Below are 57,296 nucleotides of genomic sequence, written 5' to 3'. Positions count from 1 at the left end.
CGTCAGGTTGAGCAAACTGTGCGGGATAGCGGTGCCGAGCCCGCGACCATCGCCGTTATCGACGGAAACTTGCACGTTGGGCTAACGGACGATCAGCTTGACGCTCTGGCTCAAGCCCGTGGCGTCGCCAAGCTTAGCCGCGCCGACATGGCCGTTTGCATGTCACAAGGCCGGACAGGTGCGACAACTGTCGCCGCGACAATGATTGCCTCTAAACTGGCTGGTATCTCGGTCTTTGCGACCGGTGGCATTGGTGGTGTGCACAAAGGTGCCGAGGATAGCTTTGATATTTCTGCGGATTTGCAGGAATTGTCGCACAGCGAAGTGACGGTTGTCGCGGCCGGTGCCAAGGCGATCCTTGACCTTCCAAAGACGCTAGAAGTCCTTGAAACGCTTGGGGTTCCTGTCATTGCATATGGTCAGGATCAGGTGCCTGCCTTCTGGTCTCGAGAGGCCGGATTGCGCGCTCCTTTGCGGATGGACACGGCGAAGGATATCGCCAAAGCACATGTTATGCGCGGCCGCCTTGGTTTACCCGGTGGGCAATTGGTCACCAACCCGATCCCGCAAGAGGCTGAAATTGCGCGTGAAACGCTTGCGCCCATCATTGCAGAAGCCACACGGGATGCCCATACCCACGGGATTTCAGGCAAAGATGTCACGCCCTACTTGCTCCAGCGGATTTTTGAATTGACCGACGGGCGTTCACTAGAGGCAAATATCGCGCTGGTTCTCAACAATGCCCGGCTAGCCGCTGAAATTGCCCAAGAAATGTGCAATATTGACGCGTGATGTCATAGAAATGCGCTCTGCCCATTGTAGAGCGCATAGGTACAACCTAATTTGCCATTAACCCTTACGTGAAAAACAACGCCATATGACAACTCCATTTGACCAGGACAGCAAACGCCCCGGTTTTATAACAAGACTGCGCAACTCGTTTCTAACCGGGATCATTGTGATCGCGCCTGTTGGTTTGACGGTTTGGCTGATTTGGACCGTCGTTGGATGGGTCGATAGTTTTGTCTGGCCATTTGTCCCAGCCGGGTATCAACCCGCGGCAATTATCAACCGTTTTCTTGAACTGGAAGGTGCCGACCAAATCGACGTGAACGTTCGCGGCTTAGGCGTTGTTATCTTTCTGGTTTTCACAGTTTTGGTTGGATGGATCGCCAAGGGTTTGATCGGGCGTTCGATGATCACCTTTGCGGAAAACCTAGTGGATCGAACGCCCATTGTTCGCTCCATTTATTCCGGCATCAAACAGCTCGCGGAAACGGTCTTTGCCCAGACCGATCGCAGTTTCGAAAAGGCTTGCCTTATCCAGTACCCTCGCAAAGGGATTTGGGCGATTGGCTTTATTTCCACCCAAGCGCGCGGTGAAGTGGCTGACAAAGCTGAGACGGTTGGTGATATGATGTCGGTATTTGTGCCGACGACACCCAATCCGACCTCGGGCTTTTTGTTGTTCTTTCCAGTCGAAGATATCATCGAGTTGGACATGACCATAGAAGAGGCCGCCAAATTGGTGATCTCTGCCGGGTTGGTCTATCCCAATGGTGAAAAAGCCAAGGAAGCCCTTGAGACTCAGCTTAAAAGAGCTAGCTGAGTCAGCCGAACATCTTTTTAAGATCGGCGGTTTGACGGTTTCCGAGGTCGCTTTTGTGCGCTTCTATAAACCCACCAGCGGCGCGGCGCCCGGCCTCTTTGAGTTGTCTTAGTACCGACGGCACCGGCAATGATTTTGTGGCAACAGAAAGGTCATTCATCAAGTCGTCATCGGCAATCATGTGAACCCGAACCTCCTTCATAGATCCGGGTTGCAAGGCACCCTGCCCCAACAAGCGTTGAACAAATTCAATGGCGCGCAGTTCTCGCAAAAGCGACGAATTGAAGCTGATTTCGTTGATCCGATTTTGGATTTCCGGCGGCGTTACGGGTATTTGATCTCGGTGCAAAGGGTTGAGATTGACCACAACAATATCGTCCGGCAAGCTCTTGTCAAAAAAAGGAAAAAGCGGTGGATTGCCAGTGTAGCCACCATCCCAAAACGCTTCGACAACCCCGGTTTCTGGGTCTTCAAGCTCGACGGCTTGAAACAGTGTCGGAAGGCAAGCCGAAGCCAAAATGGCCTGCGTGTTGATTTTGTCACCGGTAAAAACGCGAATTTTACCATCGCGCACCTGCGTTGCACCAACGAAAAACCGTGGGCCATCCGCTGCACAAATCGTTTCGAAGTCAAACTTGTCGACGACTTTTTCCAATGGGTTTCGATAGGCAGGCCCCCAAGCATAGGGCGACAACATACGCCCCATGGTTTCGCCCCAAATATAGGGTAGTGAATATTCCACCGCCTTAGACACCGCACCGGGATGAGGAAGCCACGGGTGCATCCATTCGGGCGTTGTCGTTTCGCTGGCACCAAGCTGACCCCAGAGCCAATCCAGATTTTCGCGCGCGCCGTCACGACCGCCTTTGATCAATCCAGATTTCAGTGCGGCCCCATTCAAGGCCCCCGCCGAGGTGCCGGAAATTGCGGCGATCTCCAAACCATCTTCTTCCAGCAAGCGATCCAGAACACCCCAGGTAAAAGCCCCATGCGCCCCGCCGCCTTGCAAGGCCAGATTGATCTTTACCATGGTTGTCCCCTTTGCTCGTGACCTCTTTATTCATACCCGTCTCAATGGGTAATGACCACAACGGGAATATGACGTTAAGGCAGGCCAAAGTGACGCAACGGAGTGCAACGTAAAGCTTTTCAAGCGAGACCGTAGCGGGAATACCTTTGCCAAACGACCGAGAGAAAGGTGCCCAAAATGACCGCATCCGTCATTCTTAAACGCGAAGGCCATGTTGCCGAAGTGTGGCTAAACCGTCCTGAAAAACACAATGCCGTTGATCAATCCGTGTTCGAAGGGCTTGCGCAAATTGGTGAGGATATCCGCGCCGACAAGAGCATCCGCGCCGTTATTCTAACCGGCGAAGGGGACAATTTTTGCTCTGGGATCGACACTGGTTTCTTCACGGGGGCACTCAACCCGGCCAAGTTGGTTGAGCAGATCAAAACCTTCCCCGAAGGCGAAAACGCCAACATGTTCCAAAAGCCCGGCTGGGTCTGGCAAGAGGTGGGCGTTCCGGTCATCGCCGCAATACAGGGCGTTGCCTTTGGGGCGGGCACGCAAATTGCGCTCGGGGCTGATATTCGTCTCGCGGCGCCCAACACCCGTATGTCGGTGATGGAAATCAAATGGGGTCTGATCCCGGATATGAGCATCACCCAGACCCTGCCCCGCGTTGTGCGTATGGATGTCGCCAAGGAGCTGTTGTTCACCGGCCGTATCGTTGAGGCTGCGGAATGCGCCGAATTGGGGTTGGTGACACGCGTTGTCGACAATCCGCTAGAGGAAGCGCGGGCCATGGCGGCCTTGATCGCAAGCAAGAACCCCGACGCGATCCGCCGCAACAAACAGCTTTTGAATGAGACCTGGACCGGTGATGCCAGTGAAACGATGCGTCGGGAGGCCGAGCTTCAGGCCGAAATCATTGGTCAGCCAAATCAGATGGAAGCCGTTTTCGCCAACTTCCAAAAGCGCGACCCCAACTTCAAATGAGAAGGAGGCCCGGCAGTGTCCCGGGCCGCCATTTCAAAGTCTTACAGAGCGGTCCAGCCACCATCGACGCTAATCGTGGTGCCGGTGATCTGGGCCGCCGCATCCGAACATAGGAACACCGCCGTACCGCCCATCTGCTCAACGGTTGCGAACTCTTTAGAGGGCTGACGCGTCAGCATGACGTTCTTTACAACCTCTTCACGGCTCATATTGTATTCTTTCATCGTGTCGGGGATCTGGGCCTCGACCAATGGGGTTAACACATAGCCGGGGCAAATGGCGTTGGCGGTTATCGGTTCTTGCGCGGTTTCAAGCGCCACAACCTTGGTCATGCCCACAACGCCGTGTTTGGCGGCAACATAGGCCGATTTGTACGGCGATGCCGTTAACCCATGCGCCGAGGCGATGTTGACCACCCTGCCCCAGCCTGCTGCGCGCATTTTGGGCAAGGCGGCGGCCGTGGTGTGATAGGCTGAATTCATGTTGATGGCGATGATGGCGTCCCATTTGTCTTCGGGGAATTCGTCAATCGGCGCGACGTGCTGGATACCGGCGTTGTTGATCAGAATGTCGCAGCTTCCTGCTTGCTCGATGAGGGCGCGGCAGGCGCTGGCCTTGGACATATCCGCCTGAATATAACGCGCGGTGACACCGGTCTCTTTGGCGATTTGCGCGGCAATATCATGGTCCTCGGGGCGGTCGGTAAACGAATTGATCACCACATCGGCCCCGGCCTTGGCCATTTCCCAAGCGATTCCCAAACCGATTCCCGAGTTGGATCCGGTGATTACGGCGGTTTTTCCCTGAAGCGACATAGCGGTTGCTCTCCTGTCTGACTGGCTTTGCATGCGCAGCATATCATGCTGCATTGCCCATAAATGCAAGGGCCTGACGCCTATCTATGGCTATATCAATTGCTTTGGTGGCACTAAGCTATTGGCAGAAAAAAACCCCGGCACGAAGCCGGGGTTAAGTCATTGAGGCAGGTTTCATACAGGCAAGAAACCTATCGAGCAGTGACTTTGTTATAAGCATTAACCCGCCCGAGTCCAAGCTAAAAGTTTGAAAAGGCGTAAAAGCACCGGTAGGCTGAGCCTCAATAAAACAAGGGTTAACAGGGATTGTTGCCAAAATGAGCTTAAACTTTTTCCAGAATACAGGCCGCACAATGGGTGCGATTTCTCTGATTCTAACCAGTGGGTTAGCCGCAGGAGTCGCCTGGGCCGATCCTCAGCATGGCATAGCTATGTATGGCGACCCGGCCCTTCCACCGGATTTTGTGTCTCTCCCTTATGTCAATCAGGATGCGCCAAAGGGAGGCGTTATTGCCGCCGGTGAAGTCGGCAGTTTTGATAGCCTCAATCCTTATATTCAAAAAGGTCGGGTTCCTTGGCAATTGCGCTTTCTTGGATCCGAAAGCCTTATGGGGCGCAATTGGGATGAACCTTTCTCGCTTTATGGTCTTTTGGCCGAATCGATTGAGGTTGGGCCGAATCGCGAATGGGCGGAATTCACTTTGCGTGACGGGGCCAAATTCTCGGATGGCAGCCCGGTGACCATCGACGATGTTATGTGGAGCTATGAAACTCTCGGCACCCAAGGCCATGGCCGCTACCGCGGACTTTGGAGCAAAATCGACAAGATGGAGAAGACCGGCCCCAATAAGGTCAAGTTCACCTTCAATGTCGAAGATCGCGAGTTGGCGCTCATCGTCGGAATGCGTCCGATCTTGAAAAAGGCCCAATGGGACGGTGTCGATTTTGAACAATCCCGTCTGGATTTGCTCCCGATTACCTCGGCCCCTTATGTGATCGAGGACTATGAGGCCGGGCGCTATGTCTCGCTCAAACGCAATCCCGACTACTGGGGCAAGGACTTGCCCTTCCGTCGTGGCACAATGAATTTCGACGAGATTCGGATGGAGTTCTTTGGCGACGAAACCGCGATGTTCGAAGCCTTCAAGGGCGGCGTTCTGAACTCGAACCGCGAATTCAACGTTGAAAAGTGGCAGACCCAATATGGCTTCCCTGCGGTGAGCGCCGGTGAAGTTGTAAAGTCGGAAATTCCACATGCCCGCCCCTCCGGGATCATCGGATTGGCGATGAACACACGTCGCGATCTGTTTAACGACTGGCGCGTACGAGATGCGCTTATGCATGCGTTCAACTTTGAATATATCAATGAAACGCTGACCGGATCGCAGCAACCACGCATCACGTCCTATTTCTCCAACTCAGTCCTCGGCATGCAGGACGGCCCCGCGACCGGCAAGGTCAAAGAGCTTTTGGAGCCATTCAAGGATGAACTTTTGCCCGGCGCGCTTGAAGGCTACGCCCTGCCCGTCTCTGATGGGTCAGAGCGCAATCGCAAAAACCTGCGCAAGGCCTTGGCCCTGATGGAAGAGGCCGGTTATACGGTTCAGGATGGGGTGATGAAGGATCAGGACGGCACACCGTTCACCTTTGAAATCCTGATGCGCAAAGGCAATGCCGAGCATGAGCGGATTGCCGACACCTATCAGCAGGCTTTGACGCGGATGAGTATCGACGTGTCGATCAACTCAATCGATTCCGCCCAATATAAGGAACGCACAGTCGAATATGATTTCGACATGACCTTCTATTGGCGCGGTGTGTCGCTGAGCCCCGGCAACGAACAACACAATTATTGGGGGTCTAACGGGGTCGAGACTCAAGGAACGCGGAACTGGATGGGCATCAATTCACCGGCAGTTGATGCGATGATCACCTCGGTTCTGACGTCAACCACACGCGACGATTTCATCGCGTCCACCCGAGCCTTGGACCGCGTGTTGACATCCGGGCGCTATGTGATTCCATTCTACACCTACACAAACGGCCGCTTGGCCCATGCCAAAGAATTGCAATTTCCCGACCGCATTCCGGTCTATGGCGATTGGATCACATGGCAATCTGATGTCTGGTGGTGGGACGAAAAGTAATCAAAACCAATTGAATTCGGCGGGATCTTCCCCGCCGTTTTTGTATCTGCATATGCGACCTTTCGGCTAAAGACCCGAGCGCGCGACCGTCCTATCCTGTACAAGAATTCAAGAAAGACGAAAGCGCTATGACCAGCAGCCCACACACAGCTTTGGCATCCGGAACCAGTTCTGCTCTGGTCGTTGACGATCATCCTCTGTTTTGTGATGCGCTGACGTTGACCTTGCAATCTATTGCTGATTTTGAAGAAATCCGCACCGCCGGAACCTTGGAAAAAGCACTAGAGATCGTCGGGCAAGACGCGAAAATTGGCTTGATCATCCTTGATTTGAACCTGCCTGATGTGAACGGCCTTGACGGGTTGGTCCGTCTACGCAACGCGGCGCCAGAAGCGATAATCATCATTGCCTCTTCTATGGCCGACAATCGAATGATTAGCCACGCGCTCAAGGCGGGGGCTAACGGGTTTGTCCCCAAGCATTCACAGCGCTCAGTGTTTCGGCGTGCCTTCGAAGCGGTCACCGCTGGCCAAAGCTTTGTTCCTGATAGCTATATTGACCCGCAAGGCGGTCAAGAAAACGCGCCCGATGATGCCCTCGCGCGTCTTGCGTCCCTAACCAACCAGCAGGCGCGTATTTTGCATTTGATCTGCGAAGGCAAGCTTAACAAGCAAATCGCCTATGACCTATCTATCGCCGAGACCACAGTCAAAGCCCATGTTACCGCCATTATGCGCAAGCTTGGCGTACATTCCAGGACCCAAGCGGTGTTGGTCGCGCAGGAGGCGCGATTTTCACGGGTCTTGCCAAACGAGGGATAAGCCCCCTATTCTCGGCAGACTGATCTGAGGAAAGAAGAAAGAGTGGACGGAGCAACACACAGCTCCGCTCGGGAGGAGTTAACCAGATCGCCGGCCCTGCGCACAGCGCAAGTCGCCGCAACAGACCCGAACCCAGCTCTCGCCTTGCGCGAAGAACTTGGGGGCGGGCCGTTCTCAATGGTATGCTTGTTTGCCTCTCCTGACGCGGATTTTGGTGCCCTCACAGGTGCCGCACAGAGCCTTTTTGAAGGCGCTGAAATCCTGTCCTGTACAACCGCTGGTGAACTCGGACAACAAGGGTACGAAGATGGTCAGATCATTGCCATCGGGTTCCCGTCCGAAAACTTTGCGACGTCGACTTATGTGATTGATGATCTTGGCAATATGGACGAACAGAGTATCGTTGATACCCTTATTCAACAACGTCTGGACCTGAACCACCGCGCGAGATCAATGGCGTCGGAATTCGCCTTTCTCATGGTTGATGGCCTGTCGCTCTGCGAAGAAAAACTCACAAGCGTTCTTGCCTCAGGGCTTGGCTCTATGTCGCTCTTTGGCGGCTCTTCCGGTGATGGAACCGAGTTTGGTCAGACCTGGCTGTCTCATAACGGGACCATCCGCCAAAATGCCGCTGTTGTGGCATTGGTTCGGAGCAATTGCCCCGTTCGGGTGTTTAGCCTCGATCATTTGGTTCCGACGGATACGCGGATGGTCGTAACGGGGGCTGATCCGGCCAACCGATTGGTGCATGAAATTAATGCCGAACCCGCCGCTAAGGAATATGCACGATTGACCGGCAAAGATCCGTTACAACTTTCTGCGTTTACCTTTGCGGCGTACCCTGTGGTTGTGCGATTGGGGGACACACATCATGTGCGCGCCATCCAAAGAGTGAATGAAAATGGGGATTTGGTTTTCTTTTCTGCGGTGAACGAAGGTATGGTTCTGACCCTAGCCAATCATCAGGATATGGCCGGTCATCTGGAAAAAGGGTTGTCTAAGTTTGGTGCCGATGGGGCACCGGACCACATTTTGGGCTGTGATTGCCTTTTGCGTCGGGTTGAAGCAGAACAAAAACAAAAAACCCGCGAAATTTCTGATATATTGCAACGTCATAACGTTGTAGGATTTTCCACCTATGGGGAACAAATTGGCGGCCTGCATGTCAACCAAACCTTGACCGGAGTTGCAATCTACCCCCCGACCCCACGAGATTCAGAATAGCGCAAAAGCTTATGTCCCTGATAGATCCTGATGACAGCCTAGAGCGCCAGAACGAAAAACTGTTGAAAATTGCCGACGCCTTGATGAAGCGCGTCGAGTATGGAAGTGAGCAATCAAGCGCAGCCTATGCGCAATTCGAACGCGCCGCTCTGTTGGAAAAACGGGTGCGCGAACGTACGCTTGAACTTGAACAGACCCTCGACCTATTGCACCAGTCCAACGCGCAGTTGGCTCAGGCACATGACGATACCGAAGCCGCGAGGCGCAACCTCGCCGATGCAATTGAAACCGTTTCCGAAGGCTTCGCGTTGTTCGACCCGGATGATTACCTGGTTATGAGTAACTCTCGGTTTTGTCGTTACTTCAAGGATATGGAAGAGGTTCTTCATCCGGGGATGCCGTTTTCGGACTATGTGCAAAACATCAGCCGATCCGCCTACCTTGCCTTGCCCAAAGGGATCACTTCGGCAAATTGGGCAGAGCAACGTATGCGCCGTCACCAAGACCGCCATGTGATGTTCAATGTCCGATTGATCAAGGATCGTTGGCTGCAAGTGTCCGAACATCGCACCGCAAATGGTGGCACCGTTGTTTTGCAGACTGATGTGACGGATTTGATCCGATTGGAACGTCAGGAACGCGATCGCCTGAAAGACAAGCAAACCCGAGTCATTCGCGCGACCTTGGATCATTTGAACCAAGGGGTCTGTGTCTTTGACGAAAACGCCCGGTTGGTTGGATGGAATCGCAAAATTGGTGCTCTGCTCGCTTTGCCGGCCCGACGCTTGCAATTGGGCGTTTCGTTTTCTGGTTTGCTCGAACAATTGGACGAACAGATCGTTTTCACCCGCGGCTTGGGCCCGGAAGGTTTCTTACGATGGGCCAATTCCGAAGGGCCACGCGGGCCAATCAGTTTTGAGATCAAACGTGGCCTCGGCACGACCTTGCAAATTTTTGGTCGCGGTATGCCGGACCAAGGTTTTGTGATTTCCGTAACAGACGTTACAGCCGAACGTGAAGCGGCGCAAAAGCTCGCTGAAATCAACGAAATTCTTGAACAACGGGTTGTTGAACGCACCATGGAGCTGGAAGATGCTCTGGCCGCGGCGGAACGCGCTAATGCCTCAAAATCGCGCTTTGTCGCAGCGGCGAGCCACGATTTGCTGCAACCCCTGTCAGCAGCAAAATTGTTCATTTCATCGCTCGCCGACATGTCCAAGACCGCGCATGAGCAGGCCGTACTAGCAAAAGCTGATGCCGCACTTGGTAGCGCGGGCGAAATTATTGATGCTCTTTTGGATATTTCCAAGCTGGATTCGGATGAGGGCATCACCTTTGATGTACGCAATGTTGCCTTGCGCGACATCCTTGGGAGCTTGCGCGATGAAATGGAAGTTTTGGCCGCTGAAAACGGGTTGGAACTGAGATTTGTCCCGTCGGATTTGATGGTTGAAACCGATCCGGCCTATTTTCGACGTATCATTCAAAACCTGATTTCCAACGCTGTGCGCTATACGGAAACCGGCAAGGTTTTGTTAGGGGTGCGCCGGGTTGGTGGCTCGGCCCGGATCGAAATTTGGGATACCGGACCCGGCATTGACGAGGACGATCAGCTTACCATTTTTGAAGAATTTCGCCGACTTGATCCCAATGTCAGCGCCAACGAAGGCTTGGGGCTTGGCCTTGCGATTGTCGAACGCGCCTGTGCCCGTCTTGGCCATGCCCTTGATCTGAAATCCACCCCCGGTCAGGGAAGTTGCTTTATGGTGACGGTACCTATCGCGGGCCGCGCGGATCGCAAGAAATCGAGTGCAAGACGCATCGCAGCCCCAGTGGGGTTGGCCCAGGCGGGATTGATTGTTTTGCTGGTCGAAAATGAATCACAGCTCCGTCGCGCTTTGACGGTGATGCTAGAAGCGTGGGGCGTTCATGTTATTGAGGCCGATGACGCAAACTCGGCCCTGACATTATTGGAAGACATTGAAATTACACCGGATGTTTTGCTTGTCGATTACCAACTGGGACCGGGCAGAACCGGTATAGATCTCTATTCAGCGATCAAGGATATGCACGGGGCTCTCCCCTGTGCGGTGATCTCCGCCGACCGAGCAACGGACCTCCAATTGGCCTGCAAACAGCATGAGATCGAGCTGCTTCCAAAGCCGCTCGATCGTCATAAACTTGGTGCGTTTTTGGATGCGGTTGCGACGGCATCCAACTGATTTTACATCATGCCGCTGCAACGTCTTGGTGGTTTGGGGAGACCAAGTCGTTGCGGATTTACAATCAAAATCCAACGTGGCGGATGCCCTGGTGCCTGGGTGCGTTGGTAGCTACAGCCCTTGGCCGTCGTCATGACATCACCGCGTGGCACAACGATGCCTTGGGTCGACATAAATGGAACGGCCTGCGCCAGAACCTCGCCCTTGGGCGCGTGATCAGGAACAGCGGCTAGGCCCAGTGTGGCCAAGGTAACAAATGCGGTAATGCCCATGTCTTGGGTCTCCCTCTGAACAGAAAATCCTGTGCCGCAAAGTCATGCGGCTTGCAGGTCTCTGTTTGGCGGGCAAGCCGATCTTCTCCATGGTTTGATCATGGCAAAAATCGGACTATCCACGTCAATTTTAGGCGAATGCCATGGAGGATGCCCCTCAAAGACCAATAACAATATCAGCCCGCAGCCCACCCATTTCGGCGCTTTCACCTAGGCGTAAAACTCCGCCATGGGCGCGGGCAATATCGGCAGCAATGGCCAATCCCAACCCAACACCCGATCCGCGATCTTGATTGCGCGCCGGATCAAGACGCACAAAAGGCCGCATGGCTCTCTCACGTTCATCAACCGGAATGCCCGGACCGTCATCCTCGACCCGAATGCGCAAAGCCTTGGTTGATAAGAACATAGAAACCCGACAAGACGTTCCATATCGTCCGGCATTGCCAATAAGGTTTTCAACAGCACGACGCATTGATCGTGGTCTTAAGCGAACCTCGCCCTCGCCTTCCAATTCTGCGATTTCAACGTCTTGCCCCGTTCGTTGCGCATCTTGGACAATGTCGGCGACCAACATGAATGGGTCTACCAACTCTGCTGTCGCAGCCTGGGCGTCTCCGCGGGCAAAATCCAGAAACGCATCAATCAAACGTTGCATTTCCTCGACATCTTGCTCAAGCGGTGCTCGGTCTTCTTCCTCCAAGAGTGACAGACCCAAACGCAGTCGTGTGATTGGTGTTCGTAGGTCATGACTTACACCAGATAACATCATGGTGCGTTGTTCGATGTGTCGTTCGATTCTGGCCCTCATATCGACAAACGCATTGCCAGCCGCACGAACTTCGACGGCACCAGACGGGGAATAGATTTCGTGACGCCCACGTCCAAAAGCCTCGGCGGCCGTTGCAAGACGTGTGATCGGGCGCAGTTGATTGCGAAGGTACAAAAACGCGATCAATGTCATGAGAACCCCAAAAAACACCATATTGACCAAAAGTTGATGCGGGTTCGTGGCCGACACTCGCCCCCGGCTGGTTTCAACAAGGAACATTGTTTCGTCGCGTCGGATATAAAGCTGAACCAATCCATCGTTTGGCAATGCAACCCGTTCCAACCCCGGAATTTTCCGGTTAAGTTCTCGGATCACAACTCCGCCGGTTAAATCAAACCACCTCTTGATGTCCTCTGGTGGAACGACGTTGTCAGCGACCGTTGAGATATCTAAATCGAGTTGTTTTAAGGCATCAACTTGATGGTCGGTCAGGCTAAGAGCCAGATTTGCAGCGCGTGCCAATTCACGACTCATCTGCTGAGTGACGTCGTCAAAATGGCGTTGAATAAAGATCACCGAGACAACCAATTGAAGCGTGACCACAGGCAAAACCAGGATCAAGGCAGCCCGCCCATACAAACTGCGCGGCATATAATGTTTGAGCCATTTGAAAGACATGAGATAAGCCTATCCAAACCCGCGCGCAGCTTCCATCGCGAAAAGGACAATCCATGCAAGATCCTCAACCTGATTTTCAACCCGTCGCTGGTGCCGCAGAGGAGCTTGCACCGGGATTGCGCCGAATTGTTGCGCCGAACCCGTCACCGATGACGTTTCGAGGCACCAACACCTATCTGTTAGGAACCAGTGAACTGGCTGTTATTGACCCTGGCCCCAATGATCCGGCACATTTAGACGCAATCCAGTCCGCTGTTCTTCCGGGCCAAAAACTAACCCATATCTGTGTTACTCATGCCCATCTTGATCACTCCCCACTCGCGCGGTCATTGGCCGATTGGTCCAAGGCCCCGGTGTTGGCATTCGGCCGAGCCGAGGATGGCCGAAGCGAAACAATGAGACAGCTTGCCCAATCTGGGTGTGTTGGTGGGGGCGAAGGCGTTGATCACGCCTTTAACCCCGATGTCCGCCTGTCCGATGGTCAAGTCATAAAAGGCGATGGGTGGTCGCTCCAGGCCCTGCACACGCCCGGCCATATGGCCAACCATCTCTGTTTTGCTTGGGACCGGGTTTTGTTTTCTGGTGACCTCGTTATGGGATGGGCCAGCTCACTTGTCTCCCCCCCTGATGGCGATCTAGGTGGGTTCATGTCTTCGTTGCGCAGGCTGAGTGAAACAGATTGGCAAACTTTTCACGCCGGACATGGCGCGCCCATCCCGACCCCCAATGACCGTGTTAAAGAGCTCCTGTTACATCGCATGGCGCGCGAGTCCGCCATATTAGAAGGTCTGGCAAAAGGCCCCGCTAATTCTCAGCAACTGGCACAGATGATTTACACGGATACCCCCAAAGCCTTACTTCCCGCCGCGTCACGCAATGTTTTGGCTCACCTTATTGATCTTATGGATAAATCCATCATCGAACCGGTTTCAGATCTGTCGGAAACAGCTGTTTTTCGTCGGATTTAGTCCAAGGCGAAAAAAAACTGCATTTTGTTCAAAATCCCTCTGGACGCCCGAAATTCTCATAGCTATACACCCCCACATATTCCGGCGTAGCTCAGCGGTAGAGCAGTTGACTGTTAATCAATTGGCCGTAGGTTCGATCCCTACCGCCGGAGCCAAAATCCTCTGATATTCTCAGAGGTATATGAAAAAGCCCCCGAAAGGGGGCTTTTCTTGTTTCGGCCCGAATAATCATCGTGTGCAAAAAATTAGGCTGCATTGGATGGCGTTACACCGGTTGAAGCCACCCAATTGATGCTCAGAACTGGCCACATCTGATAGGCCTTGCCCGATTTTCCATTGGGTGTGGTGACAAGGCTTGTTTTTGCGTTATCTTCCGGAGTGCTGAACGTCAGTTCATCAACGGCTTCGGGGAAAACGCGGCTTGGTCACTGGCAAGCGAGCCGTCCTTGAAACCATACGCTCGTTCCGCAGCTAGCTGCAGACTTTGCGTCTGATCCGGTGACGCTAGCGGACATCAATGCGCCATCGCATCTCTGTTTGGGCGGCTTTGGCAGACCACGCATGACCGAAGAGTTGAAAGAGATTGGCCTGACTGTCGGTCATCGCCGTTTGGGCAGATTGTTGCGCTAGAACGGCATCACTATCGTCTGAACTCGCCAATACAAAGCCGTATTCATCGCCCGGCAGGCAATTGCAGGGAAATCCGCCGAAAGGGCTTCACACGGACCTCGGCGACCAATGCCATTGTCTTGATTGCCAAAATATCCTGCGCCTTTGGGTTGGAAAACCCAGTCACATTGGAACGCAAGGAGGCTTAAATGAACGTTTGGGGAGGCACGAACGCGGGACTGGCACAAACAAGTGACGTAGGACTATGTTGGCAAGCTGTACTTGAAGGGCGCGATAGAGCGGTACAAAGGAGCGCTTGCATTGAGATCGGAAAAGGAAGACGCCTCAATTTCGGCTTGCTGCAAGCTGCACCTCAAGATGGACCTAAATCACCGCAACATCAACTAGCGCTGTATGCGCGCTACTTCCTTGCCCAAGTTTAGACGTTCCAACATCCTTGGTTAGGACATTTGGGTTTCCGTTTTGGTCGACTCCATCACCCGAGTGCCCATACCAAGCACCGGTCGGCAGAGCGACAACGCCTTGAAGAATATCGTCGCTAACCTTGGCACGGGCACGGCAGGCCCCACGACTATTGAACACACGGATAATTTGCCCGGTTTCGATCCCGCGTTCCTTGGCATCTTTGGGATTCAAAATGAGTGTTTCGGGCCGTGCGCCGTCAACATCTTGCAAGGCCACTTCGAGTTGGCTGTGGAGTTTGTCACCGGGTTGTGGGGAGACCAAGTGCAAAGGGGTTTGCGACCGTGCACATCCAAGCCATTCCGATGGCGGCAACCACTTGGGATGGCCCGCGCAATCAGCATAGTCAAAGCGGTCAATTGTCTCTGAAAAAATCTCGATCTTACCCGAGGGCGTTTTCAAGGCATGGTCATCCGGGTCTTGCCGAAATTTCGCAAGCTGAGAGAGTTTTGTTCCTGCGGTTTTTATAGGAAGGTGAACCCAGTTTTGTTCCCGGAGTTGATCAAAGTCTGGAACCGATATCTTGGCTTCGCTAGATCGATTTTTATAGTCATGATAGAGGGTTCTAAGCCATTCCTCACTCGACAATCCTTCGGAAAACGCCATGCCTTTCTCTAAGCGATCTGCTAGGCCAGAGAAAATGTCGTAGTCGTCCCTTGCCTGCCCTTGAGGTTCGACAAGTTTGGGCATGTTGAATAGGTAATCATCCATGCTTGATCGGCCAATATCCTCGCGCTCATAGGGGGTTGTCGCCGGAAAAACGATGTCGGCGCGTCTTGCGGTGGCTGTCCACCAAGGTTCATTGACAATCACACAATCGGGTTTCTGCCACGCCTCGTGTAACCGGTTGAGATCTTGGTGGTGGTGGAACGGGTTACCACCGGCCCAATAAACCAGCTTGATATCTGGGTAGGGTTCTGTTTTTCCGTTAAAATCATAAGGCACGCCCGGGTTCAAAAGCATGTCCGCAATTCGCGCCACAGGGATTTGGGTTTTGATCGGGTTTTGCCCTTGATCCAAGGTCATGCCGCTCATGGCTCGCATCGATTTTCCGATGCCACCAATTGCGCCATACCCATAGCCAACCCCGCCGCCGGGCAGACCGATTTGACCCAACATCGCTCCAAGAACCACAGACATCCAATAGGGCTGCTCGCCGTGTTCTGCGCGTTGCAACGACCACGATAGCGTGATCAACGTCCGGGTTTTGGCCATTCGGCGGGCCAGACCCCGAATGGTATCTGGGGCGACGCCGCACAACCCGCTCGCCCATTCCGGCGTCTTGGCGATACCGTCACTCGTTCCCATCAAATAGGGCAAAAACCGATCAAACCCAGTCGTGTATCTGTTGAGGAACGCATGATCGCTCAGCTCTTCTTCTTCCAGCACAAAGGCGAGGGCCAACATCAGAGCCGTATCGGTGGCTGGCTTGCAAGGAAACCACTCGCAACCATCAACACTATCAGTACGTTGCGGGCCAATGTTAATGCATCGCATCCCCCTGTCGGAAAACACATCAAACCAGGTTTTGGTATCATGTTCGGTGATGCCACCCATACTGACTTGAGCGTTCTTGGGGTTAATCCCGCCAAACATAACGAGCGTTTCAGTATGATCCGCAATGGTTTGCCAACTATCTTGACAGTCATAGGTGTATTGCAAAAACGGCGTGCCCAAGACATGGGGCATAATCGCTTGCGCGCATCCAGTTGAATAACTTCCAAACGACGAAACATAACCGCCGATCTTGTTAAGAAACCGGTGAACTTGGCTTTGGGCATGATGAAAACGACCCGCCGAACTCCAGCCATAAGATCCGCCATAAATCGCCTCATTGCCATGCTCCTTGCGGATACGATCAATCTCGGTCGCGGCGATATCCAAGGCCTCATCCCAAGGCAATTCGACGTAGTCACCGTCACCGCGCCCTGCCCTATCCCGTTTGTCGAGCCACGCCCGACGGATTGATGGCCGCGCGACACGTAATTTGTGATGAACGGCCGCCGGAACGGATTGGGGAATGTCGGTCGGATTGGGGTCGGCCTTGAACGGCCGGGTGGCGACGATCTTGCCATCCTGCACGTCGACCTCGAATGCGCCCCAATGGCTTGAGGTGACTTTGGTAACAATCGAATTATCTTGTGCCACGCTCTTGTTCCCTGCCATCCCTTTTGGATGCAAGTTTTGCGAAGCTAGAGACACATTGACCAGCCCAAAAACGAAACGCTCCCACCGATTTCCGGCAGGAGCGTTCACTTTTTTGATTCAAGTCTCTCTATGCGCGACTAGGCAGAGACCGCCGCCGCGCTTGAAGACCGGCGTTTGGTTAGCTCTTCGGCAACAAGGAAGGCCAGTTCGAGCGATTGCGACGCGTTCAATCGCGGATCACAGGCCGTGTGATAACGATCCGACAGGTTCTCTTCGGTCACCGCACGCACACCACCGGTACATTCGGTTACATCCAGACCGGTCATTTCGAAATGCACGCCACCGGGAACGGTGCCTTCGGCACTATGCACGCCAAAGAAATCTTGAACCTCGCGCAGTACAGATTCAAACGGACGGGTTTTGAACCCAGTCGCCGATTTGATCGTGTTGCCATGCATCGGGTCGCAGACCCAAGTGACGTTGGCCCCTTCTTCCTGAACCGCTTTGACAAGGCGTGGCAGATGTTCCCCGACATTCCCGGCGCCAAAGCGCGCGATCAGGGTCAATTTGCCTTCTTCGTTTTCGGGGTTCAGTTTGGACATCAAAACCTTGAGGTCTTCGGCAGTGGTCGTCGGGCCGCACTTGAGGCCAACAGGGTTCAACACACCACTGGCGAATTCAACATGCGCGCCATCGGGCTGACGGGTGCGGTCACCGATCCAAATCATGTGACCAGAGCCAGCCAGCCACTTGCCAGATGTCGAATCAAGACGGGTCAGTGCCTCTTCATATTCCAGCAAAAGCGATTCATGGCTGGTATAAAAATCAACAGTTTGGAGCGAATGCAGGCGATCAGAGGTGACACCCGCCGCTTTCATAAAGTCGAGCGTGTCGCCGATACGGCCGGCCATTTCACGGTAACGGGCAGATTTGTCGCCCTCGACAAAGCCAAGCGTCCAAGCGTGCACCTGATGCACGTCCGCGTAACCACCGGTCGAAAAGGCGCGCAGCAAGTTGAGCGTCGCCGCCGCCTGCGTATAGGCCTGAAGCATTTTCTTTGGGTCGGGGATGCGGGATTCCGGCGTAAAGGCCAGCTCGTTGATGATGTCACCGCGATAGCTTGGCAGCTCAACACCATCCACGGTTTCCGTCGCCGCGGAACGTGGCTTGGCGAACTGACCCGCCATACGACCCACTTTGACCACCGGCACCTTGGCCCCGTAGGTCAAAACGATCGCCATTTGCAGCATGACTTTGAAGGTGTCACGGATCGCATCGGCGCTAAATTGTTCAAAGCTTTCGGCGCAATCACCCCCCTGAAGCAAGAACGCCTCGCCGCGCCCGGCCGCACCTAGCTCGTCTTTCAACCGACGTGCTTCACCGGCAAAAACCAACGGCGGATATTGCGACAACTGCGCCTCAACCGCATTCAGGGCCTCGGCGTCGGTATAATCCGGCATCTGAACCCGCGGCTTGTTACGCCAGTTCGATTTCTGCCATTCGGTCATGGAAATTTCTCCGCTTTATATCGCATCGCTGCAGTGAGTCAGCGTTAACAGCGCCCCTTGTAACCAATCCCGATCACCCTGACCAGAGCCGCCCGACGCGTTGGTTTTTTCCGACATGTCTTGACGGATTTAACGCATTCTGCCCATCTGGTCTGCATCACCCGACACACCGGGCCCCACCGCGCAGATAGAAGGAAGCCGCTGAATGCTCCCGTCGCCGCAACAACCTGTGTTGGACCTTTCGTCCACTTCTGGCAAGACAAGGCGTTTTGTCTTTGTTTTACTTGATAATTTCACCATGCTGTCCTTTGCGGCAGCGGTGGATTGTCTGCGTTTGGCTAACCGTATGTCGGCCAAGAAACTCTATAGTTGGTCTGTCATTTCAGAAGACGGTGGAATCATCCAAAGCTCCACTGGGATCGGCCTTCAAACTGATGGTCAATTGGAAGACCTGCATCGAGATGACACAGTTATCCTCTGTGGCGGGGCCGATGTTCAGCAGGCGACTACCAAAAAGATGTTGAATTGGCTGCGCCGTGAAACCCGCAAAGGTGTTTCCGTTGGCGGTTTGTGCACGGCGGCCTACTCTCTTGCCAAGGCAGGGTTGCTTGACGGAAAGAAGGCAACCATCCATTGGGAAAATCAGGATAGTTTTTCCGAAGAGTTCGAAGAGGTCAAGCTGACCAAATCGGTTTTTGCGATTGATGGCAACCGGATGACCACCGCTGGCGGCACATCGTCGATTGACCTGTTCTTGCAGCTGATTGCCACAGATCATGGCGAGGATCTCGCGTCATCTGTGGCTGATCAGCAAATCTACAATTCGATCCGGACCGATCAAGATACCCAACGTCTGTCGGTCCCCACTCGCATTGGTGTACGTCACCCCAAGCTTAGCCAAGTCATCCAGATGATGGAGGCCAACATCGAAGAGCCGATAAGCCCGTCGCTATTGGCCAAAGATGTTGGCATGTCGACCCGTCAGCTAGAACGGCTTTTTCGTCGCTATCTAAACCGGTCGCCCAAACGGTACTACATGGAGCTACGCCTGCAAAAAGCCCGCAACTTGTTGATGCAAACGGATATGAGCGTGATCAATGTCGCCCTGGCCTGTGGCTTTGCCTCTCCTTCGCATTTTTCAAAATGCTATCGGTCGCACTATGAGACAACGCCATACCGTGAGCGCGGTGCCCATGCGTCGCGTCTCTCGGTCTGAACATGCTCAGAACGGATCGACTTTTATTGCGCGCGGCGGTTCCCGAAGACTTGGAACCGCTGCATGCGATTTTTTCTGATCCCCGCGCCATGCGCTATTGGGATCGTCCGCCACATCAGGATGTGGAGCAGACACAGCGGTTTCTCGAACATTTTATCACCTCTGATTTCGGTGATCGCGAGGAGTATATCCTTGAGTTTGATGGTGTATGCGTCGGCAAAGCCGGGATGTGGAAGCGGTTTGAAATCGGCTATATCCTACATCCCGATCTTTGGGGGCGTGGCCTTGTTACCGAAGCTTTGAGCGCAATCATCCCCCGGATATTTGCAAAGTTCCCCGAGACCGAAACACTTACGGCAGAGCTGGACCCGCGTAATCTTGGATCAATTAAAGTGCTGGAAAAGCAAGGGTTTGAACGTGTTGGTTTCGCCGAAAAGAACTTTCTCTATGGCGAAACCGAATGGTGCGATACGGCCTACTACAGCCTGCCGCGCCCTTAAAACAAACTGTTCAAGGTCGAGAAATCTGAGTTGAACCTAAAATTGATCGAAACGATATCATTGCCGCGATCATGATATAAAACATAGGCGTAGATGTAATATGTGCCGACCCAATAGGCCAACAACTCTTGGTGGAAGCCGCCTTCCAATACACCTTTGCGAATGACGGCCACATTCTGAAAATCGATAGGAAACAGTTGGTCGACCTGGATATCAAGTTGGTTGAGTTGTTGCGGGGTCATCTCGTCACCGCCGCCAAAACTCAGCATGAGGTTTTGAATATCTCGGGTTACGATCAGGCGATCCATTTCCGTGCGCATCGCCTCGTAACTGCTGAAAACCGGTTCGTTGCTTTGTGCAGAAACGGCTGACGCCAGGCACAATGCTGCTGCTGCGACCAAGTTTTGAAAACGCATGTTAGCCTCCAATAAAATCAACATGGCCCGATAGTGGCAGGATCAAGAGGGGTTGGAAACTGGTATTGCTGTTTGACCGCCTATTGAGACATTCGGTAAAGCGCGCCATTGCCAACACTTAAAAACCAAATCGCGCCATCCGGGCCTTGTCGCACATCGCGCACACGGTCGGTTTCGGGCCCGGAAATTTGCTCAACCTCACGCAAGGGCGTTCCGGACATACGGGCGATGTAATGAAATTTCAGCGATCCGACAAAGGCATCCCCATGCCAATCGGAATTGCCAGTCCCGTTATGAAACACCAACCCAGAGGGTGCGATGGACGGGTCCCAAAAATGCTCGGGCTGTTCCATCCCGTCTTTCTTTTGGCCTTCGCCGATTTTGAACCCATTGTAATGAACACCGTAGGCGATCACCGGCCAGCCATAATTCGCTCCGGCTTTGAGTTTGTTCAGTTCATCTCCGCCGCGTGCGCCATGTTCAATCGCCCAGATTTGGCCCGATGGGTCAACGGCCAAGCCTTGTGGATTTCGGTGACCATAGCTCCAGATTTCCGGCTGTGCGCCGGCTGTGTCGCGAAAAGGATTGTCCGCTACGGGCTTTCCTTCACGATCCAATCTTAGAATGGACCCATTGTGCCGTGTCAGGTCTTGGGCGCTATCTCGGTCTGCGCGGTCTCCCAAAGTCATCACCAACGTTCCATCCGGAGCCTCAATGATCCGCGACCCGAAATGACGCCCACCGCGTGATCCTTTCGACATTTCAAACAGTGTTCGAACATTTTCCAGATGGTTGCCGTCGGATGACAACTGTCCCCGCATCAAAGCGGTCCCAGATCCGCGCCACCCCTGTTTGACCACATAGGTCAAATAGACGTCTCGGGTTTCGGTGAAATCCCTTGGGATCAAAACATCCAACAGCCCCCCTTGCCCATCAACTTGGACCTTGGGCAAACCGGAAACTTCGACTCGGTTAGCGCCTGACAAATGTAACAACCGTCCGTCCCGCTCGGTCACAAGAACGGACCCATTTGGCAAAAAGCCAAAGGCCCAAGGGGTGTCAAACCCACCTGCAATCAACTCAAAATCATAGTTTTGGCCTGCGGCTTTGAGGGGCGATATTGCAAAGATCGCAATGCAACCTATTGCGAACAAACGGGTAAATTTGATGCTAACCATTTCGAACCTCCGTCTTATCAACTGGTGTTATTGGCCTCGAAAACAAGGTGAAGAAATAAGATACATATTGTCGACAATGTTTCCAAAATACACTTTTCTTTTGATCGTCGCCCGCTTAGGCTTCGATCTGATCATAAGATCCAATAAGGGAGATGAGTTATGAAAAAGCTGCTTCTGGCCACTGCGGCCACAGCACTGACCGCGGGTGCCGTTTCGGCTGACGAGGTCAAAGTCGGAATCATTTTGGGTTTCACAGGCCCAATTGAATCGATCACACCTATGATGGGTGGTGCTGCTGAGCTTGCGCTGAAAGAAGTCAATGACAGTGGTAAATTCCTGAATGGCGACACCCTTGTGCCGGTTCGCGCCGACAGCACCTGTGTTGACGCTGCTGCTGCCACGGCCGCTGCTGAACGCCTGATCACATCTGATGGTGTTGTAGCGATCATGGGCGCGGATTGTTCCGGCGTAACCGGCGCGATCCTATCCAACGTTGCGGTTCCAAACGGCGTTCCAATGGTATCGCCTTCTGCGACATCGCCTGCTCTGTCTTCCGCCGAAGACAACGGCCTGTTCTTCCGCACCGCGCCGTCCGACGCCCGTCAGGGTGAAGTTCTGGCCGAAATCCTGAAGGAAAAAGGCGTCGGCGAAATCGCTGTGACCTATACCAACAACGACTACGGCAAAGGTCTGGCCGACTCGTTTGTTGCGGCCTTCGAAGGCAATGGCGGCAAAGTCACTTTGACGGCACCTCACGAAGACGGCAAAGCCGACTATTCAGCTGAAATCGGCGCTCTGGCATCTGCTGGCGGCGACCTTTTGGCGGTCTTTGGCTACACCGATCAGGGCGGCAAAGGCATCATCCAAGCCTCGATCGACACCGGCGCATTCGACACCTATCTGATGGGTGACGGCATGTATGGTGACTCACTGTTGGCTGACCTTGGCGCAGACATGGAAGGCACCTTCGGGACCGTTCCTTGGGCGCAGGGCGAAGGCACCGAGATCTTCACCAAGCTGGCGGCAGACAACGATCTGAACGCAGAATCCTCCTACACCCGTGAATCCTATGACGCGGCGGCTCTGATTGCTTTGGCAATGGCAGCCGGTGGCGAGGCCTCTTCCGCAGCTGTTGCAGCCAACTTGCTGAACGTTGCCAACGCTCCGGGTGAGCCGATCATGCCGGGTGAGTTGGGCAAAGCGCTCGAGATTCTCGCTGGCGGTGGTGAAATCGACTATGTCGGCGCAACTGGCGTTGAGCTGATCGGCCCGGGTGAGGCCGCTGGTTCGTACCGTCACTACGAAGTGAAAGCGTCGAAGTTCGAAACTGTCGAGTATAAATAATACGCGACTTTTAGTGGAACAGCCCGGTCTTTCCGGGCTGTTCTTGCATTCTGGTGAGCGCATTTGCGCACTCCTATGGGGGGAAATCCTTGATCCGGGTTGAAAACCTTCACCGCCATTTTGGCGGTTTCCGAGCTGTTGATGGCGCATCGCTGACCATCGAAACTGGCTCGATCACCGGGTTGGTCGGGCCTAATGGGGCCGGTAAAACCACTCTTTTCAATGTCATTGCAGGCGCATTACCACCGACCTCTGGTCAGGTGTTTATGGACGGTGAAGACATCACCGGCTTGCCGCCGCATGAACTCTTTCACAAAGGGCTATTGCGCACCTTTCAGATTGCGCATGAGTTTGGGTCGATGTCGTGTCGCGAGAACCTTATGATGGTTCCGGGCGGCCAAACGGGCGAGCTTTTGTGGAACACATGGTTTGGTCGCAAACGCATTGCGGATGAAGAACGCGCATTGCGGGCCAAAGCCGACGAAGTTCTCGATTTTCTGACTATTTCTCATCTGGCGGACCATCCTGCTGGGGCGATTTCTGGTGGTCAGAAAAAGCTGTTGGAACTTGGTCGCACCATGATGGTCGATGCCAAAATCGTCTTTTTGGACGAAGTGGGCGCGGGTGTGAACCGCACCCTTTTGATGACCATAGCCGACGCGATTATCCGCCTGAACAAAGAGCGCAATTACACATTCTGCGTTATTGAACATGACATGGATTTCATTGGCAAACTCTGTGACCCGGTGATCGTCATGGCCGAGGGTAAAAAGCTTGCCGAAGGCACCTTGGACGAGATCAAGGCCAATACGCAAGTTATCGAAGCCTATCTTGGCACTGGTTTGAAAAACAAAGACAAAGAGGCCGTGGAATGAGCGACAATCCGTATCAGGACGACCACGGCAACAAGGATATGTCCTTGGGCAACGCCGCCGGTATCGGTGAAATTGACACCACCAAACACAGCGGCCCGACCTTTGAAAGCACCGGCGAACCCTTTTTGATCGGTGCCAACATGACCGGTGGCTACGGCAAAAACGGCCCCGACATTCTTCATGATTGCACCATTTCGGTCGAGAAGGGCGAAATCGCCGTGATTGTCGGCCCGAACGGCGCCGGTAAATCCACCGCGATGAAGGCCACCTTTGGGATGCTGAACCTGCGCAAAGGTCATGTGACTTTGGACGGGGTCGACATCACCAATCTAACGCCGCAAGACCGCGTGGCCAAGGGCATGGGGTTTGTTCCGCAAAACAACAACATCTTCACCTCGATGACGGTTGAGGAAAATCTGGAAATGGGCGCGTTCATTCGCACCGATGATTTCCGCCCGATTATGGAGCAAGTCTACGACCTGTTCCCGATCCTCAAGGAAAAACGCAATCAACCCGCCGGTGAGCTTTCGGGTGGGCAACGTCAACAGGTGGCCGTCGGTCGCGCCTTGATGACCCAGCCCAAGGTTTTGCTGTTGGACGAACCCACTGCCGGGGTCTCGCCGATTGTGATGGACGAATTGTTTGACCGTATCATCGAAGTTGCCCGCACCGGTATTTCGATCCTGATGGTCGAACAGAACGCCAAGCAAGCACTTGATATTGCCGACAAAGGTTATGTGTTGGTTCAGGGCGCAAATGCCCATACCGGCACTGGTAAATCCCTCATGGCCGACCCAGAAGTCCGCGCCAGTTTCTTGGGGGGTTAAGCGATGAAACATTTAATCGCCTTGGGTGCCCTGATCGCCCTGCCCGTCATCGCGCAGGCCGAGGACATCGCCAACCAAACCCTGATCTGCACCTTCACCACAGAATGTTATGAGACCGAGGAATGCACATTCACCGATTTTACCGTTGATGTGGCTTTGGGAAATGTTCCGGGGGATGCATCGCTTTTGCCCGACACGGGCCCAGCCGAAGGCAAGGCCGAATTGGTCGGTGACATGCTCATGGTCTCGGCCAAGGACACCAATGGCGCATATCTTTTGACACGCAGTCCCGGTGGTTTGGCCAAGCTGAGCGTTCACTATGGTGGCACACATCTGATGATCGCCTATGACGGGCAATGCCGGGTGGCGGAATGACTGACCGTTTGCAATTCCTTGCCCTCAACGGCAGTTTTCTGGCCGGTGCCGCGATTTGTGTGTCCGCAATTCGGACAATCAGCGATCCTTTCAAATCAATCCGCAACCCTTCGACGTATTCAAGGTCCCTTGGCCTCGATACTTCGAAAAAGCGCGATAAAAAGGGAAACTCGTAATGGATTTTCTCAACGCCCTTGTGGCGCTTTCTAACTTTGTTCTCATCCCGGCGATGACCTATGGCAGCCAGCTGGCACTTGGTGCGCTTGGGGTGACATTGGTCTACGGGATCTTGCGGTTCTCGAACTTTGCCCATGGCGACACCATGGCCTTTGGGACCATGTCGGTGATCCTGTTCACCTGGCTGTTTCAGTCGATGGGCATCTCGCTGCATCCGCTGCCGACCGCCCTTTTGGCCATCCCCTTTGGCATTGCCGCGACGGCTTTGCTCATGTTGGGAACCGATCGGGTCGTTTATCGGTTCTATCGCGCGCAAAAGGCCAAACCGGTCATCGTGGTGATGGTCTCGCTCGGGGTCATGTTCATCTATAACGGGCTGACCCGTTTCATTCTGGGCGCCGAAGAACAGCGTTTCATGGATGGTGAACGCTTCATTATCCGGGCGCGTGAGTTCAAGGACATGACCGGGTTGCGCGAAGGTTTGGCATTCAAAACCACCCAAGGTTTGACCATTCTAACCGCCGTCGTGGTTGTGATTGCCCTGTTCTGGTTCCTGAACAAAACCCGCACTGGCAAATCCATGCGCGCCTTTTCCGATAACGAAGATTTGGCTTTGCTCTCTGGGATCAACCCGGAGCGCGTCGTTATGGTGACGTGGATCATCGTTGCTGCGCTGGTGACCATCGCTGGCACGCTCTATGGCCTCGACAAGAGCTATAAACCCTTCACCTATTTCCAACTCTTGTTGCCGATCTTTGCGGCCGCCATAGTTGGCGGGTTAGGAAGCCCAGTTGGAGCGATTGCCGGTGGCTTTGTCATCGCTTTTTCCGAAGTTGCGGTGACCTATGCGTGGAAAAAGGTTCTGGTCTATCTACTGCCCGAAAGCCTTGAACCCGAAGGCCTCGTGCAACTGCTTGCCACGGAATACAAATTTGCCGTTAGCTTCATGATCCTGGTGATTGTGCTGCTCATCAAACCCACAGGTATCTTCAAGGGGAAATCGGTATGAGCCAGTCTTTCAGAACAATCCTTTTGTTCGGCCTCGTTGCCGTGCTGATCATCGGAACCGGCATTCTCCAAGGGCCGAACCTTGCGCTTGTTATCCTGAACATGGGCCTCGTTAGTGCCATCATGGCGCTTGGCGTAAACCTGCAATGGGGCATCGCCGGTCTGTTTAACGTTGGTATCATGGGCTTTGTCGCCCTTGGTGGTTTGGCAGTTGTGTTGACCTCGACTTCGCCGGTTCCCGAAGCGTGGGCAGCCGGTGGTGTGCGGGCTTGGTTTGCGATTGTCTTGGCGGGTTGTACCGTTGCCGGCTCGGCCATGATGTACAAACGCACGCGCAAAGGCTGGCTTGTCGGCCTGATGTTGCTGGTGGGCTTCGTCTGCTATCGTTGGGTCCGCGATCCGGCGGTTTCGGCCATCGAAGCGGTTGATCCTGCCGCGACCGGCTATTTGGGTGGCCTCGGCCTTCACGTTATCTTGGCATGGCCAGTTGGTGGTTTACTGGCGGCGGGGGCGGCTTGGGTGATCGGCAAAACGGCTCTTGGTCTACGATCTGATTACCTTGCGATTGCCACTTTGGGTATTTCCGAAATCGTCATCGCGATTATCAAAAACGAAGACTGGCTGTCGCGCGGCGTTAAAAACGTCAACGGCTTGCCCCGTCCGGTGCCAAATGAGATCGACCTGCAAAATGATCCCGGTTTCGTTGAATCCGCTGCGGGCTATGGGCTTGACCCAACCATCGCCTCAACCCTCTATGTGAAAATCGGCTATTCGCTGCTCTTTACCGTGGTTCTGGTGATCCTGTTGGTCTTGGCCCAGTTCGCTCTGAACTCGCCATGGGGGCGGATGATGCGCGCCATTCGTGACAACGAAGTCTCGGCCCGCGCCATGGGTAAAGATGTCACCTTCCGCCATCTTCAGGTCTTTATCCTTGGGTCAGCAATCTGTGGCATTGCCGGTGCGATGATGACTACTTTGGACGGTTTGTTTGCCCCCACGGCCTACCAACCGCTGCGCTACACCTTCTTGATCTGGGTGATGGTGATTGTTGGTGGCTCGGGCAATAACCTTGGTGCGGTTCTTGGTGGTTTCCTGATCTGGTTCCTCTGGGTGCAGGTTGAAACCCTTGGCCCCGGCATCATGACCTTCTTGACCTCCGGTCTGGCCGAGGGGTCCGAGCTCAAGGCCCATCTGATGTCAAGCGTTGCGCATATGCGTCTGCTGACCATGGGGGTTATCTTGTTGCTGGTGCTGAGGTTTAGCCCACGAGGATTGCTTCCCGAAAAGTGATCCAACATAGGGTTCAAAAACAAAAGGCCCCTGCATATGCGGGGGCCTTTTCCATGTCTACTGGTGCCAAAAGGTTCAAGTCAGAGATGTTACCCAAAGGATCGTCGCATCCTCATCCGAAATTGAAATCACGTTGTGACCCATGGTTGAATCATAATAGGCACTGTCACCGCGCCGCATTTCGATGGGTTCGTAAAACTCGGTGAAAAGCTTCACCACTCCGGTCAAAACATACAAAAACTCTTCGCCGTCATGACGTACCCAACCGTCAAATTCGTCCAAAGACCGGGCCCGGACCCGCGCCCGATACGGCAGCATCTTTTTGCGGGTTAGATTTTCGGCCAACAATTCGTGTTCATAGGTGGCGGTCGCATGTTCCTGCCCCTCACCGGACCGGTTCACCGCCATACGGCCGTTCACCTTTTCCTGTTGTGGTTGGGTAAACAGCTGCGGCACCGAAATCTCCAAACCAACCGCCAGCTTTTTCAAGGCTTCATAAGTCGGAGACATCTGGCCGTTTTCGATTTTCGATAGGGTCGAGCGTGCAAGACCCGCCTGTTTGGCGGCTTGCTCCAACGTCCAGTTGCGCTCTTTGCGCAAATCCCGCACCCTCAGACCAAGGTCCAAAGGTTCGGCAACGGAATCTTCGCCGCTTTCGCGTGCGATACGGATCAGGCTTTTGGGATCACGGTTTGTCATATCTTCATGCTATAGGCTGTGACCTGCGGCCTTTCAAGCAATGCACGTGATCACACTTGAAACACCGAGATGGGAGGCTTAGGCCAAAACCATGGAAGTTTCGATCTTTGACAAAGGCGCCTTTGCGCCCTGCCCCGCGCCTTTCAACCTTGCACAGCATGTGCTGGCTGCGGGTGTAAAAACCCCAGACAAAATAGCCTTGTCAATTGTCTCACCCACGAGCAAGCAAAGCTGGACCTACGCCGAGTTAACCGCCGCCATTCGTGGAACTGCGACGGGCTTGTTAAAGGCTGGACTTTGCCCGGGTGACATCCTTTTGATGCGGCTCGGAAATTCGGTCGATTTCCCGATTGCCTATCTTGGGGCTATTGCGGCAGGGATTGTCCCCGTGCCGACCTCAAGTCAATTAACCGCGTTCGAAGTGTCCAAAATTCTAGATCAACTGTCACCGTCCGGGATCTTACTGGGCGATGGTATCGCCTGCCCGGACACCGACATTCCTACTTTTGAGCCGGACACCTTTGAGGCTTGGCACGCCTTGCCACCCGCTGACTACGACATGGGTGATCCCAATCGTCTGGCTTATATCATCTACACCTCGGGCACCTCGGGCGTCCCGCGGGCCGTTGGCCATGCCCACCGCGCTATTTGGGCGCGCCAGATGATGATGGAGGGGTGGTATGATTTGCGCTCTGATGATGTGCTCCTTCATGCTGGGGCCTTCAATTGGACCTACACCCTTGGCACCGGATTGATGGACCCTTGGACCAAAGGCGCGACCGCTACAATCCCCGCCGCTGGAACCGACCCGGCGCAATTAGCGCTTTTGCTGCACCAAAGCCATGCCACGATTTTCGCGGCCGCACCGGGGGTTTATCGGCAAATCCTCAAGTTTCCTGTGCCCGATCTTCCCGACCTACGCCACGGGTTGGCGGCGGGTGAAAAGCTTTCGTCGAGCTTGCGAGACCAATGGCGAGATGTGGCCGGAACCGAGATTTATGAGGCCTATGGCATGTCGGAATGTTCGACCTTTATCTCCTCGTCGCCCGGTACTGCGACACAGGTCGGAACGCTGGGACGCCCCCAAATCGGGCGTCGGGTCGCGCTTACCGATGACGGCGGTCACCCCGTTCCAATTGGTCAAGAAGGGGTGATTGCCGTTCATCGCGACGATCCCGGTTTGATGCTGGGCTATATCGGGGCGGAACAGGCAACCAAGGATAAATACGTCAACGGTTGGTTTTTAACCGGAGACCGCGCCGTCATGACTGCGAACGGCGACATAAGCTATTTAGGACGGTCTGATGACATGATGAATGCAGGAGGCTACCGGGTTTCACCGCTCGAAGTCGAAGCCGCCCTCGCCGGGTTACCGGGGGTTCAGGAGCTGGCCGTGACCGACATCGCCGTCAAAAAGGACGTGCGTTTGATCGCGGCGTTTTATACGGCGCACGAGACGCTTGATGAGGACACCCTCAAATCCATCGCCTCTGGCCGCTTGGCGCGCTATAAATGCCCACGCACGTTTATCCGCGTCGACGCAATGCCGAAAAACCCCAATGGCAAACTGCTGCGCACGCGGCTCAAGGACATGGTCACGGGTTAAACCCTCGCCTTCCTTGATTAGGGTTGCTACATGAGGGCAAAGGGGACCCGATATGATCCAGCTCGACATTTTTTCCGATCCGATTTGCCCATGGTGCTATATTGGCAAAGCCCAGCTCGACAAGGCCTTGGCCGCCCACCACGATCACCCGTTTAACATCCGTTGGCTGCCGTTCATGTTGAACCCTGCAATGCCAAAGGACGGCATGGACCGGCGCGAATACCTTGAAGGCAAGTTTGGCGGTCAAGAGGGCGCGGTTCAGGCCTATCTTCCGGTGCATGAACATGCCGAGCAAGCTGGGCTTGAGATCCACCTTGATAAAATCACTCGGACTCCAAACACCATTGATGCCCACCGTCTGATCCATTGGTCGGCAATTGAAGGCACTCAAACCGCCGTCGTGTCGGCCATGTTCCGCGCCTATTTTGTCGAGGGTCGTGACATTTCGGATCACGAGGTTTTGGCGGATATTGCTGATACCTGTGCGATGGATGCCAGCGTTGTTTTGCGCCTGCTGCAAAGCGATGAAGACAAACGCGAAATCGTTGAACGCGATGCTGCGGCGCGCGGCATGGGCATTTCGTCGGTTCCAACCTTTATCGTCGCGGGCAAACACGCCGTTCCCGGTGCGCAACCGCCTGAATTGTGGACTAAAGTGATCGCCGAGTTGCGTCAGGAAACGGAGCAAGGGTAATGACGAAATACCGTGGCTACACTTTGGTTGGCATGCTATTGTCCATCATCGCCGGCGGAACGGTGTTTTTTAAGTTTATCGAGGGCTGGTCCTGGATTGACGCCTATTTTTTCACCGTCGTCACCCTGTCCACGGTTGGCTACGGTGAACTTGTTCCTGAGACTGTGATTGGAAAAATTGGCACGACGGTTTTTATCGTTGCCGGTCTTGGGATTTTTGCTGCGGCCATTCAACAGTTTGGGCATTACGCAATCCGAAAACGGGAACATCATTCTGAAATTCTTGTCGCCAGTCTTGGCAAGGAAGACGAGGAAGAGGCCGCAAATGATGACACGGCCCCAACCGTTCAGAGCGCCAAAAAATCCGCGCCCAATTTATAACTATTGATGGCCAAAAGCAGCATGACCGCCGGCCTGCTCAAAGACGTCATATGCAAAGACACTGTTTTCGAACAATGCGGCACCTGCTTCACTTGTTTCACGCGGACTAGAAGCCAAGGCACACATTCCAAAGCAGGTGACAATCCTAGGGCGAGAAGCGTTTGTTTCCTTGTGGTTTTTCCTCACCTTGAGGGCGTCTAAAGGAGTATATTTGACACATCAAATATGCCTCTGTTCAACGCAGTTTACTTCTGATAGCGATTTGCCGTGCTTGAGAGGTACTATGCGCCCGTTGCCACATAAAACTGAAGTGATCGCTCTGGTGGCGATGCTCTTTGCGACAATCGCCTTTTCAATTGACGCGATGTTGCCGGCCCTCCCGGAAATTGCAAAAACAATGACACCAGATGATGTCAATCGCGCGCAATTTGTGGTGACAAGCTTTGTCCTTGGAATGGGATTGGGCACATTGGTCGCCGGTCCATTATCCGATAGGTTCGGACGGCGTTCAATTGTATTGTTGGGCACTATAATCTACGTTCTGGGTGCACTGGCGGGGGCGTGGGCGCAAAATCTTGAAACTCTTTTGGTCGCGAGGTTGATCCAAGGGCTTGGTGCTGCGGGTCCACGCATTGTATCATTGGCACTCTTGCGTGATCTCTATTCTGGACGGGAAATGGCGCGGACCATTTCTTTTGTGATGATCATTTTCACCTTGGTGCCTGCGATTGCCCCGTTGCTTGGAGCCGGATTGATAGTTTGGGCCGGTTGGCCGGCAGTCTTTTGGGCCTTTGCGGCCTTTGCTACAATTGCTTGCTTTTGGTTCGGTGTTAGAATGCCCGAAACCTTGGCCAAATCAGACAGACGCCCTTTCACGTTTTTGTCGATTTGGACCGCCATAAAAGAAATGCTCACGAGCCCAGTGGTGCGTTGGTCTATCGTTGCTCAAGGGTTTTGTTTTGGCATTTTGTTTTCCCTGATTTCATCGGTTCAACCCGTCTATGACATCGTCTTTGGACGCGCAGAGACCTTCCCCTATTGGTTTGGGGGCATTGCTGTGGTCGCCGGGCTTTCCAGTTTTGTGAATGCGGCGTTGGTTATGAAGGTTGGAATGCGCAGGCTTATTACCACGATATTATATGCCCAATTGGTGTTTAGTTCGGTGATGTTGGTAGGGTTTCTTTGGGGCGTTTCCGGAGACATCGCCTTTTTCGCCTTTGTGTTTTGGCAAACATCGGTGTTCTTCCAAATCGGATTAACGCTGGGAAATTTGAACGCTATCGCGATGGAACCCATGGGCCATATTGCCGGATTGGCGGCATCAATTATCGGCTCGGTTGCCACTGTTGTTGCCGTCGCACTCGCCGCGCCGATTTCACTTAGCTTTGATGGTACGATCCTGCCTTTGGTGGTCGGCATTTTGACCTATTCGGCCCTGGCGCTCGCCGCGATGATCGCGATGGCCAAAGCCGAAGCCAAAGCGTAGTCACGCCGCCACTTTGGTGTCTCGAAGGTCATTTCCAGAAAGGGTAAAGGCCCCCATATCTGCGGATAGTCTCTCAGATGCCGATGTCATTCGGCGGCTCATTGCCCCAAGTGTTTTTCCCATTTCAACAGTTTTGCGCGTTTCTTCATCTGCGGATTGAACCATGTTATGCAAGCTGTTCAACGCTTGTGATTGTTGGTGGTTTTTCTGCGAAATAGATGTGGTCAGCTCGTCCATATTGGCAATTTGGGCAGATATTTCATCCAAATGTCGACCGGCGGCGTTGACGAGTTCGGCCCCGGCAGTGACCTGATCACTGCTGTCTGAGATCAGACTTTTGATACCATTTGCGGCTTCGGATGTGCTTTGCGCCAATTGCCGCACTTCTGCGGCTACGACCGCGAAACCTTTGCCTGCTTCCCCTGCCCGCGCGGCTTCTACCCCGGCATTCAGTGCGAGCAGGTTGGTTTGAAATGACACATCGTCAATCAATTCCACAATCTGGGAAATCTCACGCGAGGAGGCTTCGATTTCACGCATTGCTTCAATGGCGTTATGTGTCACCTCGCCCCCCTGCTGGGCGCTGGCTCGAACCTCCCCCGCGCTTTTGGCCGCTTGCTTTGCTTGATCTGCGGTTTCCCCCAAGGCGGCTTTTAGGCTCGCCGCCGTTTCGGTCACTTCGGTTAACGATTTGGCCTGAGAATCTGTTAAGAGGGACATAGATCGCATGGCCTTGGCCAGATCCTGCGCATCAATGGCGAAGTCATCGGAAACGTTGTCGGCCCGTGAGAAAGCTTCGCGCAGCGTTTGTATTGCAAAATTGTAGTCTTCCCGCAAAAGATCGTATTCTTTTGGAAACTCCTCCTCAATTTCGCAGGTCAAATCTCGTCCTGACAACTTGGTCAACGTTTCCCGGAACGCCGCAATCACAACACTGGCTTGGTTATGCGCTCGTTCCGCATCTTGTTGCGACTCTGCGACGAGCAGCGTTTCAGCTTCGAGTTCCAAACTTTTACGTTCAATCTTTCGGGCGGCCGCAGTTCTTTGAGCGATCGCGACGCACAAAATCGACGCTTCGATCATGACCACACCACAATGGAATCCTGTGCGCAGTAAATCGTTTAGTAGCCCCCCGGATACAAAAAGCAAATTGGGTGCCACAAGAGTTAAGACAATTTGATGGGTCATTGACAACCCGCAAGCCCAGAACAAGACCGGAATACGCCCCATCGTTGACAGCAATGCAAGAAGCGCGAAGTACATGACATGCGTATCGCTTTGCCAAGGGTGACTATCAAACAGTGCTGTAATCAACATTGATTGTCCCAAGACAGATCCCGTTGTCACATAGTCCGCAAACAAAGGTGTAAACTTGTGCGACAAGAGCGCTATGCCCGATAAACTAACAGCTCCTAACACAGCGACGGCGATCGACGAATGGGAAAAGTAGGCTGAGAAAACGGTTACCGGCACCAAGAAGAGACATGCCACCAAGGGCAAATTCCATCGACCAAATTTTCGCAAGACCCGTTCCAGAAAATTCATCCTCAACACTCCAATCATAACAGTTTTCGCAACGCGTAGCTGTACCGAACCGGACATGTCTGGCCGCATGTCACTTGCTGGACATACCAGACCACAATTTCGGGGCCATTAACGACTCTGGAAATCTATCTTCAATTGAACCCACTCATCCCTCTGATTTTTGTATACCAATGTATACTGTACTTGATTGTTTACCAATTTGCTGTATGTCTCGTGGCAACACACGCAAAACCAAAGAGGACCGGGATGACTAAAATCAAGGTTGAAAACCCCATTGTCGAAATGGATGGCGATGAAATGACACGGATTATGTGGCAATTCATCAAAGACAAATTGATATTGCCTTATCTGGATATTGATCTGCTCTACTACGATCTTGGGATCGAAGAACGTGATCGTACCGAGGATCAAATCACCATTGATGCCGCGGAAAAGACGAAAGAAATTGGCGTCGCTGTCAAATGCGCGACCATCACCCCGGACGAACAACGTGTTGAGGAGTTCGGCCTAAAAAAGATGTGGAGGAGCCCGAACGGCACCATTCGCAACATCCTTGGCGGCGTTGTCTTCCGTCAGCCGATCATTTGCAAAAACGTCCCTCGCCTTGTGCCCGGTTGGACACAACCGATTGTCGTCGGACGCCATGCCTTTGGTGATCAATACAAAGCCACCGATTTTCGCTTTCCCGGCAAGGGCAAGATCACGATGAAATTCGAGGGCGAAGACGGCACGATCATAGAGAAAGAAATCTATGACGCCCCAAGCGCTGGGGTGACAATGGGCATGTACAATCTTGATGACTCGATCCGCGATTTCGCCCGCGCGTCGATGAACTACGGTCTCAACCTCGGCTGGCCGGTGTATTTGTCCACCAAGAACACCATTCTCAAGGCCTATGACGGCCGGTTCAAAGACATCTTCCAAGAAATCTTTGAGGAGGAATTTGAAGCGCAGTTCAAGGAAGCCGGGATTGAATACCAGCACCGGTTGATTGACGATATGGTCGCTTGTGCCTTGAAATGGAACGGCGGTTTTGTCTGGGCCTGTAAAAATTACGATGGCGATGTCCAGTCTGATACCGTTGCTCAGGGGTTTGGGTCGCTTGGTATGATGGCCTCACAACTGATGACCCCGGATGGCAAGATTGTTGAGGCTGAGGCCGCACACGGCACTGTCACCCGACATTACCGCCAACATCAGGCCGGCGAAGCCACGTCGACCAACTCAATTGCCTCTATCTACGCTTGGACCGGGGCGTTGAAACACCGCGCTAAGCTTGATGAAAACACGGCTCTGACAACCTTTGCGGAAACCTTGGAAAAGGTCATCATTGATACGGTCGAATCCGGCCATATGACCAAGGATCTGGCCCTCTTGGTTGGTCCGAATCAAGGCTGGCTCACGACAATGGGGTTCCTTGAGAAAATCGACGAAAACCTGAACAACGCCCTCAAGGGCTAAAAACCAAGACGGGGAAACGGGGGGCGTCATGGCCCCCGTTTTTCATTGAGAAACAATCATACAATTTAATTACTATTGTTCTTTTTAACTAAAATTGTATTGCCACATTTGTCATTCATCCGGTCGGCCTCATTGATCTCATACCGCAACCCCTTAAAATAACGACACATTTTGTTTCGTGTAGATGTGGGGACTTACATGTTTATCTATTTGGCTCTTTTGGCTGCTGCGGGCAGCGTCGGTGTTCTTTACGGTGTTGGATCAGACGAAGACGATACCATTATCGGTTCGGAGGGAAGTGATGCGCTCTTCGGCGAAGGTGGGAACGACGAAATCGAAGGCCTGGCCGGAAACGACAGCATTTATGCAGGCGACGGCAATGACCGCGCTATTGGCGGGTTGGGCAGCGATCTGATTTTCGGGGGCAACGGTGACGATTTAATCACCGATAATCAGGGGGCAGATGACCTGCGTGGAGAGAATGGCAACGACACCCTTTTGGGCGGTGCCGAGGCTGATAGTCTTCAAGGTGGCCCTGGCGATGACGTGCTTGGCGGCGGGAGCGGAGCCGATCAGCTTAGCGGCGGCAGCGGCAACGATTTCATTCACACCGAAGACGGAGCTGATCTTGCCTATGGTGAAGACGGCGATGACACGATTGAAACCTCTTATGGCGATACGGTGTTTGGGGGGGAAGGAGATGACTTCATAACTCCCAATAATCAATTTAGTGACCCAGTTCCCTCGCTAGGATATAGCGCTTATGGCGAAGATGGGGACGATGTGATTGATGGGTCTCGCACCGCAGATGTGATGGATGGTGGCCAAGGCGAAGACACCCTTGCAGGCCGACTTGGCGATGATCAGATTTTTGGCAATTCCGGGGATGATATCCTATGGGGCGGATACGCTGGCAATGGATTGCTTGATCGCGGCGACGACACAATTATTGGCGGCGACGGAAATGACTTTCTGGGTGGAGGTCACGGTGATGACAGTCTTGTTGGGGGAACGGGTCACGATGAGTTGGTCGGTCACGAGGACAACGACGTGCTGCGTGGCGGTTCAGGACATGACACGCTTGACGCCAGACAAGGAAATGACACGCTGTTTGGGGATGAGGGGGATGACTATTTGTTTTCGTACTATTCCGATCACATTTCTCATTTTGAAGGCGGCGATGGTGACGATACACTTCAATCCTATGGCAGCGATCAAATACTATCTGGTGGTACAGGCAACGATTTGATCCTTTCAGATGGTAGCGCGGGGCTGAAAATTCTGCGCGGAGATGAGGGGAACGACACGCTTGTGTCGTCGGATATGATCGGCGGCACCTTGAGCGGTGGTTCGGGCGATGATGTCATTCTGGATCATGCCGGACAAAGTGTGATGACAGGAGACGGGAGCGATATAGTCTGGACCCAGATGGCCAGCCAAGACGTGACTGAGGTTCAAGATTTTGATCCTGCGCACGACAAGTTGGTCATTGCCTACCCTGATTGGTTTGATCCCGACACGTCTTGGGTTGAACTGTACCAAGATGAACAATCCGACTCGCTGTCAGTTCTGCTCAAAACCGAAGGCGGGGATGAGCAAGAAGTGGCCCGCTTGTTGAGCGTCACAGATCCCGACGACATTGCCGCCGACGTGATCCATTTAGCGCCTCTTTCGACAATGGTTCCGGGCACAGACTTAAGTCCATAGAAAACAACGAGTGGTCGGCCGCTCAAATCTGAAATAAAATTTACTCTTAGGGTCTGAACCCATCAATTGATCCGTTGCAAGGAAAGCTGGACGATGGCTTCGGTTGCGCCGAAGAGGTTGAAGGCCTTGGTGTTTTACATCTGTTTGAATGACAGATGTCGACCCCAAGGCCGCTTCCGGCTTTGCTATCCTTGAGCAGAAAACTGAGCTGGTAGGTTTGAGCGATAAGGCAGCTTCAATGCCCGCGTTTTCACAAGGTTGTAACGCGCCAATCTGGCGGGTTTCACGCTCAAGGTTGCGTGCGCTTTGGCCTCGGCTTTCTCCCAGGCCACCACCGGTTTTTCTGAAAAGGTGGTTCTAAACTTTACCGCATCCTCATCTGCGGCCTGCCACCCTGCCCCTGGTAGACCGCGCCCTTCGGCGTTGCCCACTTCCATACGCACCGTCGTTCCATCAACTAGGGCGGCCTGATTTGCGTATTTCAAATGCGCGAGAAACAACCCACGCGGCATGTGAAACGGAAACGCCTCAAGCCGCCGTGTCGCAACCCGCACCCCATGTAGCGAGAAATCAATGGCCCGGCGGGATGCCACGGCCTTGGAATAATGCCCGCTAAAGCCGATATGCTGACGCTGGGCAAAGACTGGCCCTTGCTGCATCGGGGCATCGCCGGGCATTTCGACAAGATCGAACCCGAGCGCCGTCAGGACCGGAGCATCGGCGTTGGCCGCAATTGCGTCGCCAAGGTTGTCAAAGCGATCTGGATCAAAACAAATCAACTCATCGGCGTCGGACCGGATCACCCAATCATAAACGGCATCAAGCCCGGCATGAATCCCGTTCAAAAGTGCCGCGCGTGTCTTGTCGAAATCGTCAAAATTATCGCGGGCTATGGTTAGGATGCTGGCCTTGGGGCAGATCTGTCCGATCTTGGGGTCGGCACCATGCGCGACGATAAACAGGTTTTCAAACCCAATCTGTGCGCCATGATGCGCGTACCAACGCGACAGCGCCCAGTAATCCCGATAGACCATCGTCAATGCGGCTATTTTCATGGCAAGCCCCCTGTTTGCCACAAGCTAACCCATTGCAGACCCAGAAAAAAGGGCCCCGGTTGGGACCCTGTTAGTTTCGCTGATAGGGCTCCTATATTTCACCGCCCTTGATTTTTGCCTGCGGCCCTACCCGCGTTCAGGGTCAGCGCACCGACCCCGGAAAAGCGCGAGGGGCGGATCATTGACCCGCCCCTCGTCTTCCTTAGCTACACCCGGATGTTGATCCGCAGGTGTTACACTTCATACATGTGCCGTTGCGCACCAGTGTGTAGTTGCCGCAATCGCCACAGGCCTCGCCTTCATAGCCCTGCATCTTGGCGCGGCTGACGGCGTTCATCGCGGGCATGGATGTTTCCATCACCGGTGCGTCCGCCACAGGTGTCACTGAGGTTTCGGGCACCAATGTGTTGAGCGCTTGAACCGGATCGGAACCGGGTTGACCAAGGGCAACGGCCCCGGCCTGCCCACCTTGCAGAACCACCAGCTCTTGAGGAAGGCGCTTGCGCAGATAGCCTGTCGAGCTGATTTGTTTCAGCACAGCCAAGGACTTATCCGCGGCTGTTTCCGACAGTTCTTTGACGTTGGCCACGCCTTCTTCTTGGCCACGACCCAGATCATCAAACGACGCGCCTTCGGGTTTAACATGGGCCAGATCGGTGCGATCGAGGTAGCTCACCGCCAATTCACGGAAGATATAATCGAGGATTGATGTGGCGTTTTTGATGCTGTCATTGCCCTGAACCATGCCCGCCGGTTCGAACTTGGTGAAGGTGAAGGCGTCGACAAATTCCTCAAGCGGTACACCATATTGAAGCCCAACCGACACCGCGATGGCGAAGTTGTTCATCATGGCGCGGAAACCCGCCCCTTCTTTGTGCATGTCGATAAAGATCTCACCCAAAGAGCCGTCCGAATATTCGCCGGTCCGCAGATAGACTTTGTGACCGCCAACAACCGCCTTTTGCGTATAGCCTTTGCGGCGCTCTGGCATTTTGGTGCGCTCAGATTTGATGATCTCTTTGACCACAATCTTTTCAACGATCTTTTCCGCCAGAACCTGTGCTTTTTCTTGCGGGTTGCCGGTTTCAAGAACCTCGGCGGCTTCATCATCGTCTTCAACCAAAGCAGCGGCCAATGGTTGCGACAGTTTAGAGCCATCACGATAAAGCGCGTTGGCTTTGACACCCATCTTCCAGCTGCGCTCATAGGCGGCCTGACAATCTTCAATCGTGGCGTCGTTGGCCATGTTGATGGTCTTGGAGATTGCCCCCGAAATGAACGACTGGGCCGCCGCCATCATGTCGATATGGGCATTGACCGACAGGTAACGCCTGCCTTTCTTGCCGCACGGGTTGGCACAGTCAAAGACCGGATAATCCTGTGCGCGTAGATGTGGTGCGCCTTCGAGCGTCATCGTGCCACAAACATGGTCGTTGGCCGCTTCAATATCGGCCTTGGAATACCCAAGATGACGGAGCAAATCGAAGGTCGGGTCATTCAGTTTTTCACTCGGGATGCCGAGCACGTCCTGACAGAACTCTTCGCCCAAAGTCCACTGGTTGAACACAAAGCGAATGTCAAACGCGGTGGCCAAGGCACCTTCGAGCTTTTCGATCTGTGCCGGGCCAAAACCGTGTCCGATCAACGAGGTATGGTTGATGCCAGGTGCATTGCCGAGGGTCTGGTGACCGACGGCGTAACCAATGATCTCTTCGATCTGAGCGCTAGAATAGCCAAGCGTATCAAGCGCCGCAGGAACCGAGCGGTTGATGATTTTAAAGTAACCGCCACCGGCAAGTTTCTTGAACTTTACCAGAGCGAAATCAGGTTCGATCCCGGTGGTGTCACAGTCCATGACAAGTCCAATGGTGCCCGTCGGTGCGATAACCGAGGTTTGGGCGTTGCGGTAACCATGCTGTTCCCCAAGGCGCAGCGCCTCGTCCCAGCAGCTCATCGCCAGTTCAACCAAGGTGCCATCAGGGCAACCCGCGTGATCGAGTGGCACCGGCTTGATGTCCAACCCGTCATAGCCTGATGTCGCACCATAGGCGGCGTTGCGGTGGTTGCGGATGACGCGCAGCATATGGGCTTTGTTGCGTTTGTAGCCCGAAAACGGACCCAGCTCACCGGCGATTTCCGCCGAGGTCGCATAAGAGACACCCGTCATGATCGCGGTCAACGACCCGGCCAAGGCGCGGCCTTCGACGCTGTCATAGCTTAGGCCGAGGTTCATCAACAGACCGCCAATATTGGCATAGCCAAGACCCAAGGTGCGGAAATCATAGGAGAGTTGGGCGATTTCCTTGGACGGGAACTGTGCCATCGTGACCGAGATTTCCAGCGTCAGCGTCCACAGGCGTGTGGCATGCATATAGCTCTCGGCGTCGAACCGATCGCCTTTGAGGAAGGTCAGCAGGTTCATCGACGCCAAGTTACAAGCGGTGTCATCCAGGAACATGTATTCCGAGCACGGGTTGGAACCACGGATCGCGCCATCTTCGGGGCATGTGTGCCAAGCGTTCACGGTGTCGTGGAATTGAATACCGGGATCGGCACAGGCCCAAGCGGCGTGCCCGACATTTTCCCAAAGATCACGCGCCTTGATGGTTTTGGCAACGCTACCATCCGTGCGACGGATCAGCTCCCAATCGGCATCGTCTTTAACAGCCTTTAGAAAGGCATCGGTGACTCGGATCGAGTTGTTGGAGTTCTGGCCCGAGACGCTGGCATAAGCTTCGCTATCCCAATCGGTGTCATAGGTCGGGAATTCGATGCTGGCGTAGCCCTGCTTGGCGTAATCCAAGACCCGTTTGACATAAGTCTCGGGGATCATCGTCTTTTTGGCTTCGCGAATAGCGTTCTTAAGGGTATCGTTCTTCTTGGGGTCATAGGCGTCGGCCTCGGCACCGTCCCAGGCTTTGATCGCCGCGAAAATGCCGTTCAGCATTTTCTCATGCATCTTGGAGCCGGCAACGATTGACGCAACCTTTTGCTCTTCTTTGACCTTCCAGTTGATGAATTCTTCGATATCAGGGTGATCGGCGTCACAGATCACCATCTTGGCGGCGCGACGTGTGGTGCCACCGGATTTGATCGCACCCGCGGCGCGGTCACCGATTTTCAAGAAGCCCATCAGGCCAGAAGATTTACCACCACCCGAAAGCGCCTCGCCTTCGGCGCGCAAGGACGAGAAGTTGGTGCCAGTGCCAGAACCATATTTGAACAGGCGCGCCTCACGCACCCAGAGGTCCATGATACCGCCCTCTTTGACCAGATCATCGCTCACGGACTGGATAAAGCAAGCGTGCGGCTGTGGGTGCTCATAGGCGCTGTCAGAGGCGGTGAGTTCGCCGGTCTTGTAGTCGACATAGAAATGGCCCTGACCGGGGCCATCGATGCCATAGGCCCAATGTAGGCCGGTGTTAAACCATTGTGGGCTATTGGGAGCGGCCATTTGGGTGGCAAGCATAAAGCGCATCTCGTCGAAATACGCGCGGGCGTCTTCGTCGGTGCTGAAATAGCCGCCCTTCCAACCCCAATAGGCCCAAGCCCCGGCAAGTCGATCAAAAACCTGTTTGGCTGAGCTTTCGCCGATGATTTCCGTGCCGTCTTCTGCGGGTTCCGACCGCCAAAGGAATTCGGGAACGCCATCTTCGGGGACGCGTTTCAGAGCGACGGGAACACCCGCTTTGCGGAAATACTTTTGCGCAATGACATCGCTGGCCACTTGGCTCCACTTTGCCGGCACTTCGAGATTGTCGTTTGAGAAAACAACAGTCCCGTCCGGGTTCCGAATCTCAGAACTTGTGGTGACAAATTCGACGCCTTCATATGCGTCCTGGCCTGCTTTGGTAAATTTGCGCTCGATTTTCATCAGTGCTGCCCCGTCTCTCTGGCTGTCCCCGTTATATGCGCCTCCTGTTGCGGAACACGATGGGCAAAGAACGACCGTGCCGCGTGAGTGGTGCGCGACCACCGGTGTGATCCGGCGTTGTTGCTGTGGTAAGCGTTCTATCCCTCGTGCGGTCGTGACTACTATATCTAGTGTGCCTCTCGACCGGCCCGCACAAATTGCTGTTATCTCGCCTTTGGGTCAACGGGTTTTTTCACAGTTTCTACATATATTTTGTGTTGACGAAACTTGCCCCCACTAGGGGCTGTAGTACTCCCCCGATTCACCCACAGAAGGTTAATTCCCACCAACCCCGGTAACACTTGGAAAAACTCAATGTCTCGGCTCAGTTATCCACAGTTGTTGACAAACAACCTGAAGATAACCGTCGTTTTTTGTTAATCTTCGTTAAGTCACGAAAGATGTGGCACCGGGGGCACAAACAAGGGATTGAGGGTCCGAATCAACCTTAACGAGAGCACCATATATAGGGCTTCCGCACGGTAAGGCGCCCGAAGGCGTCTATATCTAGATTGTAAGAGAGAAGTGGTCGGGGTGGCGAGATTCGAACTCACGACCCCCTGTACCCAAAACAGGTGCGCTACCAGACTGCGCCACACCCCGACCGTGAGGCGGTGTTTAGCGACCCTTTCGCCGGATGAAAACCCCCAAAATGGGAAAATTATTCACAAGGCCAAATTGGCGCTAAAATCGCCGGATGTTGGATCTCATTTCCGGGTGAAATCCCAAGTTTCGCAGCCAATCCACCATTGATTTCCAAGACATACTGGATCAGCCCCTCTCCCGGTAAAGGAGTCTGGTCTCCCGGAATCGCATTCGCTTGAATGCTTGAGACCACGCCGCGTTCATCTGCATAGATGATATCAAGTGGAATCAGGGTGTTTTTCATCCAGAACGCCACCTCTCGGGGGAATTCATAGACAAACAACATGCCTTTGCTGCTTGGCATATATTCCACATGCATCAAACCTTGGGCCCGCGCCTCACGCGTATCGGCAACGTCGACACTGAACCGCGCGCGTCCAAAATCACCGCGCAGCCACAGTGTATCGTCTGGACAACTCTCTTTGGCGGCAGATGGGTCCGCGACAACATCTTGGGTCGCGACCTGCTGCGAATCCGCCTCTTTATCAAGATTGGCTTTATCAAGACCGCCGTCTTGTGCCGGTGACACAGGGAGCGGAGTCACAGGGTTCGGCACCACAGGGTCCGGTGTCACGGGATTCAATGTAAAGGGAGGCGCAATGCCAGGGGCCGGTTCAACAGGGGGAACCGAAATGATCTCGGGAGGAGCTTCATCAGGTGGACGCTCCTCTCCGGATCTTTCATTAAAAGCGTTCTTGTCCGCGACGGCCTGACCAGCAAAAGCCAAAGCCAAAACACTCGTTAAAACAAAACGGGCCTGAGACGCCCGTCCAAATCGAAAGGTTATTCGCGTACTAAGGCTGCTTCCCATGCGTTCACTTCCATCGCCATGCGTCCGCGCTTGCCGTCGACGACACGAATTGCCAATGCCTCTCCGGGCTGCAAATCCGCTAGTCCTGACCGGCGCAGAACTTCGATATGAATGAACACATCATCGGGTTTTCCAAACACATTTGCAAACCCAAAGCCTTTGGCCTTGTCGAACCATTTGACACGGGCAGGCTCGAGTGAAGCCTGCGCCATGACCTCTGGGTCCAAATGTTCAAAATCCGCCAAAGGTGCGCTATCGGCGACCTCGGGTGGATCAATTCGCAACACTTCGGTTGCTTGCACACCGCGATCGGTCTCTTGAACTTCGATCTCGATTTGCGCTCCATCGGCTACTGAGCTTTGCCCAAAATTGCGCAGAACATTTGCATGGAGCAAAATGTCCGGCCCGCCTTCATCGGCAACTACAAAACCAAACCCTTTTACAGGATCAAACCACTTAACCGTGCCTAACAGCCGTGTTACTTCATTGTCGTTCTGTTTCAAACTCACCTTCCAGTGATGTACTGACGTATCCCCACCGTCTGTCTTGGAACAAATAACAGTCGGATTTCAAGGTCTACAAATTGCTCTATTTTGTGTCGGGGGCACAGTCAAACTTGGACAATTCGTCCAAACCTATCCGTTTGAACCAGAACATATCCCATTTTAGGGATGCAAGCGGTAGACTGACCATTGGGCGGTACAATCTGGCCGTGTCCACTGAAAGCGGTCATGCAATCTAAACGCCCCATCTGCCCAGAATTCGATCTCAATCGGGCGAATCCTATAACCGCCCCAAAACGGGGGACGCGGCGGATTTGGACCTTTGGTCGCGGTAATTTTGGCCACATCTGCCATCAACGACGTGCGCGAGTCCAAATGTTGCGACTGATGGGACGCCCAAGCGCCAAGTCGGCTTTTGAGAGATCGGGATTTGTAATAGGCGTCCGCCGCCGGCCCGTCTTCACGTTCAATGAGACCGCGGACGCGTATTTGACGGCGCAATGATTTCCAATGGATCACGAAACTCGCCTTGCCCTGCCCGTCCAGTTCCCGCGCCTTGGCACTGCCGTAATTGGTGTAGAAAACAAAGGCATCGGCTTCGATATCTTTGAGCAAAACCATACGCGAGTTGGGCATGCCTTCGGCGTCTACCGTCGACAAGGCCATGGCATTGGGGTCATTGATTTCTGTTTCGACCGCCTCATCCAGCCAGCTTTGGGCAAGGGAAAATGGGTCATCCCCCGCAAAAATCCCGGTTCTATCTGTCATGTCAGCCTCCGTTTGTGGGTCAAGATGTCCCTTAGGTCATCGGAATGTGCAACCTGTTTCAGCATTGGCTTGAAGCGTGCCGGGCATTCACCTAAAGACCGTGTCTAACGTGGACAGGGTTGGAGTACCAAAATGTCGAATGGTTTGATGGCTGGCAAACGCGGCCTCATCATGGGTCTTGCCAATGACAAGTCGATTGCCTGGGGGATCGCCAAGGCCTGCGCCGATGCCGGTGCCGAGCTGGCATTTTCCTATCAGGGCGAGGCGCTGAAAAAACGCGTTGGCCCTTTGGCTGAACAGCTAGGGAGCGACATCGTCCTGCCCTGCGACGTCGGTGACGAAGCCTCGATGGATGAGCTGTTTGCTGTTCTCAAGGAAAAATGGGGTGAGCTGGACTTTGTCGTGCATGCCATCGGCTTTTCCGACAAGGGCGAATTGCGTGGCCGCTATGTTGACACCACGCGTGGCAACTTCACCATGACGATGGATATCTCGGTCTATAGCTTTACCGCGATCATGCAGCGCGCTGAGAAGATGATGAAACCGGGCGGTAGCGCCCTAACACTGACGTATTACGGTGCCGAGCAAGTCATGCCGCACTATAACGTCATGGGTGTTGCCAAGGCCGCGCTTGAGGCATCGGTCAAATACCTTGCCGAAGACCTTGGCAAAGATGGCATTCGCGTCAATGCGATTTCGGCGGGCCCGATCAAGACTTTGGCCGCCTCGGGCATTGGCGATTTCCGCTACATTATGAAGTGGAACGAATACAACTCGCCGCTGCGCCGCAATGTGACCACCGACGATGTCGGCAAATCAGCGCTCTATCTACTGTCCGATCTGGGTAGCGGTGTCACCGGTGAAAACCTGCACGTTGATGCGGGCTACCATGTGGTTGGCATGAAGGCCGTTGACGCGCCTGATATCACCAAGGGCTGATGCGCCGACTTGGTTTAATGACAATGATGCTCGCGCTTGGCGCGGGCTTTTTCTTTGCCGCCTACAAGGCACGCCATATAGTCCCACCGCCAGTGGCGGAAAAGCTTGGGCTTCGCGCCGATATTTCGGAGATTCGCGCCCACCAGATCCCAATCTTGACATCACTTCTTGAGCAACGCGATCTCAGCTTTGGAGCGCCGGTATTCTTAAGGATCTTCAAAGAAGAGGCCGAGCTGGAACTTTGGATCCAAGACAACAGCCAATTCAGCCTGTTTAAAACCTATCCGATTTGCAATTTCTCTGGCGATCTTGGCCCGAAACTACGCGAGGGCGACCGCCAATCCCCCGAAGGCATTTATAATGTTAGCCGCGATGCGTTGAACCCAAACTCAAGTTTTCATTTGTCCTTCAACCTTGGTTTTCCCAATCGGTTTGACCGATCCCATGATCGAACGGGTAGCTTTTTGATGGTGCATGGCAACTGTGTGTCGGTCGGATGCTATGCCATGACCGATCCGATGATTGAAGAAATCTATGTGTTGGTCGAGGCAGCGTTGAGCGGCCGGCAACATGCGGTGCCCGTCCACGCCTTTCCGTTTCGAATGACGCCAGAGCGTATGGCACAGGCGGCCCATTCGCCTTGGTTCGGATTTTGGGAACAGCTTTCTCCGATCTATGAACAGTTCGAAACCACCCGGAAAATCCCGGTTGTTGAAGTCATTGACGGGCGTTACGCGGTGAATTGACTTGCCCACCGTCGCGTTTTGCGGTGTTTTCGATTTGCTGGGGCTTGGTTGTTGTCCTAGAACAGCCCGAACAAAGGACACATCCCATGGATTGGACCCACCTGCTCGCCTTTAACCTGACCTTGCTGGCCGCGCTTGCTGCGCCCGGCCCGGCCCTGTTGTTTGCGTTGCGTCAGGCCATTTCCGGCGGATTTTGGGTTGGCATGGCAACGGGGGCCGGATTGGCATTGATGGCGGCCTGCTGGACCGCCGCGGCTCTTTTGGGGCTCGAAGCGGTTTTTGCGCTGTTTCCATGGGCGTTTGTTTTGATCAAGACCACCGGTGCTATCTATCTGATCTGGGTTGCCATCGGGTTGTGGCGCGACGCCGCCAAACCGCTCAACGACACGGCGACGCCGGGCAAAAAGGCGTTTTTGGGTGGGTTATTGGTCAATTTGGCCAACCCAAAATCGGTGCTGTTTGCGGCCTCAGTCTTGGTTGTGATCTTTCCTGCAGGGCTTAGCCTTGCTGAAAAGGCGTTGATCGTCGGCAATCACCTTGTAATCGAATTGATCGCCTACGCGGCCTTTGCCGCATTGCTGTCGACCCCACCGGCCCGTGCCGGTTACCTGCGTCTCAAATCGAGTTTTGACCGGGTGGCCGGTGCGATCCTTGGGTTATTGGGTCTCAAGCTCTTAATTGGACGTTGATATGGAATTTGGCATCTTTTTCTCGATTGTCTTAATCCACCTCTTGGCCGCGATGAGCCCCGGGCCAACCTTTGTGTTGTGCCTCCGCACTGCGGCGTCCGAAGGCTTTGTAACGGCGGTGATGCTTTCCGTTGGCTATGGATTGGGCGCAATGCTTTGGGCTGCCGGTGCGATGGCAGGGCTGGCTTTGTTGTTTGAAATGGTACCTGCGTTGTTTGTGGGCCTCAAAATCGTTGGCGGTCTCTTCCTCGTCTATATAGCGATCATGATGTGCCGCCATGCCAAGACCCCGATGCCCGATATCAACACCTCGGCCCCGCGCCACCCGCTATCCGCCATGCGTATGGGGTTCTTGGCCTTTGCCACAAATCCAAAACCCGCCGTCTTCTTTGGCGCGGTGTTTGTTGGCCTTGTGCCCACCGACGCCACGGTTTTGTCGCGTGTTTTGCTGGTTGCCATGATCGGGGTGAATGAAACCCTGTGGTATCTCAGCGTGGCCCGAATCTTTTCCCTTCCCAAACCCCGCGCGCTTTACGCCCGTATCAAATCCTGGACCGACCGGGTCTTTGGCGCGCTGATTGCTGTGTTCGGGCTGAAAATCGCCCTGACCTAAGGAGACACCGATGACCGACCGTTTGCCCCATGAAAAAGGCTTCCATGTCAGCTGGGACCAATTGCACCGTGACGCCCGTGCGCTTGCATGGCGCCTTCAGGACCAAAGCCCAAATGGAGAAGGCTGGAAAGCCATTGTTGCGATCACCCGTGGGGGTATGGCCCCGGCAATGATCATCGCGCGTGAACTTGATATTCGTTTGGTCGACACCATCAGCGTCAAAAGCTATCAGCACCAAAGCCAGTCCGAGCCGCAAGTGATCAAGGCCCCCAACAAAGAGCTGGTTGGCGACGGCACAGGGGTTCTGATCATTGACGATCTGGTCGACACCGGCAAAACGCTTGAGGTCGTGCGCCAGCACATGCCTAACGCCCATGTCGCAACCATCTATGCAAAACCCATGGGCAAGCCGCAGGTGAATTCCTATATTACCGAAGTCAGCCAAGACACTTGGATCTTCTTCCCGTGGGATATGGCGCTGCAATACGTCAAGCCCTACACCGGTAAAGACGACTAAATCCTGCGGCGCAAACCCCAGTGTTTGCGCCATTTTCCCGGGGGAGAAGACGATATGACCAGCTGGACGCAAACCACCTTTGCGCCACCTATTCCAGCCGCGCGCAAGTGGTTGGATGGTGTAGAGTTTCCGGCCGATCGCCCCTTGATTGACTTGAGCCAAGCCGTGCCCGCAGACCCGCCGCCTCAGGTGTTGCAGGATGTGATGGCCGAAGCGCTCAAATCTCCGGCCACCCATTTGTATGGGCCGGTCTTGGGGCTGTCTTCTTTGCGAGAAACCCTGGCCGCAACCTGGTCGGGGTTTTACGATGCCAAAGTCGCTCCGAACCAAATCGCTATCACCGCCGGATGTAATCAGGCCTTTGCCGCTTGTATTGCCGCCCTTTGCAGCGCCGGAGATGAGGTGATTTTGCCGGTGCCGTGGTACTTTAACCACAAAATGTGCATGGATATGGCCGGTGTTGCGGCCCGCCCGTTGACGATTGGGGCCGGGCTTTTGCCGGATGTCGATCAAGCCCGGAGTTTGATCACCCCAAACACCAAAGCTATTTTGCTCATTTCGCCCAATAACCCGACCGGCGTTGAATACCCGCCTTCCCTATTGCGTGGTTTTTTCGATCTTGCGCGCGAGCATGGGTTGAAACTGATCATAGATGAAACCTACCGCGATTTTCACAGCCAATCCGACCCGGTCCATGCCCTGTTGAAGACCTCGGATTGGGATCATACGCTGATCCAACTCTATAGTTTTTCCAAAAGCTTTCGCATGACCGGACATCGCACCGGGGCGATTATCGCCAGCGCCGAAACCTTGTCCGAGGTCGAAAAATACCTCGACACCATCACAATTTGCGCCCCGACTCTGGGACAGATCGCAGCGGAATGGGGGTTGCGCAACCTTGGCCCTTGGTTGGCGGACCAACGTGCCGACCTATTGACCCGCCGCGCGGCCGTCGAAGACAGCTTCCAAATTTTGGCCGACAAGGGCTGGAAGCTTCACGGAGTCGGGGCCTATTTCGCTTGGGTCACACATCCCTTTGCCGGTCGTGCTCAGGATCTCGCACCAAAACTAGTCCGCGAGGCTGGGGTTTTGCTCTTGCCCGCGTCGATGTTCATGCCCGAAGGCGACACATCAGCCGACCGCGCCTTTCGCGTTGCTTTCGCAAATGTGACCCCATCAGACATCAAGAAAGTAACCCAACGCCTTGCCAGCCTCGACTGGCCCCTTGCAGGGGCTTAAGCCCCGTCGTAGACAAGGCGACAGACAGGCGAAAACCATTCCTTCGGAGGACATAATGGCCGAGAAAAAAACGAGCATTGGCAAGATTTTTGTCTATGGCCTTATGGCACTACTTTTTGTGGGTTTGGGCGGCTTTGGGGCCACCAATTTCTCGGGAAATGTGAGCAGCATTGGCTCTGTTGGTGACGCCGACATCGGGGTTCAGGAATACTATCGTGGATTGCGCAATCAGATTGCCGCCATCGAAGCCCAAAATGGTCAACCCTTGACCTTTCAGCAGGCTCAGGAACAAGGCGTAACGTCTCAGGTTCTTGCCCAGATGGTGGTGAATGCCGCGCTTGAAAGCGAAGCCGCCAAGATGGGAATATCCGTCGGTGATGAACGTCTTGCCGAAGAGATCGTGAACACGCGGGCCTTTCAGGGCGCGGATGGCCAATTCAGCCGCGAAGCCTATGAATATGCGTTGAACAATGCCGGGCTGAGCGAGCGTGAGTTCGAAGAAGGCCTGCGCGCTGATAGTGCCAGCACCATTCTACAGGGGTCGGTTTTGGCCGGTGTGAAGCTACCCGATACCTATGTCGAAACCTTGGTTGGCTTTGCCGGGGAACGCCGCGCCTTTACATGGGCAAACTATGGCCCTGAAAACTTGACCACCGGCTTGCCCGTTCCAACAGAGGAGCAGCTTACCGAGTGGTACAATGACAATCTCGCGCAGTACACGCGCCCGGAAACCAAGCTGATCACCTATGTCTGGCTCACGCCGGAGATGATCCTTGATACAGTTGAGATCGACGAAGATAGCCTGCGTGCCGCTTATGCGGAGCGCGAGGCTGAGTTCAACATGCCAGAACGTCGTTTGGTTGAGCGTCTCGTATATGGCGACGCTGCCACGGCCCAAACGGCTCTGGATCGTGTCACCACCGGTGAAGCAACGTTTGAAGACTTGGTGGCAGAACGCGACTTGACGCTGTCTGATACGGATATGGGCGATGTTACTCAGGGTGATCTGGGCGACGCCGCCGAAACGGTCTTTGCCGCCGAGGTTGGGACCGTTGTCGGCCCAGCAGACAGCGACCTAGGCCCTGCACTCTTCCGCGTAAATGCCATCTTGCCTGCACAAACCACGACATTTGCCGAGGCGACGCCGGACTTGCGCGATGCTCTCGCCCTTGATCGGGCCCGTCGGGTGATCGAAGGTCAAGCGCAAGGCTTTGATGATGAATTGGCCGCTGGGGCGACTCTTGAAGAATTGGCAGAAGCCTCAGATTTGCAGTTGGGTAAAATTGGTTGGACAGGCAACGATGGCGATGGTGAAATCGCCGCCTATGATGGGTTCCGCGATCTAGCCGCCCAAGCCACCTCAGAGGATTATCCTAGCATTGCCCAGCTTGGCGATGGCGGCATCTTTGCGATGCGCCTTGAGGAGATCATGGAGCCTGCTCCCATCCCGTTTCCAGATGTGCGTGACAATGTCATCACGGCTCTTGAGACCGCCGAACGCACCAAAGCTCTTGTTGAGCAGGCCGAACTAAAGGCGACAGAGCTGTCTGAAGGTAAAACCTTTGAGGCGCTCTCCCTGTCCCCGAATACCGAAGAAGGCCTGACGCGCAACGCATTTGGCGCAGATCTTGCAGCGGGCGTTTTGGACGCGGTGTTTGACATGGAACCGGGCGACGTACGGGCCGTAGCGGGTGCCCAAGGCGCGGTCATCCTTCGTCTGGACGAAATCTTGGCCGCAGATACCGAAGATGAAAGCGCGCAAATGCTCGTCAATTTGTTCGGGGATCAAGCCGCATCTGATGTGTCCCAAGATTTGTTCCGGGCCTTGTCTGCTGACATCCAACAGCGTGCCGGTGTCTCGATTGATCAACAGGCGATCAACGCCGTTCACGCCAATTTCCAATAAGGTCAGACCTGGCTATGTCCGAGCTCACCCCCTCATTTGACGACTTTTCAACTGCGTACCAATCGGGGCGCAATCAGGTTGTCTATACCAGACTTGCGGCGGACCTTGATACGCCGGTGTCCTTGATGCTCAAGCTGACGGGTGCCGCGCGCGATAGCTTTATGCTTGAATCCGTGACCGGAGGCGAAATCCGGGGGCGCTATTCGATCATCGGCATGAAGCCGGATCTGATTTGGCAAAGCCACGGCTCAACCTCTCGGATCAACCGGGCGGCGCGCTTTGACCCAGATAGTTTTGTCGATCAACCCGGCGCACCTTTGGATGAGTTGCGCGCGCTTTTGGCCGAAAGCCGGATCGACCTGCCCGACGATCTTCCGCAAGCGGCGGCTGGTCTGTTTGGCTATCTGGGTTATGACATGATCCGTCAGGTCGAACATCTGCCCAATGTAAACCCTGATCCTCTGGGCCTTCCCGAAGCCTGTTTCCTGCGCCCGTCTGTTGTCGCGGTTTTGGACGGAGCCAAGGGCGAAGTGACGGTTGTCTCGCCCGCATGGGTTCAGGACGGCATGTCGGCCCGCGCAGCCTATGCGCAAGCCGCAGAGCGCGTGATGGACGCCGTTCGTGATTTGGAACGCGCCCTGCCCCAACAAGCCCGCGACCTCGGCGAAGCCGCCGATCTTGGCACGCCCGTGTCGAATTTCACCCATGACGGCTACAAAGCCGCGGTGATGAAGGCCAAGGAATACATCAAGGCCGGCGATATTTTTCAGGTGGTCCCGGCCCAACGTTGGACACAGGATTTCCCGCTTCCGCCTTTTGCCTTGTATCGGTCCCTGCGCCGTACCAACCCCTCGCCCTTCATGTTCCATTTCAACTTTGGCGGTTTTCAGGTCATCGGGGCGTCACCGGAAATCTTGGTTCGGGTCTTTGGCAACGAAGTCACCATTCGCCCGATTGCAGGCACCCGTCCGCGCGGTGCCACGCCCGAAGAAGACAAGGCGTTGGAACTCGATTTGTTGGCGGACAAAAAAGAGCTGGCCGAGCACTTGATGCTGCTTGATCTTGGCCGCAACGATGTCGGCCGTGTCGCCAAAATCGGCACAGTGCGCCCGACCGAAGAGTTCATTATCGAACGCTATAGCCACGTCATGCACATCGTTTCAAACGTTGTGGGTGAGCTGCACGAAGACCAAGACGCACTATCGGCCTTCTTTGCCGGGATGCCCGCAGGGACGGTTTCGGGTGCGCCCAAAGTGCGGGCTATGGAAATTATTGATGAGCTAGAGCCAGAAAAACGTGGCGTCTATGGCGGCGGTGTTGGCTATTTCAGCGCCGGTGGCGATATGGACATGTGCATCGCGCTGCGCACCGCAATCGTCAAAGACCAAAAGCTCTATATCCAAGCCGGTGGCGGTGTTGTCTATGACAGCGACCCCGAGGCCGAATATCAGGAGACCGTTCACAAATCGAACGCCATCCGCCGGGCCGCCGCAGATGCCGCACGCTTTACCGGCAACGGAAATAGCTAAACACACAAAAACCGACGGGCCCTTGCTCGTCGGTTTTTAACTTCGAACGTCAATTTGGATTTAGGTCTGAGCGACCGCTTCTTGACGAATCCGTTCGATCATCGCGCGCAATCCGTTTGAGCGTTGGGCCGACAAGTGATCATGCAATCCCAAACGCCCCAATTCGGCCCGTGCATCGACGCCGTTGACCTCGGCCATAGGCAATCCGTCATAGAGCTTGTGCAACAGGGCAATCAGCCCTTGGACGATCATCGCATCACTTTCACCTTGAAAATGAAACTGCCCGTCCGCCGGGGTGATGTGTAACCAAACCTGACTGGCACAGCCGTCCACCTTGGTTGCGGGCACTTTCAGCGCGTCTTCCAACGGAGCGAGCGCTTTGCCCATTTCGATCACCATGCGATAGCGATCTTCCCAATCGTCCAGGAATTCGAAATCCTCGACAACCTCTTCGAATGCTGCCTGCGCCATGCCGGTCTCCTCTTTTATTATGCACCTAAGGCGCGCATGAGCAAAGGTCCAGCCCTTGGCGCTTTCCAACCGATGCGATATGCGATAACTCAAAGGATAGGCAGGTATAGGGCAGAAACAGCATGAACAAACCGCTTTCCGTTCTGGTTCTTTCGGCGCTGGTTTTGACCAGTTGCGGAGCTATTCGCGACTCGCGAGTCAATCCGTTTAACTGGTTTGGCAATAGCCACTCAGAACCGGTGAATGTGTCCGAAGATGTGAACCCACTGATTCCACGTCGCCGCCGCGCCTCGATTTTTCGGACCAAAGAGGACACCACCTATCGCGGACGCGAAGTTGGTGAAGTCACCAATCTTGTGATTGAACGCCGTCCTGGTGGGGCCATTGTCCGCGCCACTGGTATTGGCGATCGGCAGAACCTTTTTGAGGTTAAGCTTGTTCCAGTCCCTGACGAAAGCGACGCGGACACCCTCACCTATGCGTTCAAAGCGCTCCAAAGCCGTGGCCCGGTTGGAACGACCGCCTCACGCAGCGTCACGGCGGCGGTTTGGTTGACCGACAATCAATTGGCGGGCATTCGCGAAATCCGCGTCAAAGCTGTTCGCAACGTTCAGGTGTCGCGGCGCTAACCGCCGCGAACCCTTTTAGACTTCGATCACAACAACCTGCTTGCCTTTGGTTGCGAGGGCAATTTCGCCGTTGCACAGACGCAGCGCGTCCTCGCCAAAGACTTCTCGGCGCCAACCGCGCATGGCCGCGACATCCCGCTCGCCCGAGGCAATCAGATCGAGGTCAGACGTCGGCGCAATCAGTTTCGACGCCACACCAAAGTTTTCTGTTTTCGCCTTAAGCAACACCCTTAGCAAATCGGCCAAAGCCGGGTTCACTTGAAGCTTGTCACGTTCCTTGGCGACCTTGGGCAATTGATCCGCCGGACAATTCAATCCGACCTGAATTGCTGCCAGAATACCGTCGGCAATGTCCCCTCGACGCGCTTCTCGTAAAAGCAGGCGAGAGCGGCCAAGGTCTTGCATGGTGGCGGGTTTTGTCGACGCAAGCTCAACCAAAGCATCATCCTTGAAAACCCGATTTCGTGGAACGTTGCGTGATTGCGCATGTGTTTCACGAAACTCGGCCAAAGCGCGCACCGTTGCCAAAAAACGTGCTGAATTCGACCGGGTTTTCACCCGTTTCCACGCATCCACGGGCCGGGTAATATAGGTTTCTGGGTCCATCAAGGTGGTGATCTCTTCGCCGACCCAACGTTCCCTGCCCGTCTCTTCGAGTTTACGGGCCAGAAATTCATAGATTTGGCGCAAATGCGTCACATCACCTACCGCATAGGTCTTTTGTGCATCGGTCAAAGGCCGGCGCGACCAATCGGTAAAGCGCGAACTTTTGTCCAGCTGTTGCTTGGCGATCCGCTTGACCAACGTCTCGTAGCCAACCTGTTCACCAAAGCCACAGACCATGGCCGCAACTTGTGTATCGAACAAAGGATCAGGGATAACGCCATGATCAATGAAGAAAATTTCAAGATCCTGGCGGGCGGCGTGGAACACTTTGACAATGCTTTTGTCACGAAACAAGTCCAAGATCGGCTCAAGCGACAATCCATCAACCAAAGGATCAACCAACACCGCGTCGTCGGGATCATTCCCCGGTAGCGCCACTTGAATCAGGCACAGTTTGGAGTAGTAGGTCCGCTCGCGCAGGAACTCCGTATCGACGGTAATATAGGGCTTGCCTTTGGCGCGGTCGCAAAAAGCGGCGAGATCTTCGGTGGTGGTAATGGTCTGCATTCGCAGCCTTTTCTTTGTTGTCTTTAATGAATGACGCGCGGGTTCCACTAGCTAACCCTGCACGTGGCGAAAACACAACCGAAACCGCGAAAACAAACAAATTAACCTAGTAAAATCGGCAATTTGTCACCGGATGCAAAACGACGCAGCGCCATTGGGTAAAGCTTGTGCTCCTGAACCAAAACCCGTGCCGACAATGTGTCGGGCGTATCGCCGGGTTTGATCGGGACACGGGCCTGACCCAGGATCGGCCCATCATCTAGTTCGGCCGTGACCTCGTGAACTGTGCAACCGGCCTCATCATCGCCGGCCTCAAGCGCGCGGGCATGGGTATGAAGCCCACGATATTTGGGCAAAAGTGACGGGTGAATATTGATCATCCGCTCGGCGTAGTGACCGACAAACACAGGTGTCAAAATCCGCATAAACCCAGCCAGAGCAAGGATGTCAGGTTCATAGGGGTCGATCGCTGAAATCAAGGCCTTTTCAAAACCTTCCCTGTCACCCTTAAAGTCACGATGATCCACAACCGCGGTTGCAATCCCCATGTCAGCGGCTTTGGCTAGGCCACCCGCTGACGGGTTATTGGCCAAGACCAAAACCGGGCGCGCCGGATGATCGCCGATCATGTCTTCGACGAGGCGAACCATGTTTGATCCGCCCCCCGAAATCAGGATCGCAACCCGTTTCATGCAAGGGTTCCAGTGTAGGAGACGCCTTCGGACCCGTTGACCGAACCAAGGCGCGCAACGGTTTCACCCGCCTCCGTCAAAAGCGTTTGCAACGCATCCGCCTGATCCGCCGACACAACAAGGATCATGCCAATGCCGCAGTTAAAGGTTTTGAGCATTTCCGAGGTTTCAATGCCGCCAGTTTCTTGCATCCATTTGAAAACGCCGGGCATTTCCCACGCGCCAAGATCAATGTCCGCCCCCATGCCTTCGGGCAATACGCGCGGAAGGTTTTCAGTCAAACCGCCGCCGGTAATATGGGCCAACGCATGAACACCACCAGCGCGGATCGCAGCCAAACATTGGGTCACGTAAAGACGTGTTGGGGTTAGCAAAGCCGCCCCCAAGGTGCCTTCGCTCCATGGGCAATCCGCATCCCAGCCAAGGCCGGACATCTCAACCAGTTTGCGCACCAAAGAATAGCCGTTGGAATGCACACCATCAGACCCAAGGCCAAGCAAAACGTCGCCTTCACTGACACCGGCGGGCAAGGCCGTGCCGCGTTCCATGGCACCAACGGAAAATCCAGCAAGGTCGAAATCACCCGCCGGATACATGCCGGGCATTTCGGCGGTTTCCCCACCAATCAAGGCGCAACCCGAACGCACACAGCCCTCGGCAATGCCTTCGACAACCCGCGCGGCGGTCTCGGTATCGAGTTTTCCAGTGGCAAAATAATCGAGGAAGAACAGAGGTTCAGCCCCCTGACAAACCAGATCGTTGACGCACATGGCGACCAGATCAATGCCGACACCATCCACATGGCCGGTATCAATCGCGATGCGCAACTTGGTGCCAACCCCATCGGTGGCCCCAACGAGAATCGGGTCACTATAACCGGCATCCTTGAGGTCAAACAGCGCGCCAAAACCGCCAAGTCCGCTCATCACACCCGAGCGATTGGTCCGCTTGGCGGCGGGTTTGATCCGCTCAACAAGGGCGTTACCCGCGTCAATATCGACCCCAGCCTGGGCATAGGTCAGACCTTTGTTTGCATCGCTCATGGTGTTCTCCTTCGGCAGCGGGGTTCGGTTATCCCATAGCGACTTTAAAGGAAAGGGCCATTGCGCCTTGACGCTCGCCGTAGGGCTGTGAAGATGCGCGTATTCACGCTTGGGTTTGATTGTATGACGGTTTTTTGGAACTCTGAGCTTTGGGGTATCATCGGTGGCATTGCCGGCACTGTGGGGTTGCTAGCCCTTGTACAGGCGTGGTGGCATCGCCGCGAGGACAATCTGCGCAGTGACATCAGCAGCGCGCCCTATCGGGCCAAGCTGATTCAGCGCTATGACTGTGACAAGGCGGATGGCTATTACCTGTCGCTGCGGCTGTTGTTGGATTGGACAGATCGGTTTTA

At 54.3% G+C, this 57,296-nt stretch carries 52 protein-coding genes, 2 tRNA genes and 1 pseudogene (1 of these 55 running past the window's edge); 35 read left to right on the top strand and 20 right to left on the bottom strand.

The window, feature by feature from the left end; translation table 11 throughout:
- Together AC5EFR_RS04020 and AC5EFR_RS04015 are read left to right on the top strand one after the other, a co-directional pair.
- On the top strand, window positions 1-792 hold the 3' portion of the coding sequence (locus AC5EFR_RS04020; protein WP_493574671.1) for a pseudouridine-5'-phosphate glycosidase. The gene continues 123 nt to the left of window position 1, outside the view; only the last 792 of its 915 coding nucleotides appear in the window; the start codon falls outside the window, past its left edge; the stop codon is at window positions 790-792.
- Window positions 793-877: 85 nt separating this feature from the next.
- On the top strand, window positions 878-1,609 hold the full coding sequence (locus AC5EFR_RS04015) for a DUF502 domain-containing protein (protein WP_493574670.1): 732 nt from the start codon (window positions 878-880) through the stop codon (window positions 1,607-1,609).
- Between the two features lies 1 nt (window position 1,610).
- Here AC5EFR_RS04015 and AC5EFR_RS04010 read toward each other — a convergent pair whose 3' ends face one another.
- A complete protein-coding gene (locus AC5EFR_RS04010) occupies window positions 1,611-2,639 on the bottom strand; it encodes a patatin-like phospholipase family protein (RefSeq protein WP_493574669.1) in 1,029 nt (342 codons plus the stop codon).
- 177 nt (window positions 2,640-2,816) lie between these two features.
- Here AC5EFR_RS04010 and AC5EFR_RS04005 point away from each other — a divergent pair, with 177 nt between their 5' ends.
- Window positions 2,817-3,611: a crotonase/enoyl-CoA hydratase family protein gene (locus AC5EFR_RS04005; protein ID WP_493574668.1), complete on the top strand. Its 795-nt coding sequence runs from the start codon at window positions 2,817-2,819 to the stop codon at window positions 3,609-3,611.
- Window positions 3,612-3,652: 41 nt separating this feature from the next.
- On the opposite strand, the gene AC5EFR_RS04000 is transcribed toward AC5EFR_RS04005, so the two are convergent.
- Complete coding sequence (locus tag AC5EFR_RS04000) at window positions 3,653-4,426, bottom strand: 3-hydroxybutyrate dehydrogenase (RefSeq protein ID WP_493574667.1); 774 nt, start codon at window positions 4,424-4,426, stop codon at window positions 3,653-3,655.
- 317 nt (window positions 4,427-4,743) lie between these two features.
- Here AC5EFR_RS04000 and AC5EFR_RS03995 point away from each other — a divergent pair, with 317 nt between their 5' ends.
- From AC5EFR_RS03995 to AC5EFR_RS03980, 4 genes are all read left to right on the top strand, one after another.
- Window positions 4,744-6,573 (top strand): extracellular solute-binding protein, encoded by a 1,830-nt coding sequence (locus tag AC5EFR_RS03995; RefSeq protein ID WP_493574666.1) that lies wholly within the window; start codon window positions 4,744-4,746, stop codon window positions 6,571-6,573.
- A gap of 128 nt (window positions 6,574-6,701) precedes the next feature.
- Complete coding sequence (locus AC5EFR_RS03990; RefSeq protein ID WP_493574665.1) at window positions 6,702-7,394, top strand: response regulator; 693 nt, start codon at window positions 6,702-6,704, stop codon at window positions 7,392-7,394.
- A gap of 42 nt (window positions 7,395-7,436) precedes the next feature.
- Complete coding sequence (locus AC5EFR_RS03985; protein WP_493574664.1) at window positions 7,437-8,618, top strand: FIST N-terminal domain-containing protein; 1,182 nt, start codon at window positions 7,437-7,439, stop codon at window positions 8,616-8,618.
- A gap of 11 nt (window positions 8,619-8,629) precedes the next feature.
- A complete protein-coding gene (locus AC5EFR_RS03980; protein WP_493574663.1) occupies window positions 8,630-10,840 on the top strand; it encodes a hybrid sensor histidine kinase/response regulator in 2,211 nt (736 codons plus the stop codon).
- 2 nt (window positions 10,841-10,842) lie between these two features.
- Here AC5EFR_RS03980 and AC5EFR_RS03975 read toward each other — a convergent pair whose 3' ends face one another.
- Together AC5EFR_RS03975 and AC5EFR_RS03970 are read right to left on the bottom strand one after the other, a co-directional pair.
- Window positions 10,843-11,112 carry a hypothetical protein gene (locus AC5EFR_RS03975; RefSeq protein ID WP_299922254.1) on the bottom strand — a complete coding sequence of 90 codons (270 nt, stop codon included), beginning with the start codon at window positions 11,110-11,112 and terminating at the stop codon, window positions 10,843-10,845.
- Window positions 11,113-11,269: 157 nt separating this feature from the next.
- A complete protein-coding gene (locus tag AC5EFR_RS03970) occupies window positions 11,270-12,562 on the bottom strand; it encodes an ATP-binding protein (RefSeq protein ID WP_493574662.1) in 1,293 nt (430 codons plus the stop codon).
- 53 nt (window positions 12,563-12,615) lie between these two features.
- On the opposite strand from AC5EFR_RS03970, the gene AC5EFR_RS03965 reads away from it, so the two are divergent.
- The 3 genes and pseudogenes from AC5EFR_RS03965 to AC5EFR_RS03955 form a co-directional block, all read left to right on the top strand.
- Entirely contained in the window at window positions 12,616-13,530 is a 915-nt protein-coding gene (locus AC5EFR_RS03965; RefSeq protein WP_493574661.1) for an MBL fold metallo-hydrolase, read from the top strand.
- 80 nt (window positions 13,531-13,610) lie between these two features.
- Window positions 13,611-13,685 (top strand) — tRNA-Asn (locus tag AC5EFR_RS03960).
- A 334-nt stretch (window positions 13,686-14,019) separates the two neighbouring features.
- Window positions 14,020-14,157: pseudogene (locus tag AC5EFR_RS03955) on the top strand (IS3 family transposase); the annotation flags it as partial.
- A gap of 366 nt (window positions 14,158-14,523) precedes the next feature.
- Here the strand turns inward: AC5EFR_RS03955 and AC5EFR_RS03950 are convergent.
- Together AC5EFR_RS03950 and AC5EFR_RS03945 are read right to left on the bottom strand one after the other, a co-directional pair.
- Window positions 14,524-16,770 (bottom strand): molybdopterin-dependent oxidoreductase, encoded by a 2,247-nt coding sequence (locus tag AC5EFR_RS03950; RefSeq protein WP_493574660.1) that lies wholly within the window; start codon window positions 16,768-16,770, stop codon window positions 14,524-14,526.
- 137 nt (window positions 16,771-16,907) lie between these two features.
- A complete protein-coding gene (locus AC5EFR_RS03945; protein ID WP_493574659.1) occupies window positions 16,908-18,278 on the bottom strand; it encodes a class II 3-deoxy-7-phosphoheptulonate synthase in 1,371 nt (456 codons plus the stop codon).
- 205 nt (window positions 18,279-18,483) lie between these two features.
- Between AC5EFR_RS03945 and AC5EFR_RS03940 the strand changes: the two genes are divergently transcribed.
- Together AC5EFR_RS03940 and AC5EFR_RS03935 are read left to right on the top strand one after the other, a co-directional pair.
- Window positions 18,484-19,494, top strand: a complete 1,011-nt coding sequence (locus tag AC5EFR_RS03940; protein ID WP_493574658.1) for a GlxA family transcriptional regulator — start codon at window positions 18,484-18,486, stop codon at window positions 19,492-19,494.
- Window positions 19,495-19,496: 2 nt separating this feature from the next.
- The gene (locus AC5EFR_RS03935) at window positions 19,497-19,994 is read left to right on the top strand and encodes a GNAT family N-acetyltransferase (RefSeq protein ID WP_493574657.1); all 498 of its coding nucleotides are present in this window, start codon (window positions 19,497-19,499) and stop codon (window positions 19,992-19,994) included.
- Here AC5EFR_RS03935 and AC5EFR_RS03930 read toward each other — a convergent pair.
- Both AC5EFR_RS03930 and AC5EFR_RS03925 read right to left on the bottom strand, forming a co-directional pair.
- Entirely contained in the window at window positions 19,991-20,410 is a 420-nt protein-coding gene (locus AC5EFR_RS03930; RefSeq protein ID WP_493574656.1) for a hypothetical protein, read from the bottom strand. The two genes, AC5EFR_RS03935 and AC5EFR_RS03930, sit on opposite strands and share 4 nt — an antisense overlap.
- An 80-nt stretch (window positions 20,411-20,490) precedes the next feature.
- Window positions 20,491-21,588 carry a PQQ-dependent sugar dehydrogenase gene (locus tag AC5EFR_RS03925; RefSeq protein ID WP_493574655.1) on the bottom strand — a complete coding sequence of 366 codons (1,098 nt, stop codon included), beginning with the start codon at window positions 21,586-21,588 and terminating at the stop codon, window positions 20,491-20,493.
- A 159-nt stretch (window positions 21,589-21,747) separates the two neighbouring features.
- Between AC5EFR_RS03925 and AC5EFR_RS03920 the strand changes: the two genes are divergently transcribed.
- From AC5EFR_RS03920 to AC5EFR_RS03895, 6 genes are all read left to right on the top strand, one after another.
- Window positions 21,748-22,932, top strand: a complete 1,185-nt coding sequence (locus AC5EFR_RS03920; RefSeq protein WP_493574654.1) for an ABC transporter substrate-binding protein — start codon at window positions 21,748-21,750, stop codon at window positions 22,930-22,932.
- A gap of 89 nt (window positions 22,933-23,021) precedes the next feature.
- A complete protein-coding gene (locus tag AC5EFR_RS03915) occupies window positions 23,022-23,807 on the top strand; it encodes an ABC transporter ATP-binding protein (protein ID WP_493574673.1) in 786 nt (261 codons plus the stop codon).
- A complete protein-coding gene (locus AC5EFR_RS03910) occupies window positions 23,804-24,634 on the top strand; it encodes an ABC transporter ATP-binding protein (protein WP_493574653.1) in 831 nt (276 codons plus the stop codon). The genes AC5EFR_RS03915 and AC5EFR_RS03910 overlap by 4 nt, the downstream gene beginning before the upstream one ends.
- 3 nt (window positions 24,635-24,637) lie before the next feature.
- On the top strand, window positions 24,638-25,009 hold the full coding sequence (locus AC5EFR_RS03905) for a hypothetical protein (RefSeq protein ID WP_493574652.1): 372 nt from the start codon (window positions 24,638-24,640) through the stop codon (window positions 25,007-25,009).
- 175 nt (window positions 25,010-25,184) lie between these two features.
- On the top strand, window positions 25,185-26,195 hold the full coding sequence (locus AC5EFR_RS03900; protein WP_493574651.1) for a branched-chain amino acid ABC transporter permease: 1,011 nt from the start codon (window positions 25,185-25,187) through the stop codon (window positions 26,193-26,195).
- Window positions 26,192-27,484: a branched-chain amino acid ABC transporter permease gene (locus tag AC5EFR_RS03895; RefSeq protein WP_493574650.1), complete on the top strand. Its 1,293-nt coding sequence runs from the start codon at window positions 26,192-26,194 to the stop codon at window positions 27,482-27,484. Before AC5EFR_RS03900 ends, AC5EFR_RS03895 begins: the two co-directional genes overlap by 4 nt.
- Window positions 27,485-27,559: 75 nt before the next feature.
- On the opposite strand, the gene AC5EFR_RS03890 is transcribed toward AC5EFR_RS03895, so the two are convergent.
- On the bottom strand, window positions 27,560-28,183 hold the full coding sequence (locus AC5EFR_RS03890; RefSeq protein WP_493574649.1) for a helix-turn-helix domain-containing protein: 624 nt from the start codon (window positions 28,181-28,183) through the stop codon (window positions 27,560-27,562).
- A 91-nt stretch (window positions 28,184-28,274) separates the two neighbouring features.
- Here AC5EFR_RS03890 and AC5EFR_RS03885 point away from each other — a divergent pair, with 91 nt between their 5' ends.
- From AC5EFR_RS03885 to AC5EFR_RS03870, 4 genes are all read left to right on the top strand, one after another.
- Window positions 28,275-29,789, top strand: coding sequence for a class I adenylate-forming enzyme family protein (locus AC5EFR_RS03885; protein ID WP_493574648.1), 1,515 nt, complete (start codon window positions 28,275-28,277; stop codon window positions 29,787-29,789).
- Between the two features lie 52 nt (window positions 29,790-29,841).
- Window positions 29,842-30,483 carry a DsbA family oxidoreductase gene (locus AC5EFR_RS03880; RefSeq protein ID WP_493574647.1) on the top strand — a complete coding sequence of 214 codons (642 nt, stop codon included), beginning with the start codon at window positions 29,842-29,844 and terminating at the stop codon, window positions 30,481-30,483.
- On the top strand, window positions 30,483-30,863 hold the full coding sequence (locus tag AC5EFR_RS03875; protein WP_493574646.1) for a potassium channel family protein: 381 nt from the start codon (window positions 30,483-30,485) through the stop codon (window positions 30,861-30,863). Before AC5EFR_RS03880 ends, AC5EFR_RS03875 begins: the two co-directional genes overlap by 1 nt.
- Window positions 30,864-31,146: 283 nt before the next feature.
- Window positions 31,147-32,349 (top strand): multidrug effflux MFS transporter, encoded by a 1,203-nt coding sequence (locus tag AC5EFR_RS03870; RefSeq protein WP_493574645.1) that lies wholly within the window; start codon window positions 31,147-31,149, stop codon window positions 32,347-32,349.
- On the opposite strand, the gene AC5EFR_RS03865 is transcribed toward AC5EFR_RS03870, so the two are convergent.
- On the bottom strand, window positions 32,350-33,666 hold the full coding sequence (locus tag AC5EFR_RS03865) for a methyl-accepting chemotaxis protein (protein ID WP_493574644.1): 1,317 nt from the start codon (window positions 33,664-33,666) through the stop codon (window positions 32,350-32,352).
- A gap of 474 nt (window positions 33,667-34,140) precedes the next feature.
- Here AC5EFR_RS03865 and AC5EFR_RS03860 point away from each other — a divergent pair, with 474 nt between their 5' ends.
- Both AC5EFR_RS03860 and AC5EFR_RS03855 read left to right on the top strand, forming a co-directional pair.
- Window positions 34,141-35,355 (top strand): NADP-dependent isocitrate dehydrogenase, encoded by a 1,215-nt coding sequence (locus AC5EFR_RS03860; RefSeq protein ID WP_493574643.1) that lies wholly within the window; start codon window positions 34,141-34,143, stop codon window positions 35,353-35,355.
- A 198-nt stretch (window positions 35,356-35,553) separates the two neighbouring features.
- Entirely contained in the window at window positions 35,554-37,062 is a 1,509-nt protein-coding gene (locus AC5EFR_RS03855) for a calcium-binding protein (RefSeq protein WP_493574642.1), read from the top strand.
- A 185-nt stretch (window positions 37,063-37,247) separates the two neighbouring features.
- On the opposite strand, the gene AC5EFR_RS03850 is transcribed toward AC5EFR_RS03855, so the two are convergent.
- From AC5EFR_RS03850 to AC5EFR_RS03835, 4 genes are all read right to left on the bottom strand, one after another.
- Entirely contained in the window at window positions 37,248-38,117 is an 870-nt protein-coding gene (locus tag AC5EFR_RS03850) for a glycosyltransferase family protein (protein ID WP_493574641.1), read from the bottom strand.
- A 202-nt stretch (window positions 38,118-38,319) separates the two neighbouring features.
- Window positions 38,320-41,991, bottom strand: a complete 3,672-nt coding sequence (locus AC5EFR_RS03845) for a vitamin B12-dependent ribonucleotide reductase (protein WP_493574640.1) — start codon at window positions 41,989-41,991, stop codon at window positions 38,320-38,322.
- Window positions 41,992-42,556: 565 nt separating this feature from the next.
- Window positions 42,557-42,633, bottom strand: a tRNA-Pro gene (locus AC5EFR_RS03840).
- A 58-nt stretch (window positions 42,634-42,691) separates the two neighbouring features.
- Complete coding sequence (locus AC5EFR_RS03835) at window positions 42,692-42,994, bottom strand: DUF192 domain-containing protein (RefSeq protein ID WP_493574639.1); 303 nt, start codon at window positions 42,992-42,994, stop codon at window positions 42,692-42,694.
- On the opposite strand from AC5EFR_RS03835, the gene AC5EFR_RS03830 reads away from it, so the two are divergent.
- Window positions 42,989-43,201 (top strand): hypothetical protein, encoded by a 213-nt coding sequence (locus tag AC5EFR_RS03830; RefSeq protein WP_493574638.1) that lies wholly within the window; start codon window positions 42,989-42,991, stop codon window positions 43,199-43,201. The two genes, AC5EFR_RS03835 and AC5EFR_RS03830, sit on opposite strands and share 6 nt — an antisense overlap.
- A 257-nt stretch (window positions 43,202-43,458) precedes the next feature.
- On the opposite strand, the gene AC5EFR_RS03825 is transcribed toward AC5EFR_RS03830, so the two are convergent.
- Both AC5EFR_RS03825 and pdxH read right to left on the bottom strand, forming a co-directional pair.
- Window positions 43,459-43,989 (bottom strand): cold-shock protein, encoded by a 531-nt coding sequence (locus AC5EFR_RS03825; RefSeq protein ID WP_299922198.1) that lies wholly within the window; start codon window positions 43,987-43,989, stop codon window positions 43,459-43,461.
- 162 nt (window positions 43,990-44,151) lie between these two features.
- Entirely contained in the window at window positions 44,152-44,757 is a 606-nt protein-coding gene (pdxH, locus tag AC5EFR_RS03820; protein ID WP_493574637.1) for a pyridoxamine 5'-phosphate oxidase, read from the bottom strand.
- A gap of 132 nt (window positions 44,758-44,889) precedes the next feature.
- On the opposite strand from pdxH, the gene fabI reads away from it, so the two are divergent.
- From fabI to trpE, 8 genes are all read left to right on the top strand, one after another.
- Window positions 44,890-45,696: an enoyl-ACP reductase FabI gene (gene fabI / locus AC5EFR_RS03815; protein ID WP_493574636.1), complete on the top strand. Its 807-nt coding sequence runs from the start codon at window positions 44,890-44,892 to the stop codon at window positions 45,694-45,696.
- 17 nt (window positions 45,697-45,713) lie between these two features.
- Window positions 45,714-46,442, top strand: a complete 729-nt coding sequence (locus AC5EFR_RS03810) for a hypothetical protein (protein ID WP_493574635.1) — start codon at window positions 45,714-45,716, stop codon at window positions 46,440-46,442.
- Between the two features lie 86 nt (window positions 46,443-46,528).
- Entirely contained in the window at window positions 46,529-47,131 is a 603-nt protein-coding gene (locus AC5EFR_RS03805) for a LysE family translocator (RefSeq protein WP_493574634.1), read from the top strand.
- A gap of 1 nt (window position 47,132) precedes the next feature.
- Window positions 47,133-47,744, top strand: coding sequence for a LysE family translocator (locus tag AC5EFR_RS03800; protein WP_493574633.1), 612 nt, complete (start codon window positions 47,133-47,135; stop codon window positions 47,742-47,744).
- A 10-nt stretch (window positions 47,745-47,754) separates the two neighbouring features.
- On the top strand, window positions 47,755-48,261 hold the full coding sequence (gene gpt, locus AC5EFR_RS03795) for a xanthine phosphoribosyltransferase (protein WP_493574632.1): 507 nt from the start codon (window positions 47,755-47,757) through the stop codon (window positions 48,259-48,261).
- Between the two features lie 54 nt (window positions 48,262-48,315).
- Window positions 48,316-49,500, top strand: coding sequence for an aminotransferase (locus AC5EFR_RS03790; RefSeq protein ID WP_493574631.1), 1,185 nt, complete (start codon window positions 48,316-48,318; stop codon window positions 49,498-49,500).
- A gap of 55 nt (window positions 49,501-49,555) precedes the next feature.
- Window positions 49,556-51,406: a peptidylprolyl isomerase gene (locus AC5EFR_RS03785; RefSeq protein WP_493574630.1), complete on the top strand. Its 1,851-nt coding sequence runs from the start codon at window positions 49,556-49,558 to the stop codon at window positions 51,404-51,406.
- A gap of 14 nt (window positions 51,407-51,420) precedes the next feature.
- Window positions 51,421-52,935, top strand: coding sequence for an anthranilate synthase component I (trpE, locus tag AC5EFR_RS03780; RefSeq protein ID WP_493574629.1), 1,515 nt, complete (start codon window positions 51,421-51,423; stop codon window positions 52,933-52,935).
- 60 nt (window positions 52,936-52,995) lie between these two features.
- Here trpE and AC5EFR_RS03775 read toward each other — a convergent pair whose 3' ends face one another.
- Entirely contained in the window at window positions 52,996-53,406 is a 411-nt protein-coding gene (locus AC5EFR_RS03775) for a SufE family protein (protein ID WP_493574628.1), read from the bottom strand.
- A gap of 122 nt (window positions 53,407-53,528) precedes the next feature.
- Between AC5EFR_RS03775 and AC5EFR_RS03770 the strand changes: the two genes are divergently transcribed.
- A complete protein-coding gene (locus AC5EFR_RS03770; RefSeq protein WP_493574627.1) occupies window positions 53,529-54,035 on the top strand; it encodes a hypothetical protein in 507 nt (168 codons plus the stop codon).
- 15 nt (window positions 54,036-54,050) lie between these two features.
- On the opposite strand, the gene rnd is transcribed toward AC5EFR_RS03770, so the two are convergent.
- The 3 genes from rnd to purM form a co-directional block, all read right to left on the bottom strand.
- Window positions 54,051-55,208 (bottom strand): ribonuclease D, encoded by a 1,158-nt coding sequence (rnd, locus tag AC5EFR_RS03765; RefSeq protein ID WP_493574626.1) that lies wholly within the window; start codon window positions 55,206-55,208, stop codon window positions 54,051-54,053.
- Window positions 55,209-55,309: 101 nt separating this feature from the next.
- Entirely contained in the window at window positions 55,310-55,900 is a 591-nt protein-coding gene (gene purN, locus AC5EFR_RS03760) for a phosphoribosylglycinamide formyltransferase (protein ID WP_493574625.1), read from the bottom strand.
- Window positions 55,897-56,943, bottom strand: coding sequence for a phosphoribosylformylglycinamidine cyclo-ligase (purM, locus tag AC5EFR_RS03755; RefSeq protein WP_493574624.1), 1,047 nt, complete (start codon window positions 56,941-56,943; stop codon window positions 55,897-55,899). Before purM ends, purN begins: the two co-directional genes overlap by 4 nt.
- Window positions 56,944-57,036: 93 nt before the next feature.
- On the opposite strand from purM, the gene AC5EFR_RS03750 reads away from it, so the two are divergent.
- Window positions 57,037-57,296, top strand: a 260-nt coding sequence (locus AC5EFR_RS03750; RefSeq protein ID WP_493574623.1) for a hypothetical protein, incomplete at its 3' end; no start/stop codon positions are given.

The organism is Pelagimonas sp., assembly GCF_058892305.1.
The sequence above is the reverse complement of the archived record's forward strand: the minus strand, read 5'-3'. Positions and strand labels throughout refer to the sequence as shown.

Excerpts from the sequence above, each read along its gene's own strand:
- AC5EFR_RS03855 (WP_493574642.1), top strand. The coding sequence starts at position 35,554 with ATGTTTATCTATTTGGCTCTTTTGGCTGCTGCGGGCAGCGTCGGTGTT.
- AC5EFR_RS03980 (WP_493574663.1), top strand. The coding sequence starts at position 8,630 with ATGTCCCTGATAGATCCTGATGACAGCCTAGAGCGCCAGAACGAAAAA.
- AC5EFR_RS03865 (WP_493574644.1), bottom strand. The coding sequence starts at position 33,666 with ATGTTGATTACAGCACTGTTTGATAGTCACCCTTGGCAAAGCGATACG.
- AC5EFR_RS03905 (WP_493574652.1), top strand. The coding sequence starts at position 24,638 with ATGAAACATTTAATCGCCTTGGGTGCCCTGATCGCCCTGCCCGTCATC.
- AC5EFR_RS03875 (WP_493574646.1), top strand. The coding sequence starts at position 30,483 with ATGACGAAATACCGTGGCTACACTTTGGTTGGCATGCTATTGTCCATC.
- AC5EFR_RS03835 (WP_493574639.1), bottom strand. The coding sequence starts at position 42,994 with ATGCATGTGGAATATATGCCAAGCAGCAAAGGCATGTTGTTTGTCTAT.
- pdxH (WP_493574637.1), bottom strand. The coding sequence starts at position 44,757 with ATGACAGATAGAACCGGGATTTTTGCGGGGGATGACCCATTTTCCCTT.
- AC5EFR_RS03810 (WP_493574635.1), top strand. The coding sequence starts at position 45,714 with ATGACAATGATGCTCGCGCTTGGCGCGGGCTTTTTCTTTGCCGCCTAC.
- AC5EFR_RS03940 (WP_493574658.1), top strand. The coding sequence starts at position 18,484 with ATGCTCCCGTCGCCGCAACAACCTGTGTTGGACCTTTCGTCCACTTCT.
- AC5EFR_RS03845 (WP_493574640.1), bottom strand. The coding sequence starts at position 41,991 with ATGAAAATCGAGCGCAAATTTACCAAAGCAGGCCAGGACGCATATGAA.
- gpt (WP_493574632.1), top strand. The coding sequence starts at position 47,755 with ATGACCGACCGTTTGCCCCATGAAAAAGGCTTCCATGTCAGCTGGGAC.
- rnd (WP_493574626.1), bottom strand. The coding sequence starts at position 55,208 with ATGCAGACCATTACCACCACCGAAGATCTCGCCGCTTTTTGCGACCGC.
- AC5EFR_RS03885 (WP_493574648.1), top strand. The coding sequence starts at position 28,275 with ATGGAAGTTTCGATCTTTGACAAAGGCGCCTTTGCGCCCTGCCCCGCG.
- AC5EFR_RS03850 (WP_493574641.1), bottom strand. The coding sequence starts at position 38,117 with ATGAAAATAGCCGCATTGACGATGGTCTATCGGGATTACTGGGCGCTG.
- AC5EFR_RS03790 (WP_493574631.1), top strand. The coding sequence starts at position 48,316 with ATGACCAGCTGGACGCAAACCACCTTTGCGCCACCTATTCCAGCCGCG.
- AC5EFR_RS03900 (WP_493574651.1), top strand. The coding sequence starts at position 25,185 with ATGGATTTTCTCAACGCCCTTGTGGCGCTTTCTAACTTTGTTCTCATC.
- AC5EFR_RS03800 (WP_493574633.1), top strand. The coding sequence starts at position 47,133 with ATGGAATTTGGCATCTTTTTCTCGATTGTCTTAATCCACCTCTTGGCC.
- AC5EFR_RS03970 (WP_493574662.1), bottom strand. The coding sequence starts at position 12,562 with ATGTCTTTCAAATGGCTCAAACATTATATGCCGCGCAGTTTGTATGGG.
- AC5EFR_RS04005 (WP_493574668.1), top strand. The coding sequence starts at position 2,817 with ATGACCGCATCCGTCATTCTTAAACGCGAAGGCCATGTTGCCGAAGTG.
- AC5EFR_RS03830 (WP_493574638.1), top strand. The coding sequence starts at position 42,989 with ATGCATCAAACCTTGGGCCCGCGCCTCACGCGTATCGGCAACGTCGAC.
- AC5EFR_RS03880 (WP_493574647.1), top strand. The coding sequence starts at position 29,842 with ATGATCCAGCTCGACATTTTTTCCGATCCGATTTGCCCATGGTGCTAT.
- AC5EFR_RS03920 (WP_493574654.1), top strand. The coding sequence starts at position 21,748 with ATGAAAAAGCTGCTTCTGGCCACTGCGGCCACAGCACTGACCGCGGGT.
- AC5EFR_RS03770 (WP_493574627.1), top strand. The coding sequence starts at position 53,529 with ATGAACAAACCGCTTTCCGTTCTGGTTCTTTCGGCGCTGGTTTTGACC.
- AC5EFR_RS03930 (WP_493574656.1), bottom strand. The coding sequence starts at position 20,410 with ATGCGTTTTCAAAACTTGGTCGCAGCAGCAGCATTGTGCCTGGCGTCA.
- AC5EFR_RS03870 (WP_493574645.1), top strand. The coding sequence starts at position 31,147 with ATGCGCCCGTTGCCACATAAAACTGAAGTGATCGCTCTGGTGGCGATG.
- AC5EFR_RS04015 (WP_493574670.1), top strand. The coding sequence starts at position 878 with ATGACAACTCCATTTGACCAGGACAGCAAACGCCCCGGTTTTATAACA.
- fabI (WP_493574636.1), top strand. The coding sequence starts at position 44,890 with ATGTCGAATGGTTTGATGGCTGGCAAACGCGGCCTCATCATGGGTCTT.
- trpE (WP_493574629.1), top strand. The coding sequence starts at position 51,421 with ATGTCCGAGCTCACCCCCTCATTTGACGACTTTTCAACTGCGTACCAA.
- AC5EFR_RS03935 (WP_493574657.1), top strand. The coding sequence starts at position 19,497 with ATGCTCAGAACGGATCGACTTTTATTGCGCGCGGCGGTTCCCGAAGAC.
- AC5EFR_RS03925 (WP_493574655.1), bottom strand. The coding sequence starts at position 21,588 with ATGGTTAGCATCAAATTTACCCGTTTGTTCGCAATAGGTTGCATTGCG.
- AC5EFR_RS03995 (WP_493574666.1), top strand. The coding sequence starts at position 4,744 with ATGAGCTTAAACTTTTTCCAGAATACAGGCCGCACAATGGGTGCGATT.
- AC5EFR_RS03860 (WP_493574643.1), top strand. The coding sequence starts at position 34,141 with ATGACTAAAATCAAGGTTGAAAACCCCATTGTCGAAATGGATGGCGAT.
- purN (WP_493574625.1), bottom strand. The coding sequence starts at position 55,900 with ATGAAACGGGTTGCGATCCTGATTTCGGGGGGCGGATCAAACATGGTT.
- AC5EFR_RS03910 (WP_493574653.1), top strand. The coding sequence starts at position 23,804 with ATGAGCGACAATCCGTATCAGGACGACCACGGCAACAAGGATATGTCC.
- purM (WP_493574624.1), bottom strand. The coding sequence starts at position 56,943 with ATGAGCGATGCAAACAAAGGTCTGACCTATGCCCAGGCTGGGGTCGAT.
- AC5EFR_RS03990 (WP_493574665.1), top strand. The coding sequence starts at position 6,702 with ATGACCAGCAGCCCACACACAGCTTTGGCATCCGGAACCAGTTCTGCT.
- AC5EFR_RS03805 (WP_493574634.1), top strand. The coding sequence starts at position 46,529 with ATGGATTGGACCCACCTGCTCGCCTTTAACCTGACCTTGCTGGCCGCG.
- AC5EFR_RS03890 (WP_493574649.1), bottom strand. The coding sequence starts at position 28,183 with ATGACAAACCGTGATCCCAAAAGCCTGATCCGTATCGCACGCGAAAGC.
- AC5EFR_RS04010 (WP_493574669.1), bottom strand. The coding sequence starts at position 2,639 with ATGGTAAAGATCAATCTGGCCTTGCAAGGCGGCGGGGCGCATGGGGCT.
- AC5EFR_RS03965 (WP_493574661.1), top strand. The coding sequence starts at position 12,616 with ATGCAAGATCCTCAACCTGATTTTCAACCCGTCGCTGGTGCCGCAGAG.
- AC5EFR_RS03975 (WP_299922254.1), bottom strand. The coding sequence starts at position 11,112 with ATGGGCATTACCGCATTTGTTACCTTGGCCACACTGGGCCTAGCCGCT.
- AC5EFR_RS03775 (WP_493574628.1), bottom strand. The coding sequence starts at position 53,406 with ATGGCGCAGGCAGCATTCGAAGAGGTTGTCGAGGATTTCGAATTCCTG.
- AC5EFR_RS03945 (WP_493574659.1), bottom strand. The coding sequence starts at position 18,278 with ATGACCGAATGGCAGAAATCGAACTGGCGTAACAAGCCGCGGGTTCAG.
- AC5EFR_RS03785 (WP_493574630.1), top strand. The coding sequence starts at position 49,556 with ATGGCCGAGAAAAAAACGAGCATTGGCAAGATTTTTGTCTATGGCCTT.
- AC5EFR_RS04000 (WP_493574667.1), bottom strand. The coding sequence starts at position 4,426 with ATGTCGCTTCAGGGAAAAACCGCCGTAATCACCGGATCCAACTCGGGA.
- AC5EFR_RS03895 (WP_493574650.1), top strand. The coding sequence starts at position 26,192 with ATGAGCCAGTCTTTCAGAACAATCCTTTTGTTCGGCCTCGTTGCCGTG.